The sequence below is a fragment of the Aeromicrobium sp. MLTX1 genome (assembly GCF_046452335.1).
GTDB lineage: Bacteria > Actinomycetota > Actinomycetes > Propionibacteriales > Nocardioidaceae > Aeromicrobium.
On record NZ_JBKFDN010000001.1, the window covers coordinates 1,183,157 to 1,238,061 of the forward strand.

56 protein-coding genes and 2 tRNA genes (2 of these 58 running past the window's edge) are annotated in these 54,905 nt (G+C 71.1%); 39 read left to right on the forward strand and 19 right to left on the reverse strand.

Annotation, left to right across the window (positions count from 1 at the left end; all coding sequences use genetic code 11):
- Positions 1-273: the 3' portion of an alpha/beta hydrolase gene (locus tag ACK99Q_RS05535; RefSeq protein ID WP_410185211.1), read on the forward strand. The gene continues 759 nt to the left of window position 1, outside the view; the window shows 273 of its 1,032 coding nt (coding positions 760-1,032); its start codon lies beyond the left edge, outside the window; the stop codon is at positions 271-273.
- Position 274: 1 nt separating this feature from the next.
- On the opposite strand, the gene mshD is transcribed toward ACK99Q_RS05535, so the two are convergent.
- Together mshD and ACK99Q_RS05545 are read right to left on the reverse strand one after the other, a co-directional pair.
- On the reverse strand, positions 275-1,069 hold the full coding sequence (gene mshD, locus ACK99Q_RS05540) for a mycothiol synthase (RefSeq protein ID WP_410185212.1): 795 nt from the start codon (positions 1,067-1,069) through the stop codon (positions 275-277).
- Positions 1,066-2,493, reverse strand: a complete 1,428-nt coding sequence (locus tag ACK99Q_RS05545; RefSeq protein WP_410185213.1) for a carboxyl transferase domain-containing protein — start codon at positions 2,491-2,493, stop codon at positions 1,066-1,068. The genes mshD and ACK99Q_RS05545 overlap by 4 nt, the downstream gene beginning before the upstream one ends.
- Before the next feature lie 73 nt (positions 2,494-2,566).
- Here ACK99Q_RS05545 and ACK99Q_RS05550 point away from each other — a divergent pair, with 73 nt between their 5' ends.
- The 3 genes from ACK99Q_RS05550 to ACK99Q_RS05560 are packed head-to-tail and all read left to right on the forward strand — an operon-like array spanning position 2,567 to position 4,317.
- Positions 2,567-3,619 (forward strand): mannose-1-phosphate guanylyltransferase, encoded by a 1,053-nt coding sequence (locus ACK99Q_RS05550; protein ID WP_410185214.1) that lies wholly within the window; start codon positions 2,567-2,569, stop codon positions 3,617-3,619.
- Between the two features lie 9 nt (positions 3,620-3,628).
- Complete coding sequence (locus tag ACK99Q_RS05555; protein WP_410185215.1) at positions 3,629-4,000, forward strand: YidH family protein; 372 nt, start codon at positions 3,629-3,631, stop codon at positions 3,998-4,000.
- Positions 3,997-4,317, forward strand: a complete 321-nt coding sequence (locus ACK99Q_RS05560; protein WP_410185216.1) for a DUF202 domain-containing protein — start codon at positions 3,997-3,999, stop codon at positions 4,315-4,317. Before ACK99Q_RS05555 ends, ACK99Q_RS05560 begins: the two co-directional genes overlap by 4 nt.
- Before the next feature lie 74 nt (positions 4,318-4,391).
- Here the strand turns inward: ACK99Q_RS05560 and manA are convergent, their stop codons facing one another.
- Complete coding sequence (manA, locus tag ACK99Q_RS05565; protein WP_410185217.1) at positions 4,392-5,603, reverse strand: mannose-6-phosphate isomerase, class I; 1,212 nt, start codon at positions 5,601-5,603, stop codon at positions 4,392-4,394.
- A gap of 24 nt (positions 5,604-5,627) precedes the next feature.
- On the opposite strand from manA, the gene ACK99Q_RS05570 reads away from it, so the two are divergent.
- Positions 5,628-6,386 carry an HAD-IIB family hydrolase gene (locus ACK99Q_RS05570; RefSeq protein WP_410185218.1) on the forward strand — a complete coding sequence of 253 codons (759 nt, stop codon included), beginning with the start codon at positions 5,628-5,630 and terminating at the stop codon, positions 6,384-6,386.
- Between the two features lie 113 nt (positions 6,387-6,499).
- Here the strand turns inward: ACK99Q_RS05570 and ACK99Q_RS05575 are convergent, their stop codons facing one another.
- On the reverse strand, positions 6,500-7,255 hold the full coding sequence (locus ACK99Q_RS05575; RefSeq protein WP_410185219.1) for a winged-helix domain-containing protein: 756 nt from the start codon (positions 7,253-7,255) through the stop codon (positions 6,500-6,502).
- 174 nt (positions 7,256-7,429) lie between these two features.
- On the opposite strand from ACK99Q_RS05575, the gene ACK99Q_RS05580 reads away from it, so the two are divergent.
- The 10 genes from ACK99Q_RS05580 to ACK99Q_RS05625 all read left to right on the forward strand — a co-directional run bounded on the left by ACK99Q_RS05580 (position 7,430) and on the right by ACK99Q_RS05625 (position 15,503).
- Positions 7,430-7,852, forward strand: a complete 423-nt coding sequence (locus tag ACK99Q_RS05580; protein ID WP_410185220.1) for a thioredoxin family protein — start codon at positions 7,430-7,432, stop codon at positions 7,850-7,852.
- Between the two features lie 207 nt (positions 7,853-8,059).
- On the forward strand, positions 8,060-8,500 hold the full coding sequence (locus tag ACK99Q_RS05585) for a DUF4395 domain-containing protein (RefSeq protein WP_410185221.1): 441 nt from the start codon (positions 8,060-8,062) through the stop codon (positions 8,498-8,500).
- Between the two features lie 52 nt (positions 8,501-8,552).
- Positions 8,553-9,401 (forward strand): sulfurtransferase, encoded by an 849-nt coding sequence (locus ACK99Q_RS05590; protein ID WP_410185222.1) that lies wholly within the window; start codon positions 8,553-8,555, stop codon positions 9,399-9,401.
- Position 9,402: 1 nt separating this feature from the next.
- A complete protein-coding gene (locus ACK99Q_RS05595; protein WP_179427818.1) occupies positions 9,403-9,699 on the forward strand; it encodes a DUF1416 domain-containing protein in 297 nt (98 codons plus the stop codon).
- 229 nt (positions 9,700-9,928) lie between these two features.
- On the forward strand, positions 9,929-10,456 hold the full coding sequence (locus ACK99Q_RS05600; RefSeq protein WP_179427820.1) for a TasA family protein: 528 nt from the start codon (positions 9,929-9,931) through the stop codon (positions 10,454-10,456).
- Between the two features lie 116 nt (positions 10,457-10,572).
- Positions 10,573-11,223, forward strand: coding sequence for a signal peptidase I (locus ACK99Q_RS05605; protein ID WP_410185223.1), 651 nt, complete (start codon positions 10,573-10,575; stop codon positions 11,221-11,223).
- Between the two features lie 88 nt (positions 11,224-11,311).
- The gene (locus ACK99Q_RS05610; protein ID WP_410185224.1) at positions 11,312-13,168 is read left to right on the forward strand and encodes an Ig-like domain-containing protein; all 1,857 of its coding nucleotides are present in this window, start codon (positions 11,312-11,314) and stop codon (positions 13,166-13,168) included.
- A gap of 1 nt (position 13,169) precedes the next feature.
- Positions 13,170-13,562 (forward strand): hypothetical protein, encoded by a 393-nt coding sequence (locus ACK99Q_RS05615; RefSeq protein WP_410185225.1) that lies wholly within the window; start codon positions 13,170-13,172, stop codon positions 13,560-13,562.
- Positions 13,563-13,564: 2 nt separating this feature from the next.
- The gene (locus ACK99Q_RS05620) at positions 13,565-14,272 is read left to right on the forward strand and encodes a response regulator transcription factor (protein WP_410185226.1); all 708 of its coding nucleotides are present in this window, start codon (positions 13,565-13,567) and stop codon (positions 14,270-14,272) included.
- Positions 14,265-15,503: a histidine kinase dimerization/phospho-acceptor domain-containing protein gene (locus tag ACK99Q_RS05625; RefSeq protein ID WP_410185227.1), complete on the forward strand. Its 1,239-nt coding sequence runs from the start codon at positions 14,265-14,267 to the stop codon at positions 15,501-15,503. Before ACK99Q_RS05620 ends, ACK99Q_RS05625 begins: the two co-directional genes overlap by 8 nt.
- 22 nt (positions 15,504-15,525) lie before the next feature.
- Here ACK99Q_RS05625 and ACK99Q_RS05630 read toward each other — a convergent pair whose 3' ends face one another.
- Positions 15,526-15,993 (reverse strand): adenylyltransferase/cytidyltransferase family protein, encoded by a 468-nt coding sequence (locus ACK99Q_RS05630; protein ID WP_179427830.1) that lies wholly within the window; start codon positions 15,991-15,993, stop codon positions 15,526-15,528.
- A 75-nt stretch (positions 15,994-16,068) separates the two neighbouring features.
- On the opposite strand from ACK99Q_RS05630, the gene ACK99Q_RS05635 reads away from it, so the two are divergent.
- Positions 16,069-16,482, forward strand: coding sequence for a CoA-binding protein (locus ACK99Q_RS05635; protein ID WP_410185228.1), 414 nt, complete (start codon positions 16,069-16,071; stop codon positions 16,480-16,482).
- 1 nt (position 16,483) lies between these two features.
- On the opposite strand, the gene ACK99Q_RS05640 is transcribed toward ACK99Q_RS05635, so the two are convergent.
- Positions 16,484-17,590: an LCP family protein gene (locus ACK99Q_RS05640; protein WP_410185229.1), complete on the reverse strand. Its 1,107-nt coding sequence runs from the start codon at positions 17,588-17,590 to the stop codon at positions 16,484-16,486.
- Between the two features lie 61 nt (positions 17,591-17,651).
- Positions 17,652-18,077, reverse strand: coding sequence for a D-aminoacyl-tRNA deacylase (gene dtd, locus ACK99Q_RS05645; RefSeq protein ID WP_410185230.1), 426 nt, complete (start codon positions 18,075-18,077; stop codon positions 17,652-17,654).
- A gap of 48 nt (positions 18,078-18,125) precedes the next feature.
- On the opposite strand from dtd, the gene ACK99Q_RS05650 reads away from it, so the two are divergent.
- From ACK99Q_RS05650 to ACK99Q_RS05660, 3 genes are read left to right on the forward strand one after another with little or no spacing between them, the layout of a single operon-like run.
- Positions 18,126-18,620 carry an FABP family protein gene (locus ACK99Q_RS05650; RefSeq protein ID WP_395486538.1) on the forward strand — a complete coding sequence of 165 codons (495 nt, stop codon included), beginning with the start codon at positions 18,126-18,128 and terminating at the stop codon, positions 18,618-18,620.
- Positions 18,613-19,539, forward strand: a complete 927-nt coding sequence (locus tag ACK99Q_RS05655) for a YgfZ/GcvT domain-containing protein (RefSeq protein WP_410185231.1) — start codon at positions 18,613-18,615, stop codon at positions 19,537-19,539. The genes ACK99Q_RS05650 and ACK99Q_RS05655 overlap by 8 nt, the downstream gene beginning before the upstream one ends.
- On the forward strand, positions 19,539-21,290 hold the full coding sequence (locus ACK99Q_RS05660; protein WP_410185232.1) for a DEAD/DEAH box helicase: 1,752 nt from the start codon (positions 19,539-19,541) through the stop codon (positions 21,288-21,290). The genes ACK99Q_RS05655 and ACK99Q_RS05660 overlap by 1 nt, the downstream gene beginning before the upstream one ends.
- Before the next feature lie 16 nt (positions 21,291-21,306).
- Here ACK99Q_RS05660 and ACK99Q_RS05665 read toward each other — a convergent pair whose 3' ends face one another.
- The 3 genes from ACK99Q_RS05665 to ACK99Q_RS05675 all read right to left on the reverse strand — a co-directional run bounded on the left by ACK99Q_RS05665 (position 21,307) and on the right by ACK99Q_RS05675 (position 25,667).
- Positions 21,307-22,608, reverse strand: coding sequence for an endonuclease/exonuclease/phosphatase family protein (locus tag ACK99Q_RS05665; protein WP_410185233.1), 1,302 nt, complete (start codon positions 22,606-22,608; stop codon positions 21,307-21,309).
- A 68-nt stretch (positions 22,609-22,676) separates the two neighbouring features.
- The gene (locus ACK99Q_RS05670) at positions 22,677-24,185 is read right to left on the reverse strand and encodes an endonuclease/exonuclease/phosphatase family protein (protein WP_410185234.1); all 1,509 of its coding nucleotides are present in this window, start codon (positions 24,183-24,185) and stop codon (positions 22,677-22,679) included.
- A 9-nt stretch (positions 24,186-24,194) separates the two neighbouring features.
- Entirely contained in the window at positions 24,195-25,667 is a 1,473-nt protein-coding gene (locus ACK99Q_RS05675) for a hypothetical protein (RefSeq protein WP_410185235.1), read from the reverse strand.
- Between the two features lie 158 nt (positions 25,668-25,825).
- On the opposite strand from ACK99Q_RS05675, the gene ACK99Q_RS05680 reads away from it, so the two are divergent.
- The 3 genes from ACK99Q_RS05680 to ACK99Q_RS05690 all read left to right on the forward strand — a co-directional run bounded on the left by ACK99Q_RS05680 (position 25,826) and on the right by ACK99Q_RS05690 (position 27,382).
- Complete coding sequence (locus tag ACK99Q_RS05680) at positions 25,826-26,209, forward strand: helix-turn-helix domain-containing protein (protein WP_410185236.1); 384 nt, start codon at positions 25,826-25,828, stop codon at positions 26,207-26,209.
- Complete coding sequence (locus tag ACK99Q_RS05685; RefSeq protein WP_410185237.1) at positions 26,206-27,057, forward strand: hypothetical protein; 852 nt, start codon at positions 26,206-26,208, stop codon at positions 27,055-27,057. The genes ACK99Q_RS05680 and ACK99Q_RS05685 overlap by 4 nt, the downstream gene beginning before the upstream one ends.
- A 67-nt stretch (positions 27,058-27,124) precedes the next feature.
- A complete protein-coding gene (locus ACK99Q_RS05690) occupies positions 27,125-27,382 on the forward strand; it encodes a DUF2516 family protein (protein ID WP_179427855.1) in 258 nt (85 codons plus the stop codon).
- Positions 27,383-27,400: 18 nt separating this feature from the next.
- Here ACK99Q_RS05690 and ACK99Q_RS05695 read toward each other — a convergent pair whose 3' ends face one another.
- From ACK99Q_RS05695 to typA, 3 genes are all read right to left on the reverse strand, one after another.
- Positions 27,401-28,333, reverse strand: a complete 933-nt coding sequence (locus tag ACK99Q_RS05695; RefSeq protein ID WP_410185238.1) for a hypothetical protein — start codon at positions 28,331-28,333, stop codon at positions 27,401-27,403.
- Positions 28,330-28,665 (reverse strand): PadR family transcriptional regulator, encoded by a 336-nt coding sequence (locus ACK99Q_RS05700; protein ID WP_410185239.1) that lies wholly within the window; start codon positions 28,663-28,665, stop codon positions 28,330-28,332. The genes ACK99Q_RS05695 and ACK99Q_RS05700 overlap by 4 nt, the downstream gene beginning before the upstream one ends.
- Positions 28,666-28,789: 124 nt before the next feature.
- Positions 28,790-30,667, reverse strand: coding sequence for a translational GTPase TypA (gene typA, locus ACK99Q_RS05705; RefSeq protein ID WP_410185240.1), 1,878 nt, complete (start codon positions 30,665-30,667; stop codon positions 28,790-28,792).
- Positions 30,668-30,768: 101 nt separating this feature from the next.
- Here typA and ACK99Q_RS05710 point away from each other — a divergent pair, with 101 nt between their 5' ends.
- From ACK99Q_RS05710 to ACK99Q_RS05720, 3 genes are all read left to right on the forward strand, one after another.
- Entirely contained in the window at positions 30,769-31,227 is a 459-nt protein-coding gene (locus ACK99Q_RS05710) for a MarR family winged helix-turn-helix transcriptional regulator (protein WP_269303982.1), read from the forward strand.
- On the forward strand, positions 31,208-32,821 hold the full coding sequence (locus tag ACK99Q_RS05715) for a DHA2 family efflux MFS transporter permease subunit (RefSeq protein WP_410185241.1): 1,614 nt from the start codon (positions 31,208-31,210) through the stop codon (positions 32,819-32,821). The genes ACK99Q_RS05710 and ACK99Q_RS05715 overlap by 20 nt, the downstream gene beginning before the upstream one ends.
- Before the next feature lie 87 nt (positions 32,822-32,908).
- Positions 32,909-33,541 carry a LysE family translocator gene (locus tag ACK99Q_RS05720; RefSeq protein WP_410185242.1) on the forward strand — a complete coding sequence of 211 codons (633 nt, stop codon included), beginning with the start codon at positions 32,909-32,911 and terminating at the stop codon, positions 33,539-33,541.
- Position 33,542: 1 nt separating this feature from the next.
- Here the strand turns inward: ACK99Q_RS05720 and ACK99Q_RS05725 are convergent, their stop codons facing one another.
- The gene (locus tag ACK99Q_RS05725) at positions 33,543-34,847 is read right to left on the reverse strand and encodes a glycoside hydrolase domain-containing protein (protein ID WP_410185243.1); all 1,305 of its coding nucleotides are present in this window, start codon (positions 34,845-34,847) and stop codon (positions 33,543-33,545) included.
- A gap of 88 nt (positions 34,848-34,935) precedes the next feature.
- Positions 34,936-35,012 (reverse strand) — tRNA-Phe (locus tag ACK99Q_RS05730).
- Between the two features lie 158 nt (positions 35,013-35,170).
- On the opposite strand from ACK99Q_RS05730, the gene ACK99Q_RS05735 reads away from it, so the two are divergent.
- Positions 35,171-35,878 carry a hemerythrin domain-containing protein gene (locus tag ACK99Q_RS05735; protein WP_410185244.1) on the forward strand — a complete coding sequence of 236 codons (708 nt, stop codon included), beginning with the start codon at positions 35,171-35,173 and terminating at the stop codon, positions 35,876-35,878.
- A gap of 52 nt (positions 35,879-35,930) precedes the next feature.
- On the opposite strand, the gene ACK99Q_RS05740 is transcribed toward ACK99Q_RS05735, so the two are convergent.
- A tRNA-Asp gene (locus tag ACK99Q_RS05740) sits at positions 35,931-36,007 on the reverse strand.
- A 71-nt stretch (positions 36,008-36,078) separates the two neighbouring features.
- The gene (gene gluQRS, locus ACK99Q_RS05745; RefSeq protein ID WP_410185245.1) at positions 36,079-36,942 is read right to left on the reverse strand and encodes a tRNA glutamyl-Q(34) synthetase GluQRS; all 864 of its coding nucleotides are present in this window, start codon (positions 36,940-36,942) and stop codon (positions 36,079-36,081) included.
- A 58-nt stretch (positions 36,943-37,000) separates the two neighbouring features.
- On the opposite strand from gluQRS, the gene ACK99Q_RS05750 reads away from it, so the two are divergent.
- Entirely contained in the window at positions 37,001-37,690 is a 690-nt protein-coding gene (locus ACK99Q_RS05750) for a TetR/AcrR family transcriptional regulator (RefSeq protein WP_410185246.1), read from the forward strand.
- On the opposite strand, the gene ACK99Q_RS05755 is transcribed toward ACK99Q_RS05750, so the two are convergent.
- Positions 37,677-38,435 carry an SDR family oxidoreductase gene (locus tag ACK99Q_RS05755; RefSeq protein WP_410185247.1) on the reverse strand — a complete coding sequence of 253 codons (759 nt, stop codon included), beginning with the start codon at positions 38,433-38,435 and terminating at the stop codon, positions 37,677-37,679. The two genes, ACK99Q_RS05750 and ACK99Q_RS05755, sit on opposite strands and share 14 nt — an antisense overlap.
- Complete coding sequence (locus ACK99Q_RS05760) at positions 38,432-41,959, reverse strand: indolepyruvate ferredoxin oxidoreductase family protein (protein ID WP_410186065.1); 3,528 nt, start codon at positions 41,957-41,959, stop codon at positions 38,432-38,434. Before ACK99Q_RS05760 ends, ACK99Q_RS05755 begins: the two co-directional genes overlap by 4 nt.
- Positions 41,960-42,051: 92 nt before the next feature.
- Between ACK99Q_RS05760 and ACK99Q_RS05765 the strand changes: the two genes are divergently transcribed.
- From ACK99Q_RS05765 to ACK99Q_RS05820, 12 genes are all read left to right on the forward strand, one after another.
- The gene (locus ACK99Q_RS05765) at positions 42,052-43,173 is read left to right on the forward strand and encodes a PucR family transcriptional regulator (protein ID WP_410185248.1); all 1,122 of its coding nucleotides are present in this window, start codon (positions 42,052-42,054) and stop codon (positions 43,171-43,173) included.
- Between the two features lie 143 nt (positions 43,174-43,316).
- Complete coding sequence (locus ACK99Q_RS05770; protein ID WP_410185249.1) at positions 43,317-44,471, forward strand: NAD(P)/FAD-dependent oxidoreductase; 1,155 nt, start codon at positions 43,317-43,319, stop codon at positions 44,469-44,471.
- Positions 44,472-44,478: 7 nt separating this feature from the next.
- A complete protein-coding gene (locus tag ACK99Q_RS05775; RefSeq protein WP_410185250.1) occupies positions 44,479-45,348 on the forward strand; it encodes a branched-chain amino acid ABC transporter permease in 870 nt (289 codons plus the stop codon).
- Positions 45,348-46,406, forward strand: coding sequence for a branched-chain amino acid ABC transporter permease (locus tag ACK99Q_RS05780; protein WP_410185251.1), 1,059 nt, complete (start codon positions 45,348-45,350; stop codon positions 46,404-46,406). The genes ACK99Q_RS05775 and ACK99Q_RS05780 overlap by 1 nt, the downstream gene beginning before the upstream one ends.
- Positions 46,403-47,173, forward strand: a complete 771-nt coding sequence (locus ACK99Q_RS05785) for an ABC transporter ATP-binding protein (RefSeq protein WP_410185252.1) — start codon at positions 46,403-46,405, stop codon at positions 47,171-47,173. Before ACK99Q_RS05780 ends, ACK99Q_RS05785 begins: the two co-directional genes overlap by 4 nt.
- Complete coding sequence (locus ACK99Q_RS05790) at positions 47,166-47,930, forward strand: ABC transporter ATP-binding protein (RefSeq protein ID WP_410185253.1); 765 nt, start codon at positions 47,166-47,168, stop codon at positions 47,928-47,930. The genes ACK99Q_RS05785 and ACK99Q_RS05790 overlap by 8 nt, the downstream gene beginning before the upstream one ends.
- Before the next feature lie 9 nt (positions 47,931-47,939).
- Positions 47,940-49,112 (forward strand): ABC transporter substrate-binding protein, encoded by a 1,173-nt coding sequence (locus tag ACK99Q_RS05795; RefSeq protein ID WP_410185254.1) that lies wholly within the window; start codon positions 47,940-47,942, stop codon positions 49,110-49,112.
- Between the two features lie 111 nt (positions 49,113-49,223).
- On the forward strand, positions 49,224-50,396 hold the full coding sequence (locus ACK99Q_RS05800) for an ABC transporter substrate-binding protein (RefSeq protein ID WP_410185255.1): 1,173 nt from the start codon (positions 49,224-49,226) through the stop codon (positions 50,394-50,396).
- An 85-nt stretch (positions 50,397-50,481) separates the two neighbouring features.
- Positions 50,482-51,831, forward strand: coding sequence for an MmgE/PrpD family protein (locus tag ACK99Q_RS05805; RefSeq protein WP_410185256.1), 1,350 nt, complete (start codon positions 50,482-50,484; stop codon positions 51,829-51,831).
- Positions 51,828-53,819 (forward strand): FAD-dependent oxidoreductase, encoded by a 1,992-nt coding sequence (locus tag ACK99Q_RS05810; protein WP_410185257.1) that lies wholly within the window; start codon positions 51,828-51,830, stop codon positions 53,817-53,819. Before ACK99Q_RS05805 ends, ACK99Q_RS05810 begins: the two co-directional genes overlap by 4 nt.
- 20 nt (positions 53,820-53,839) lie before the next feature.
- Positions 53,840-54,187, forward strand: a complete 348-nt coding sequence (locus ACK99Q_RS05815; RefSeq protein ID WP_179422424.1) for a RidA family protein — start codon at positions 53,840-53,842, stop codon at positions 54,185-54,187.
- On the forward strand, positions 54,184-54,905 hold the 5' portion of the coding sequence (locus ACK99Q_RS05820) for an SDR family NAD(P)-dependent oxidoreductase (RefSeq protein WP_179422426.1). The gene runs 1 nt beyond the window's last position; only the first 722 of its 723 coding nucleotides appear in the window; it begins with the start codon at positions 54,184-54,186; its stop codon straddles the right edge of the window (only 2 of its three bases are visible, at positions 54,904-54,905). Before ACK99Q_RS05815 ends, ACK99Q_RS05820 begins: the two co-directional genes overlap by 4 nt.

A 54,905-nucleotide genomic window follows, 5' to 3' on the forward strand; every position in this document is an offset into this window, starting at 1 on the left:
GTGCGCGACGAGGACCGCACCGACCCGCGGATCTCGCCGATCCGCGGCGACCTGCACGACCTGCCGCCGGCCCACGTGGTGACCGCGGCGTTCGACCCGCTGCGCGACGAGGGCGAGGCGTACGCCGAGGCGCTCCGCGAGGCCGGGGTCGGCGTCTCGCTCGTGCGCGAGCCGGGACTCATCCACGGCTTCGCCACGATGGTCGGCTTCGGCACGGCCGCGCCCGCGGCGGTGCGCCGCTTCGCGGCCGAGCTGCAGCGCGGCCTGGTCTGAGTCAGGCGCGCGCGGCGTACAGGACGTCTCGCGCCTTCTCGGTGAACCCGAGGCCGCGGTAGACGGCCAGGGCCGGGTCGTTGTCGCCCTCGACGTAGAGGTCGATCGCGGACACGCCCCGGCTCCACAGGTGGCGCAGGCCGATCGCGGTGAGCGCCTTGCCCAGTCCGCCGCCGTGCGCCGCGGGGTCGACGCCCACGACGTAGACCTCGCCCACGCCGTCCTCGACCTTGGTCCAGTGGAAGCCGACGACCTCATGGTCGCGCTCGGCCACGAACAGTCCCGCGGGGTCGAACCACTCCTGCGCGCGGCGGCGGTCGAAGTCGGCGCGATCCATCGCGCCCTGCTCGGGGTGCGAGGCGAACGCGCGCCCGTTGACCGCGACGATCGCGTCGGCGTCCTCCTCGCGGAAGGAGCGCAGCGTGACGCCGGCCGGCGTCACGACCTCGGGCACGACCGCCTCGGCCGTGTTCAGGACGAGCAGCGTGCGCTCGGCGTGCAGGCCCGCGGCGGCGGCGAGCGCCTGCGCGCCGGGCAGGTCGCCGTGCGCCCAGAACCGCGTCTCGCCGCGCTCGACGAGGTCGTCGACGAGGGCTCGCCCGCGGCCCTGGCGCCGGTAGCGCGGGTGCACGACGAACTCGACGGGCGCGTCACCGACCGCGACCGCTCCGACGACCTCGTCGTAGCGCTCCAGCCGCAGCGGGCTGCCGTCGCGCAGCGCGATCGTGGTGGCCTCGTTGAACGGGGCGACGCCGTCGGCCTCGAGGGCGGACTCGGCCAGGTCCAGGAGGGTCATGGCCGTCCTCGCAGCTCTCGCAGGTGGTGGGCGACCTCGGCCGCGAGGGCGCGGGCGAAGGCCTCGGGATCGTCGCCGTCCGGCTCGGGCACCAGGTGGTGCACCGCGCCCGACTCGTACAGGTCGAACGCGCTGATCCGCTGCTCGGTGGCCAGCTGGGCGGCATGGTCGACGTCGCCGAAGACGATCGCGCTGGCGCCCTCGGGCGGCAGCGGCGACAGCCACGAGTTCTCTGCGGCGATCGTGCGCGAGGCGGGCAGCAGCGCGAGCGCCCCGCCGCCGCAGCCCTGGCCCAGCAGCACCGACACCGAGGGCACCCGCATCGTCGACATCGAGCTGATGCAGCGGGCGATCTCGCCCGCGATCGCGCCCTGCTCGGCGTCGGGCGAGAGCTCGGCGCCCGGGGTGTCGATGAACGACACGAGCGGCAGGCCCAGCTCGTTCGCCAGCTTCATGCCGCGGCGCGCCTCGCGCAGGGCCGCGGGGCCCATCGGCTTGATCCGGCTCTGGGTGGTGCGGTCCTGGCCGATCACGATGCACGGCTCGCCGTCGATGCGGGCCAGGGCGACGATCATCGCGGCGTCGCGCTCGCCGCGCTCGGTGCCCTGGAGCCGGATGATCTCGTCGGTGCCCCAGCGCAGCACCTCGCGGACGCCGGGACGGTCGGGCGTGCGGGTCAGCAGCACCGAGTCCCACGCGTCGTGGCGGCGCTCGGTGGCCGCGGGTCGTCGCTCGCGGCTGGACTCGCCGGGCGGGTCGATGAGGATCGACAGCGCCGTGTCGACCATGAACGGCAGCTCCTCGGGCATGACGACGGCGTCGATGATGCCGCGGTTCGCGAGGTTGTCCGAGGTCTGGATGCCGGGCGGGAACGGCGCGCCGGTGAGCAGCTCGTAGACCTTGGGGCCGAGGAAGCCGATGAGGGCGCCCGGCTCGGCGATCGTGATGTGGCCCAGCGAGCCCCACGACGCGAAGACGCCGCCGGTCGTGGGGTGGCGCAGGTAGATCAGGTACGGCAGGCCGGCGGCCTTGTGGTCCATGAGGGCGCGCGAGATGTCGACCATCCGGACGAACGCGGGCGTGCCCTCCTGCATGCGGGTGCCGCCCGACGCGGTGGTGGCCAGCACCGGGATGCCCTCGGCGGTGGCGCGGCGCACGGCGCGCACGATGCGCTCGGCGGCCACCTGCCCGATCGAGCCGGCGAGGAACTTGAACTCGTTGACGAGCACCGCGACGGGCCGGCCGCGCATCAGGGCGCGTCCCGTGATCACCGACTCGTCGGTGCCGGCACGCTCGGCCGCCGCCAGGAGGTCGGTGCGGTACGGCTCGGGGTGCACGGTGTGGTCCACGGGCTCGTCCCACGACTCCCACGAGTCGGGGTCGAGGACGAGGTCGATCAGCTCACGAGCGGTCAGGCGGGACACGGCACCCAGTATGGCCGGGATCGGGAGAGTCGACCGACCGCGAGGGGCGCGGCGGACCACTACAGTGACGGCCGTGTCCACCTTCCACGCCATCATTCCCGCCGGCGGGGCCGGGACGCGACTGTGGCCGCTGTCGCGGAAGGCGCGCCCGAAGTTCCTGCTCGACCTCGAGGGGACCGGGCGCACGCTGATCCAGCAGACGTGGGACCGGATGCTCCCGCTCGCCTCGCCCGAGCACGTGCACGTGGTGTCCGGAGCGGCCCACGCCGGCGCCATCGCGGCCCAGCTGCCCGAGCTGGTGAACCTGCTGCTCGAGCCGTCGCCGCGCGACTCGATGCCCGCCATCGGCCTGGCCGCCGCGATCATCGAGCGCGCCGATCCCGACGCGGTCGTGGGCTCGTTCGCCGCCGACCACCGCATCCCCGACCCCGACCGGTTCGCCGACGCCGTGCGCGAGGCGATCGCGGTGGCCGAGCAGGGCTACGTCGTCACGATCGGGATTGAGCCGACCGAGCCGTCCACGGCCTTCGGCTACATCGCCGCGGGGGCGCCGCTCGACGGGTTCGCGTCGGCGCGCGCCGTGCGCACGTTCGTCGAGAAGCCCGACGAGGAGACCGCGTGCGGCTACCTGGCGTCGGGCGACTTCGTCTGGAACGCGGGGATGTTCGTCGCCCGCGCCTCGGTGCTGCTCGACTCGCTCGCGCGCTTCCAGCCCGACCTCGCGGCGGGCCTGCGCGCCATCGCCGGCGAGTGGGGCAGCCCGGCGTTCGTCGCCGAGCTCGAGCGCACGTGGCCCACGCTGACCCAGATCGCGATCGACCACGCCGTGGCCGAGCCGGTCGCGGCCGAGGGAGGGATGGCCGTCGTGCCGGCCACCTTCGGCTGGGACGACCTCGGCGACTTCGCCTCGATCGCGCCGCTCGGGTCCTCGCCCGACGTGGTGTGGGTGGACGCCGACGGTGTGGCCCGCGGGCAGGAGGGCGTGCAGATCGCGGTGCTCGGCCTGCGGAACGTGGCCGTCGTCCAGACCGACGACGCCGTGCTCGTGCTCGACCTCGCGCAGTCGCAGCGCGTCAAGGAGATCGTCGCGCAGCTGCCCGGACTCGACCGCGACGACCTGCTCTAGGAGGCGACGATGCGACGGTGGCCGGGATCGGTCTACGGGACGGGATCGGACCCCGACCCGCGGTTCACGCTGGCGAACGAGCGCACGTTCCTGGCCTGGATCCGCACGTCGGGCGCCCTGTTCGCGCTCGCGCTGGCGCTCGAGGTGCTCGACCTCTCGCTGACGCCGTGGGTCCGGGACGTGATCGTCGTGCTGCTCGCCGCGGGCGCGCTGTGGGGCGCCGTCGGGTCCTGGGTGAGCTGGGCGCGCACCGAGCGCGCGCTGCGCACCGACACGCCGCTGCCCGGCGGCGGGCCCTACCTCGTGCTCGCGGCGTTCCTCGTGCTCGCGGTCGCGCTGTTCCTGCTCGACGTCGCGGTCATCCGGGGATTCGGGTCGTGACCGAGCACCGCGAGCCCACCGAGCGCACGGTCCTGGCGTGGCAGCGCACGCTGCTGAGCCTCGTGGTGATGCTCGTGGTCACCGCGCGGATCGCGCTCGAGGGCGCCCGCGCCTGGACGTTCGTGCTGGCGTCGGTCGCGGCGGTGCTGATGCTGGTGCTCTTCGTGCCGCTGCACCTGAGGTCGCGCCGGATCGCCTCGGGCCGCCAGCCCGCACCCGCCCTCGTCCTGCGCGACGGCCGGGCGCCCCTGCTGCTCGCCGCCTCGCTCGCGCTGCCGGCCGCCGCCCTGCTGCTGCAGGTGGCCGTCCGCCGCTGACCGAGATGTGCTCCATTTTCGACCTTTGGAACGGCGTGAGAGGTCGAAAATGGAGCACATCTCGGTAGGGGCGGTCAGGGGATGGCGCGCACGGGCCGGTGGCCCACCAGGTCCTTGAGCTCGGAGTCGGGGGTGCCGGGGCCGGGCAGGTAGATCTGCGCGACCTCGCCGGTGCCGACGAGGGTCAGGTCGCCGTCCTCGGCATCGGTGTAGACCGTCTCGCCGCGACTGAGCGCCATCTTCTCGCCCTGCGCGTTGAGCAGCTGCACCGCACCGCCGATGCACATGACGATCGAGTGGCTCGCCGCGATGATCGAGACGCCGTCGGGATCGGCCGGCGACACCTGCGTGACCGCGAGCGCGAACTCCTCCACCTCCGGGTGGTAGACCTCGGTCGAGAACGAGGGGTAGCCCGGCTCGACGCGCGCCACGCGCGCCATGCCCGCCTCGAGACAGCGGATCAGGCCCTCGGGGTCGAGCGCCTTGCGGGTGAGGCCCGCGCGCATGACGTTGTCGGAGTTGGCCATCGCCTCCAAGCAGAGGCCCGACAGGTGGGCGTGGATGACGCCGGTGCCGAGGAACATCGCCTCGCCGGGCTGCAGCGTGAAGCGGTTGAGCAGCAGCGAGACCACGATGCCGACGTCGTCGGGATGGTGGCGGGCGATCATGGCGGCGGTGCTGTAGGCCCGCTTGATGTCGACGCCGTCGTGGACGAGCGCCTTGCACTGGATGACGACCTGGGCGATCTCCGCCGGCGGCGGGGGAGCGATCAGCAGGTTCTCCAGCACGCGCACGATCCCCTTGAAGCCCGTCTTGGCGCGCAGGGTGGCCGAGGCCGCGTTGATCGTGGGGGTGTCCAGCTGGGCGAACACGCGCAGGATCTCGGCGGTGGGCCGGAAGCCGACGAGGGTGTCGAACGTGCTGAGCGCGTAGACCATCTCGGGCTTGTGGTTCGGGTCCTTGAACACGCGTTGGGGCGAGTCGAGCGGGACGCCGTCGGCCTCCTCGCGCGCGAAGCCCTCGCGCGCCTCGGCCTGCCCGGGGTGCACCTGGATCGACAGCGGCTGCTCCGCCGCGAGGATCTTGAGCATGAACGGGACCTCGCCGGCGATGTCGGACAGGGGTCGCAGACCCTCGGCCGTCTCGACCTGCGAGGGGGCCAGCGGATGGGTGCCGAGCCACATCTCGGCGACCGGCTCGCCGGACACCGTCCGCCCCAGGAAACGCGGAATGTCGCTCGTGGAGCCCCAGTCGTACGCCTGGGTCATGTTGTGCAGACGGCGCATGTACTCAACAGTAGACTCCCTCGCGTGTCCGGACCCCGACTCGTCGCGTTCGATCTCGACGACACGCTCGCCCCGTCGAAGTGCGCGATCCCCGAGCCGATCGGCGACCTGCTGATCCGGCTCGCCGAGCGGGTCGAGGTGGCGATCATCTCCGGCGGTCAGCTGGAGCAGTTCCGCAAGCAGGTCGTCGAGCAGCTGCCCCGGGCGCCCGCGGAGGTCCTCGAGCGGATCCACCTGCTGCCCACGTGCGGCACGCAGTACTACCGGCTGCGCGGCGACGACATCGTCACCGTCTACGCCCATCGGCTCACCGAGGACGAGCGCGATCGCGCCCTCGCCGCCGTCGAGCAGGAGGCCAAGCGGCTCGGGCTGTGGGAGTCGCAGACGTGGGGCGACATCCTCGAGGACCGCGGCTCGCAGATCACGTTCTCGGCGCTGGGTCAGAAGGCGCCCATTGACGCGAAGATGGCGTGGGACCCCGACGGCCGGAAGAAGGGCGCGCTGCGCGACGCGGTGGCGGCCGTGCTGCCCGACCTCGAGGTGCGCTCGGGCGGCTCGACCTCGGTGGACATCACCCACCGCGGCATCGACAAGGCCTACGGGATGCGGCAGCTGGCCGACGCCACCGGCATCGGCCTGGACGCCATGCTGTTCGTGGGCGACCGGCTCGATCCCGAGGGCAACGACTACCCGGTGCTCGCGCTCGGCGTCGACTGCCACGCGGTCGAGGGCTGGCAGGACACCGTGGACTACCTCGAGGGCCTCATCCCGACCCTCGGCTGACGCCCGCTCGCGCTCCGCACGAGCCAGATGTGTAGCGGTATCCACCCTTTTTCGGTGGTTGCCGCCGAAAAAGGGTGGACAGCGCTACGAATCTCGCTCGCCGGAGGCGAGGATCAGGCGCGGCCGGCGACCTGGCGGCGGGCCGACTCCTGGCGCTCGGCGGCGCGGTCGGCGGCGGCCTCGCCGGGCTCGCGGCGCGAGACGAAGCGGTAGCCGACGTTGCGGACCGTGCCGATGAGGGTCTCGTTCTCGGGGCCCAGCTTGGCGCGGAGGCGACGCACGTGGACGTCGACCGTGCGGGTGCCGCCGAAGTAGTCGTAGCCCCACACCTCCTGCAGCAGCTGCTGGCGGGTGAACACGCGTCCGGGGTGCTGGGCGAGGAACTTCAGGAGCTCGAACTCCTTGAAGGTGAGGTCGAGGACGCGGCCGTCGAGCTTGGCCGTGTAGGTGACGTCGTCGACCACGAGGCCGCTGGCGCTGATGATGTGGCTGTCGTCCTCGGACTTGTCGCCGTCGGCGGCGACGCGGCCCATGCTCAGGCGCAGGCGGGCCTCGAGCTCGGCAGGGCCGGCGGTGGTGAGGATGACGTCGTCCATGCCCCAGTCGGCGGCGGCCACGGTGAGGCCGCCCTCGGTGAGGATGAGGATGAGGGGGCACTCGATGCCGGTCGTGCGCAGGACGCGGGTGAGGCTGCGGACCTGGGCGAGGTCATGTCGTCCGTCCACCAGGACGGCGTCGCACTGGGGCGCGTCGATGAGCGCGCTGGCCTCGGCAGGGAGGATCTTCACGTGGTGGGGGAGCAGCGCCAGTGACGGCAGCACCTCGACGGACGACTGGGTGCTCTTCGTCAGCAGCAGCAGGTGGGACACGGTGGGATGGCCTCCTCATACACGTCGAGGCCCCGACGAACGAACCGCGTTCATCGAAGCCTCATTGCCCTGTCGACCATACTTCATGTGATGTGCCCGTGACGAGAGGTGCCGCGTGAATGCGAACCACGTCACATCGATGACACATGGCGGACCGATCCAGGAGGAGAGCCGATGACCGGAGTGCAGGTGCTGCTGCTGGCCGTGGTGGTCGCGGGTCTCGGGGCGGCCGTCATGCGCTGGAAGAACGGCCGGTTCACCGCCGCCGCGACGTCGGACGACGCCGACCGGCTCGGCCCGGACGACCTCGGGGCACCGCTCGGCGAGCGCGCCACGCTCGTCCAGTTCTCCAGCGCCTTCTGCGCCCCGTGCCGCGCGACGCGCCAGGTCCTGGGACAGGTCACCGGACTGGTGCCGGGCGTGACCGCCGTGGAGATCGACGCCGAGGCCGAGCTCGACCTCGTCCGCCGGGTCGGCGTGCTGCGCACGCCCACCGTGCTGGTGCTCGACGCGAGCGGCCGGATCGTCGAGCGGGCGTCAGGGGCGCCCACCCGCGACCAGGTTCTGGTCGCGCTCGACCGGGCGATCTCCGCCTGACCGTCTCTCATCGTGGATGCTCGTCTCACATGACGGGATCTGGGCGCGGGCACGAAGGGTCGTGCCCCTACGCTGGAGGCATGTTCACGACACACCTGACCCGACGCCGCGCGGTGGACAACTGCCGCACGCGCTCGGCGCTGTGTCGTCTGCGCTGACTCCCTCACCCGCACTGTCAGCCCTCACTCCTGTTCGGAGCACCCCGTCATGTCCCACGACACCCCCGTCGTCGATCCTCGCGCGCTGCGCTTCACCGCCGCCGTGACCAGCCTGGTCCTGGCGCTGGTGCTCGTGGCGCCCTCGCCCGTGCGCGAGGTGCTGCTCGGCGTCCAGGTGGCGATCTTCGCGCTGGGAGCGTTCGTCTCGCTGTCGGCCTCGCCCTGGGCGTGGCTGTTCCGCACCGTCGTGCGACCCCGCATCGGCGCGCCGCAGCGCACCGAGGACGCGCGCCCGCCGCGCTTCGCCCAGACGGTCGGCCTGGTGTTCACCGCGATCGGCCTGCTGGCCCTCGTGGCCGGACTCACCACGGTCGGCCTCGTCGCCGTCGGCCTGGCCTTCGTCGCCGCCCTGCTCAACGCCACCACGGGCTTCTGCCTGGGCTGCGAGCTCTACCTGACCACCCGACGCCTCACCGGCCAGACGGCCTGAGGCCCCAGACCACCGCACGACTCCACCACTTCGCAGAGGAAAAGGAAGCACCATGAGCCGCGAGACCGCACTCGTCACCGCCGACTGGGTCGAGGACCACCTGAACGACGACAGCATCGTCCTGATCGAGGTCGACGAGGACGTCGAGGCCTACGACAAGGGCCACATCCCCGGCGCGATCAAGCTGGACTGGAAGAAGGACCTGCAGGACGGCGTCCGTCACGACTTCGTCAGCAAGGAGCGCCTGGAGCAGCTGCTGAGCGAGAAGGGCGTGTCCAACGACGACACCGTCGTCTTCTACGGCGGCAACAACAACTGGTTCGCCGCCTACGCCTACTGGTACCTCAAGTACTACGGCCACCAGAACCTGCGCCTGCTCGACGGCGGCCGCAAGAAGTGGGAGCTCGACAGCCGCGAGCTGACCGACGAGACCCCCTCGCGCGCCGCCACCACCTACACGGCGCAGGAGCCGAACGAGGACATCCGCGCCTACCGCGACGAGGTCGTCGAGGCCATCGGCACGAAGAACCTCATCGACGTGCGCAGCCCCGACGAGTTCGCCGGCCGCCTGCTCGCCCCCGCGCACCTGCCGCAGGAGGCCGCGCAGATCGGTGGCCACATCCCCACCGCCGGCAACGTGCCGTGGAGCAAGGCCGCGAACGACGACGGCACCTTCCGCAAGGACGAGGAGCTGCAGTCGCTCTACTCCGACGCCGGCCTCGACCAGGGCAAGGACACCATCGCCTACTGCCGCATCGGCGAGCGCAGCTCGCACACGTGGTTCGTGCTCAGCGAGATCCTGGGCTACCCGAACGTCAAGAACTACGACGGCTCCTGGAGCGAGTACGGCTCGCTGCGTGGCGTGCCGGTCGCCGTCGGCGACGAGCCCGGGGAGGCCTGAGATGTGCGGAGCGATCAAGGGCGGACCCAGCCTCGAGGGCGTCGACGTCGCGAACCAGGCCGTGATCCAGGGTGTCGTGCTGCGGGGCGAGCAGCCCGTGGGCAACGCCTACGTGCGCCTGCTCGACCGCAACGGTGAGTTCACGGCCGAGGTGCCCACCTCGGCCACGGGCCAGTTCCGGTTCTTCGCCGCGCCGGGCAACTGGACGCTGCGCACGCTCGCGCCGCGCGCCGAGGTCGTCGACTCGCAGGTCGTCGCCGCCAAGGGCTCGGTCGCCGAGGTGGCCGTCGCCATCTGAGCCAGACCGCACGAGGGCCCCGGGAGTGATCTCCCGGGGCCCTCGTCGTGCGTCCGGGGGTCGCTGAGCGGGTCCGTTCCGAGCGGTTCCGGCACGGGGAGGAACCGGTGCCGAACCGAGGATCGAGTGGGGATCTCGTGTGGAGATTCCGTGGATCTGGCCTCCGTAGCGTTCTTCTTGTCAACCCAGACGGGCCGCAGAGAGCGGCTCGAACAGCCAGGAGAAGAACATGCGCACCAAGAAGATCCTCGTCCCGCTCGCCACCCTGCTCGCCGCCGGCGCCATCGCCGTGGGCTCGGGCGCCACCTTCAGCTCGACCTCGGGCAACACGATCAGCGCCGCCACCTCGGGCACCCTGACGCAGAGCAACTCCAAGGCCGGCAAGGCCGTCTTCTCGCTGGACAACCTGAAGCCGGGCGACACGCTCAACGGCTCGCTCAAGCTCACGAACACCGGCTCGCTCGCCGCCGCCTTCTCCCTCACCGAGGTCTCCTCGACCAACGGCTTCGACGGCGAGAACCTCAAGCTCGTCATCAAGAACACGACGAAGAACACCACGGTCTACACCGGCACCTTCGGCGGCTTGGCCGACGGCACCAAGAACGCCCTCGGCACGTGGGCCCCGGGCGAGGCGAACGACTACACCTTCACGGTCACGCTCGACCAGGCCGCGCCCAACACGCAGCAGGGCAAGTCCGCGACCGCCACGTACACGTGGGACGCCGTCCAGCTGGACGGGACCACCACCAACCAGTGACGCCCCGCTCCGGGGAACTGGGTTGACGGCAGGGCGCCTCCCGGGCGCCCTGCCACCCCGGCCCGGAGCACGCAGCACCCCCACGATCCCCTCACCGACCGCCCCCAGGAGTTCCGATGAAGCACCTCACCCGCGCCGCCCGGCTGCTCGGGCGTGGAGTCTCCACGCTGGTCCTGGTCGCGGTCACCCTCGCCAGCATCGCGTACATCGCGCCCAGCCTCTTCGGCTTCGAGCGCTACGTGATCACCGGCGGCTCGATGTCCGGCACGTTCGAGAAGGGCTCGATCGCCTTCGAGCGCCCCGTGCCGGTGGCCGACCTCGCCGTCGGCGACGTCATCACCTACCTCCCGCCGGCCGACAGCGGCGTCGGCACCCTCGTGACGCACCGCATCACCGAGATCGAGCCGGCCGAGAACGGCGCCCGCCTCTTCACGACGCAGGGCGACGCCAACCCCGACCCCGACCCGTGGCAGTTCAGCCTGGTCGAGGGCACCCAGCCCGTCGTCGAGCACACCGTGCCGCACGTCGGCTACGTCTTCATGGCCCTGGCCGACCGCGAGACCCGCATGATGGTGATCGGCCTGCCGGCCGCCGTCATCGCGCTCCTCGCCCTGGTCGAGCTGGGCCGCGCCCTGCGTCCGCGCCGCGAGAAGGCCCCCGAGGCCGCGGACGCCCCCTCTGCCGCACCGACCGGGACCCTCCCCACTCCCGTCTCGGTGCTGGCACCGACGCTGCCGGTCGTCCCCGGCCGCCGCGTCGCCGTCTGACCGTCCCGGTCAGGCGCCCCAGAAGTGTGGAGCTTCTGGGGAACTCGTGTGGATCAGCCGTGGAGCGACGCTCCGTAGCGTTGAGGACATGGACCAGAACACCCAGTCAGGAGAGTCGATGCGCACGTCCCCCGCGCGCCGTTCCCTCGGTCTGCTGGCAGTTCTGGCCCTCCTGTCCGTCGCTGCGCTCGTCGCTCCCGGCTTCTCCTCGGCCGCGTTCACCTCCACCACCGACAGCACCGCCACCGTCACGGCCTCGGCCGACTGGACGCCGCCGACGGTCACGGTCACGTCGCCCGGCACCGCGGTGCAGGGCACGGTCACCGTCGCCGCCGAGGCCTCGGACTCCGGTCTGGGCGTCAAGGACGTCACCCTCGAATACAGCGTGGCCGGATCGGGTACGTGGACGGCGATGTGCACCGACACGACGGCCCCGTACTCCTGCGCGTGGAACACCACCGCGCTCGCGGACGGCCGCTACGACCTGCGTGCTCGCGCCACCGACCACGCCGGGTACGAGACCACCTCCGACGCGGTCCGCACGGCCGTGGCGAACAAGCTCCTCGTCGTCATGAACGACCCGGGCGACACGGTGCGCGGCACGGTCCAGCTCTCGGCCGCTGCGTTCAACACCGGCACGCTGAGCCACACCGTCCGCATCCAGTACCGCCTGGCCGGCGCGTCGACGTGGTCCACCGCGTGCTCGAACCTGGTCGCCCCCTACACGTGCTCGTGGAACTCGGCCGCGGTCACGTCGGGCGACTACGAGTTCCGTGCGGTCCTCACCGCCGGCACCACCACCACGACCTCCGAGGTCGTCACGGACGTCACGGTCGACAACGTCGCCCCCACCGTGACGATGACCGACCCCGGCTCCCCGCTCAGCGGCACCCGCACGTTCGCCGCGACGGCCGCCGACGCCCACTCCGGCCTGGCCACCGTGGAGATCCAGTACGCCGCGTCCGGCACGTCCACGTGGAAGTCGCTCTGCACGATCGAGGCCGAGCCGTGGTCCTGCCGCGCCGCCACGAACGACCTCGCGAACGGCACGTACTCCTTCCGCGCGATCGCCACGGACGAGGCCGGCAACGCCACCACGTCCGCCGCCGTCGCGAACCGCGTCGTCGACAACACCGTCTCCTCGGTCTCCCTCAACGACCCGGGCGTCCTGCTGAGCCGCACCGCCACGCTGACGGCGGTCGCCAGCTCCACGGCCGGCGTGACCTCGGTGCGGATCCAGTACGCCCCCACCGGCGGCTCGACCTGGACCGACGTCTGCACCGACACGACCTCGCCCTACTCCTGCACGTGGGACACCACGAAGGTCGCCAGCGCGGTCTACGACCTGCGCGCGGTCCTCCTGGACGGCTCGGGCCGCACCACGGTCTCGGCCCTGGAGACGGTCCCGGTCGACAACAGCCCGCTCGCCGGCGCCGACGTCCAGACCACCAACGGCTCGGGCAGCATCGCGGGCCAGCCGAGCGCCAACGACACCGTCACGTTCACCTACACCGCCCAGGTCAACCCGGCGTCGATCATGGCCGGCTGGAACGGGACGAGCACGAACGTCCAGGTCCGGCTGCGCGACGGCAACGTGCCGGCCCTGCTGCGCGGCAGCAAGGGCGACACGCTCGACGTCATGAACGGCAGCACCGTGCTCGGCCTGGGCTCCGTGAACCTCAAGGGCGACTACGTCCGGCTCCTGCGCACCGTCAGCATCAACGCGACGATGACGGCCGGCACGGTCACCGTGAACGGACTCGAGCGCACGGTCGTCACCCTCAAGCTGGGCACCTTCGCCAGCGGCAAGGCCAGTGACCTCAAGACCAGCAGCACCGCGGCGGCCATGGTCTGGACGCCGAGCAACGCGGCCACCGACCTGTCGGGCAACCGCTGCTCCACCACCAACGTCACCGAGACCGGCACCGCCGACAAGGACTTCTGAGATGCGACGACTCCGCACCACCGCCTCCCGCTGGGCCGCGGCCGCGTGCCTGGCCATCGCGCTGGTCTACCTCGTCCGCGTGATCGACGCGCCCTCGGCGGCCTACCTGCTGGGCGAGATCGTGATGGGCGTCCTGGGCGTCGCGGCGGCCACGAAGATGTGGCTGCACAACTGCTTCGAGTCCCACCTCGCGGCCGGCGCCCTCGTGGCGGCCACGTCCGGCGGCACCCTGCTGGCCATCACGGCGGGGCTGCCGGGAGGCGGGGCATCGGGCCTGACCCCGGCCCGGTTCGCGCTGCTGGCGCTGAGCGCGGCCGTCGTGGTGCTGCTGGTGCAGGACGGTCGGGTGAGACGGGAGCATGCTCGTCGGGCGCGACGGCCGTATGCTCGGTGAGCGTGGCCACCCGTGTGCTGGTCGTCGAGGACGACGACAAGATCGCCCCGCCCCTCGTCCGCACGCTGGAGCGTGAGGGCTACGACGTCGAGCGGGTCGCGGAGGGCCTCGCGGCCGTCGAGCGCATCGCCACCGGCGACGTCGAGCTCGTGCTGCTCGATCTCGGCCTGCCGGACATCGACGGACTCGAGGTCTGCCGTCGCGCCCGCGAGGGCGGGTACCACGGCGGCATCATCATCCTGACCGCCCGCGACGGCGAGCTCGACCGCGTCGTGGGCCTCGACGTCGGCGCCGACGACTACCTCGCGAAGCCGTTCGCGCTGGCCGAGCTGCTCGCCCGCGCGCGGGCGCTGCTGCGCCGCAGCGCCGCTCCGGTCGCGGCCGAGGCCGCGGCGCCCGCCGCGCCGCCTGCCAGCGCGGGACTGCGGGTCGACACCGCCGCGCGACGCACCTGGGTGGACGACACCGAGGTCTCGATGACGTCCAAGGAGTTCGACGTCCTCGTCCTGCTCGACGAGGTGCGCGGCGCGGTCGTCACCCGCGAGCGCCTCACGAACGAGGTGTGGGACGAGAACTGGTTCGGCTCGACGAAGATGGTCGACGCCACCGTCGGCCGCCTGCGGCAGAAGCTCGAGGAGGCCGGCGCGCCGGTCCAGATCGCCAACGTGCGCGGCGTCGGCTTCCGGCTGGAGGACCAGCCCGGTGCGTGAGCGGCTGATCGTGGCCCTGGTGGGCATGACCGCGGCGATGCTCGCGCTCTACGGCATACCGCGCGCCTACATGCTCGCCGACCTCGTGACCACCTACGAGGAGCGCAAGATCGAGCGGGCCGCCGACCAGCTGGCCGTGGTGGTCGACGAGCGCCGCAAGAACGAGTCTCCCGTCGACGAGGCGTTCCTCGGCGGCTTCCTCAGCGAGGCCGAGACGCTGACCTACGAGCCAGACGACGGGCCCACGGTCGTGGCGGGCCCGACCCCCGACCCGGCCGACGACATCGTCGAGGAGCGAGCCCTCGCCGACGGCGGCACCCTGACGCTCTCGCGGTCGCGCGACCTCATCGACCGCCGGATCTCCGAGGCGCTCGTCCCGCTCATCGTCATCGGCCTGAGCCTGACCGTCGTCGCCGCCGGGTTCGGCTACGTGCTGGCGCGCCGGCTCTCACGGCCGTTCGGCGAGCTGGCCGAGGCCGCCGACCGGCTCGGCACCGGGCGCTTCGACGTGGACCCGCCGCACTACTCGATCCCGGAGGCCGAGGCGATCGGCGACGCCCTGCGCAGCAGCTCGGAGCGGCTCGGCGAGCTCGTCCGGCGCGAGCGCGAGTTCGCCGCGAACGCGTCGCACCAGCTGCGCACTCCGATCACGGCGCTGCGCCTGGAGCTCGAGGACCTCGCGCTGTGGCCGCAGACGCCGCCCGAGGTCGCCGACGAGCTGAACCGCTACCTGCCCGAGCTGGACCGCCTCAGCAGCGCGATCGACGAGCTGCTCGGCCTGGCGCGTGGTCACCGTCTCGGCGACGCGGTGGACGTCGACCTGAACGAGCTGGTGGCCGACGTGGTCGAGCGCTGGCAGCCGCAGGTGGAGGCCCTCGGCCACGACGTCAACCACGACGACCGGGGTCCGGTGCCGGCGCGCGTCGTTCCCGGCCCGGTCGTGCAGATTCTCGACGTGCTCATCGAGAACGCCGCGAGCCACGGCGTCGGACCCATCACGGTGTCGGCCCGGGACGCGGGGACGTACGTCGAGATCGTCGTCGGCGACAGCGGTCGCCGCACGTTCGGCAACGAGATCTTCAGCCGCGGGACGAGCCGCAAGGACGGCGACACCGGCGGCCTCGGCCTGACGATCGCGGCCGACCTCGCCACCACGATGGGCGGCTACCTCAAGCTCACCGAGGACGAGCTCACGACGTTCGAGCTCATGCTCCCCGGCCGCGGCGCCTGAGCCTCAGGTCAGGTCACGCCCCTCAGGTCAGGTCGCGGTAGTGGTCGAGCAGGCGGGAGAGGACGCCGAGCGCGTCCTGCATCTCCTCGATGTGCCCGGGGTCGAGCACCCGCAGCATCTCCTTGAGGCCGGTCGTCGAGATGCCCTTGGTGCGGGGCAGGTACTCCACGCGGCACAGGTCGGAGAGGTCGTCGAACTTGCCCGTCCAGTCGTCGCCCATCACGAACAGGTCGACGCCGTGCTCGACGATGTCGCTGCGCTTCTGCTCCCACGACTCCTCGGGCAGGACCTGGTCGACGCCCTTGATCGCGCCGACGATCGCGGCCCGGTCGGCGTAGGGCACCACGGTGCTCTTGCCCTTGCCGGCGTTGAAGTCGTCGGTGGAGACCCCCACGACGAGCCGGTCGCCCATCGAGGAGAGGCGCTCCAGCAGGCGCAGGTGGCCGATGTGGAAGAGGTCGAAGGTTCCGTACGTCAGGACGGTCGTCACGCGATCAGGATACGGACCGAGCACCCGCGCGGTCGCCGACCGGCGGGCGTGGGCGTCGGCGGCTACGGTCGGAGCATGACCTCGTGGCAGGATCCGGACGCCGTCTCGCTCATGCTCGACGACCTCGAGACGTGGGCCGTGGTGGGCTTGTCGAACAACACCTCGCGCACCGCGTACTCGATCGCGCAGCTGCTCCAGCGGCGCGGCAAGCGCATCGTGCCGATCCACCCCGACGCGCCCACGGTGCTGGGGGAGCAGGGCTACGCCACGCTCGCCGACGTGCCGTTCCCGATCGACGTGGTCGACGTGTTCCGCCGGTCCGAGGACGCCGGGCCGTTCGCCGACCAGGCCGTCGAGGTCGGCGCCAAGGCGGTGTGGTTCCAGCTGGGCGTCATCGACGAGGCGGCCTTCGAGCGCACGATCGCGGCCGGCGTGCCGATGGTGATGGACACCTGTCCGGCGATCGAGTGGAACCGCCGGGCCCGCTAGCTCAGCTGACGTCCTCGGGATCAGGCAGGACGTCGTCGGGGTACTTCTCGAGGTACTCGGCCATCCGGTCGCGGCTCAGCGCGGTGAACAGCTCGCTCATCCTGTCCTGCTGCAGCACGACGATGCTGCCGTACGTGGGATCGGTGTCGGTGCCCTGGACCGGAGCCGTCATGAAGGTGACGTCGTCGGTGCGGACGCCGCGCAGCGACACCGCCAGCTTGGCCATCGCGGTGCCCGACCAGCCCTCGTCCACCGTGAGGTTCTCGGTGAGCGCCGTGACCGTGCGGGTGAGCTTGTTCGGGTTGGTGGTGACGCCCGAGCTGAGCATCTTGCCCATGAGCGAGCGCATGAAGTTCTGCTGGCGCTTGATCCGGTCGAAGTCGCCGCCGGCGAGGCCGTAGCGCGTGCGGACGTAGGCGAGGGCCTTCTTGCCCTCGAGCGTCTGGGTGCCGGCCTCCCACTGCACCTTCTGCTTGGGGTCGTAGAAGGCCTGCGGGATCGTGACCTCGACGCCGCCGACCGCGGACGAGAGGTCCTTGAAGCCCTCCCAGTCGATGATCGCCAGGTGGTCCATCTTCAGGCCGGTGAGGTTCTCCACCGTGTTGATCGCCGCGAGCGGGCCGCCGGCGCTGAACGCGGCGTTGATCTTCTCCGAGTGGGTGGTCTTGCCCTTCTCGTCGTAGATCGGCACGAACGAGTCGCGCGGCAGCGAGACGAGGTAGACCTTCTTCCGGTCGGCCGGGATGTGCACGACCATGAGCGTGTCGCTGCGGTACTTGCCGTTGGGCCAGTCGCCCGACGCGGCGTCCTCGGAGATCGTGGTGTTCTTCGACTGCCCCTCCTGCGGCTCGCCCTTGTCCGAGCCGAGCAGCAGGATGTTGAGCGCACGACCCTCGTCGGGGTCGGGCTCGGTCTTGGGGTTGAGCTTCACGGTCTCGACGTCATCGAGCTTGCGCTTGAGGTTGAAGGCATACGCGGCGCCGCCCACGAGCGGCAGCAGCACGATCAGCACGACCGACCAGACGACCATCGGGTGGCGCTGGCGGAAGGAACGACGGTTCGACGCTCGCGATCCGGGTCGCCGGGTCGCACCGGGGGCGTCGGTCACCGCATCCTCCTCGTCGTCGTATCAACCTTCCCAGTATGACGGGGGTTGCTGAGAGCGGCCCTCAGGAATCCAGCACGATCGTCACGGGCCCGTCGTTCACCAGCTCGACGGCCATGTCGGCACCGAAGACCCCGCGCGCCACGGTCACCCCGGCCTGCTCGACCGCGGCGCAGAACGCGTCGTAGAGCGGCTCGGCCACTGGGCCCGGTGCGGCCGCGCCCCACGAGGGGCGCCGGCCCCTGCGGGTGTCGGCGTAGAGCGTGAACTGGCTGATCGCCAGGACCCCGCCGCCGGTCTCGTCGATGGACTGCTCCCTGGCCATGATCCGCAGCCGCACGATCTTCGCCGCCAGGCGCTCGGCGTCGTCGGGCGCGTCGTCGTGCGTGACCCCCAGCAGCACCACGAGCCCCGGACCCTCGAGCTTCCCGACGACTCGCTCGTCGACCCGGACCTCGGCCCGGCTCACCCGCTGCACCACCGCACGCATGGCAGGAGCGTAGCGGCGACTTCTGCGGCGGCCGATAGCATGGAACCCATGGCCTTCGAGATCCCGAGTGACCTGCACCCCGACCTCATGCCGGTCGCGTGGCTGCTGGGGACCTGGCACGGCAACGGCCGCGGCGAGTACCCCACGATCGAGGCGTTCGGCTTCGAGCAGGACGTGGCGTTCGCGCACGACGGACGGCCGTTCCTGCACTACTTCAGCCGCACCTGGATCACCGACGACGCCGGTGAGCGCGTCCGCCCGGGTGCGCTCGAGACCGGCTTCCTGCGCCCGTCCGGCGAGGGCAAGCTCGAGCTCGTCCTCGCGCACCCCACCGGCTACGCCGAGATCTGGTACGGCGAGGTCGAGGGCGCCCGCATCACGCTGGCCACCGACGTCGTGGCCCGCACCGTCACCGCCAAGGAGTACACCGCGGGCCAGCGGATGTACGGACTCGTCGAGGGAGCGCTGATGTACGCGTACGACATGGCCGCCGAGGGGCAGCCGATGCAGTCCCACCTCTGGGGGAAGCTCGAGCGTGTCTAGCCCGCTGCTGGACCGCCCGGGCGCGGTCGAGGCCGAGGGCCTCGACGCGGGCGTCGCCGCGCACTACGGCTCCACCTTCGCCGCCGAGCAGCGCGCGCTGCTGTCGGGCGACGGCTTCGTCGACCTCTCCCACCGCGACGTCCTGCGGATCACCGGCCCCGACCGGCTGACCTGGCTGCACTCGCTCACCACCCAGTTCCTCGAGGGGCTGGAGGCGGGCCGCTGGACCGACGTCCTGCTGCTGTCGCCGCAGGGTCGCATCGAGCACGACTTCACCGGCGTCGACGACGGCGAGACGTTCTGGGCGCACACCGAGCCCGGCGCGGGCGAGGCGCTCGTGCAGTTCCTGGACCGGATGCGCTTCATGTCGCGCGTCGAGGTCGCCGGAGTCGACGACCGCTTCGTGATCGGCCGCTGGGCCGACGGGCTGGTCACCGAGCTCGTCCCCGACCTCGCGGCCGTCCCCGGCACGCCCGTGGGCGTGCTGGCCTGGGAGGCGCTGCGGATCGCGGCCGGGCGCCCCCGGTTCGGGTCGGACACCGACGACCGCACGATCCCCAACGAGGTCGGCCTGCTCGGCTCGGCCGTGCACCTCGACAAGGGCTGCTACCGCGGCCAGGAGACGGTCGCCCGCGTCTACAACCTCGGCCGGCCGCCCCGCCGGCTCACCCTGCTGCACCTCGACGGCTCCGTCGACCACCTCCCGGCGCACGGCACCGACGTCGTCCACGACGGCAAGGTCGTCGGTCAGGTCGGCAGCGCGGCGCGCCACCACGAGCTCGGGCCCATCGCGCTCGCACTGATCAAGCGGAACACCCAGGTCGACGTCACCCTCCTCGCCGACGGCGTCGCCGCCGCGCAGGAGCCCATCGTCGACCCCGACGCAGGCCTGCACGTGCGGGCCGGATTGAACCTGTGATGACTGACGAAGCCTCCTTCGACGACCTCGGCCTCGACGACGCGCTCGTCGCCGTGGTGCGCAGCCTCGGCTACGAGACGCCCAGCCCGATCCAGGCGCAGGCGATCCCCGCGCTGATCAAGGGCGGCGACGTCGTCGGCCTGGCCCAGACGGGCACCGGCAAGACGGCCGCGTTCGCGCTCCCGATGATCCAGCGCCTCGACCCGGGCTCGCCGAAGACCCAGGCCCTCGTGCTCGCGCCCACCCGCGAGCTCGCGCTCCAGGTCAGCGAGGCGATCACCAGCTACTCGCACGGCTCGGACCTGAAGGTCCTGCCGGTCTACGGCGGCCAGAGCTACGGCGCCCAGCTCCAGGGGCTCAAGCGCGGTGCGCAGGTCGTCGTGGGCACGCCCGGTCGCGTCATCGACCACCTCGACCGCGGCTCGCTCGACCTGTCGCACCTCGAGATGCTGGTCCTCGACGAGGCCGACGAGATGCTCAACATGGGCTTCGCCGAGGACGTCGAGCGCATCCTGGCCGACACTCCCGAGTACAAGCAGGTCGCGCTCTTCTCGGCCACCATGCCGCCGGCGATCCGGCGCCTGGCCAAGCGCTACCTGCACGACCCGCAGGACATCTCCACGCCGCAGGCCACGCGCAGCACCACGAACGTGCGCCAGCGCTGGATGCCCGTCGCGCACCACAACAAGCTCGACGCCCTCACGCGCGTGCTCGAGGTCGAGCAGGGCGACGGCATGATCATCTTCGTCCGCACGAAGCAGGCCACCGAGGAGCTCGCCGAGAAGCTGCGCAGCCGCGGCTACACGGCGGCCGCCCTCAACGGCGACCTCGTCCAGGCCCAGCGCGAGCGCACCGTCGGCGCCCTCAAGAGCGGCGCGATCGACATCGTCGTGGCCACCGACGTCGCTGCGCGCGGTCTCGACGTCGAGCGCATCACGCACGTGGTCAACTACGACATCCCGCACGACCCCGAGGCCTACGTGCACCGCATCGGTCGCACGGGCCGCGCCGGCCGCTCGGGCGACGCGATCGTCTTCGTCACGCCGCGCGAGCGCCGCATGCTCGAGTCCCTCGAGCGGGTCTCGGGCCGACCGGTGGAGCAGATGCCGGTGCCGACCCCCGACGAGGTCAACGCCCGCCGCGCCGACCGCTTCGCCGGCTCGATCACCAACGCGATGGGCGACCCCCAGTTCGGCGTCTACCGCGGGCTGGTCGAGCAGTACGCGCAGGAGCACGACGTCGACATGACCGAGATCGCCGCGGCGCTCGCGGTCATGAGCCAGGACGACAAGGAGTTCTTCCTGCGTCCCGATCCGCCGCAGGAGAAGCGGGCCCCGCGCGAGCGTTCCGAGCGCACGCCGCGGCCGAGCTCCGACGGCATGGCGCCCTACCGCATCGCGGTGGGCAAGCGGCACAAGATCCGGCCGTCGATGGTCGTCGGCGCGCTGGCGAACGAGGGCGGCCTCAAGCGCTCGGACTTCGGCAAGATCACGATCGGCATGGAGCACACGATCGTCGAGCTGCCGGCCGACCTGCCCGAGGCGGTCTTCGACGCGCTCTCCGGCACCCGGATCTCCGGTCGCAAGATCGACATCCAGCCCGACACGGGCCGTCCGGGCGGCGAGCGCAAGCGACCGCCGTCGAAGTCGTACGCGAAGGGCTCGGGCAAGTCCTACGACAAGCCCAAGTCCTACGACAAGTCGAAGTCGTCCGACGGCAAGGACCGCAAGCCCCGCCACAAGAAGGGCTGATGCCACGGGGCGCGGGTCAGGAGACCTGCGCGCGCACCATCAGCGGGTGGTGGTCCGAGGGCAGCGGCGCGACGAAGCGACCGCCGGACATCTTGCCCACGTTGGCCCACTGGTGGACGCGCGAGCGGCCCGGACGCACCCAGACCTTGTCCACGTGGTCGCCCCACGTCACACCGACGACGGGCTTCGTGGACCAGCGCGGGTTGGCGGTGTTGAAGTGCTGGCGCGACACCTTGAGCGCCTGCTCGTAGGCGTCGTAGAAGCCGTTGGCCTGCATCACCGTCTCGAGCCGGCTGTTGCCGGCGCGGCTGCGGTTGGTGTTGAAGTCGCCCAGGAGCACGACCGGCAGGTTGTGCAGGCGCTTGCCCCACCACGCCAGCTGGTTGCCGAGGTCGGTGAAGATCTGCGAGGTCTGGCGAGCCCGGACCGTGGCGTTGGAGCCGCCCTCGTCGACCTTGAGGTGGATGCCGACGAACACGACCGCCTGGCCGCTGGCCTTGTGGCGCAGCACCGACCAGGGCGCGTCCTTGCCCTCGGGCTCGGCGACGCCGTCGAGCGGCAGGACGCACGGCTCGACGCGGACCGGATCGCCCTCGTCGTCACGCACGACCTTGCCCGTGCGGGGGTCGACCTCGAGCGGGCACTCCGACGACTGCTGCGTGGCCGAGAGGCGCTGCGTGACCTGCTCGAAGGCGGCCGTGCGGTAGAAGATGCGGTTGTCCTTGCCGCCGAGCGTCTCGGTGTAGCCCGGGATCACGGCGTTCTTCCAGCGGCTGGCCTCCTGGACGGCCAGGACGTCGGGCTTGAGCCGCAGCACCTCGTTCACGACGAGCGGCTGGCGCGTCTCCCATGTGCTGCACGCGTTGGAGCAGACGTTGTAGCTCATGAGGCGGTAGACGGGGTGGCGCTTCGACCACAGCTTCGCGGTGGCGGCGGGGGTGACGCGGGCGATGCGCGCCGAGCGCTTGCCGGCCTTCGAGCCGTTCACGGCGCGGACCTGGATCCAGTACGTGCGGTTGCGCTTGAGCTTCGTGATCGTGGCCTTGCGCGACTTCACCTCGACGCGCGGCCTCTTGGCCTTGGCCACACCGGAGCGGCTGCCGGCGACGAACACCTGGTACTTCTTGGCCCGTGTGGCCTTCGGCCACGAGATGGAGATCTTGGCGTACTTCGTGCCGGACGAGTCGTACGGGGCGGCGCCGGTGACCGACACCAGCCCGACGGCGGCGGGCTTCTTGGAGGCCGCCTCGGCGGGGGTGCCGAGGGCGGCGGCGGTCAGGACGGCGACCACCGCGCAGGCCAGCAGACGAAGACGCATGGGCACGAGGGTAACTCGCGAGAGTCACATCAGTCACATCGTTTTCGCCAGAACGACGGGACGGGACGTCAGTCCACGAGGCTGGGCGAGATGTCCGGGTCGATCTCGGCGGGCACCGTGACGATCGCCGTGGGCTCCTTCACGAGCTCCCCCTCCTCGCGGGGGAGGGCGACCGTGGCGGCGATCATGTTGTGGTCGGAGAGCCACGGTCCGACGTAGGTGGTGCCGTTCAGGTTGGCGAACTGGCGCCAGGACGGAACCTCCCAGTCGTCGGAGACGTAGACGTGGTCGACGTGGTCGGCCGACATGATCGCCTTGTCGCCGCGACGGCTGCCGGTGTTGACCTGGGCGTTCTCGGTCTCCTCGGCGACCTCGACGGAGTCGCGCAGGCCGTTCGCGCGCACGATCGGGCCGACGGTGTCGCCGCGGCGGTGGGTGCCGGAGTTGAAGTCGCCCGCCATCAGCACGGGGTCGTCGTCCGGGTTGACCGAGGCGAGGCTGCCCATGAGCGAGCGCATCTCGTCGGCGCGCTTGCCCGTGTTGTCGTGCCCGCTGAGCAGGTGCACGCTGACGACGACGAAGGGCCGCTCGGTCTCCTTGTCGACGAGGCGGGCCCACGTGGCCCAGCGTCCGTGTCCGATCGACCAGCGGCCGCCGGCGAGCTGCTCGAACTTCTGCGACGAGTAGAGGATGTAGCGCGAGTTGCCACCGCCCTCGGCCGCCACGAGCTCGCTCGGACCGCCGCTGAAGGCGGCGCGGGTGGTGGGGCCGACGCGCTGGCCGCCGGCCTCCTGCAGCGTCATGATGTCGACCTTCGAGGCGTGCACCTGCGCCGCCTGGTCGCCCACGCGGCCGCCGAAGCCCTTGCACGCCTCCGCGCAGATGTTCCACGAGCCGACCGTGAACTGCGACGCCTCGGGCGGCGTGGTGATCTTCGTGGGCGGGCCGAACTCGCTCACGCCGGCGTCGCCGACGGCGCGGACCCGCACGTAGTAGGTCTGCTCGGGCTTGAGCGACGAGGTGGCGAACGCGGTGCCGCCCTTCGCGAGCCGGCGCACCTTGGCGGGGAGCTGGTTGCGCTTCTTGGACACGGCGACGTCGTAGGTGGTGGCGTAGTCGGCCTTGCGCCACTTCACGACGGCGCCGTCGGGCGCCGTGGCCTTGACCTTCGGCTTGCGCGGCACGTCGGGGAGCAGGGTGACGGTGCCCTCGACCGCGAGCTCGGTGGCGCCCTCGTCGACCGCCTCGACGCGGTAGCTCACCCGGCCCTTCGGGTCGGCGGCCTTCGGCGCGGGCAGCACGGCCTGCGGCTCGGTGGTGAGGATCGTGCGGTCGGGCCGGGTGAGGTCGTCACCGAGACTGACGCGGTACTGGGTGCCGTTGCCGGCCCAGACCAGCGAGACGGCGCTCGGGTCGACGTCGACCGACGTGACCTTGAGGTACGGGGTCTCGAGCCCGGCGAGCGCGACCACGGGACCGTTCCCCTCGGGATCGGTGGTGGCGGCCAGGAGTCCGGCGGCGGCGGTCAGCACCAAGCCCGCGCCGACAAGGCACGAGGTTCGGAAAAGACCGGGCACGAGGGCATCTTACGGGGTTCCGACGAGCAGCCTCGCGACGACGGGATTGTGGTCGGACGGGAACGGCATCGCGTACTCGCGACCGTTGGCGGTCTCGATGAAGTTCGCGGGCATCGACCACGCCTCGACGGTGATCCCGGCGACCGGGACGAAGATCGCGTCGACGTGGTGACCGTTCGACTTGGGCACCGGGACGCCGCCGTTGGCGCTGTTCAGCTCGGCGTTCGAGATCTGCGCCGCGCGGTCGAGCGAGTTGACGATCCCGTGCCGGGCGAAGCGCTGCTGGGGCGCGTCGAAGCCGCCCGGGTAGTTGCTCTGGTTGGCGTTCGACTCGTTGGAGTTGAAGTCGCCGCCCCAGACCACGGGCAGCCGGTGGGGGTTGATCGCGTTGACCTTCGAGATCAGCCGCGCGGTCTGCTGGAGGCGCAGCTGGTCGCGGGCGGCGCCCTTGTGCGGCTCGAGGTGCGAGTTGGTGACGATGAACGCGGTGCCGGTGCGGCGGTCGCGCAGCAGGTTCCAGGTGGCGTAGCGCCCCGTCCTGGAGTCCAGCGTCAGGCCGCCGCCGTCGAGCGAGGTGAACCGCGAGGACTTGAAGTAGATCGTCTTGGCGCTCTTGTAGGCGCCCTTGCGGAAGCCGGGCAGCTGCGTGTGGAAGGCGGTCTTGGTGGCCGACTCCTGTGTGAGGACGATGTCGGGCGAGGCCGAGCGGACCACGGCGCCGGCGAGCGGCTTGCGCACCGACCACTTCGGCACGTTCCGCAGGAACCAGGCGCCGCTGTCGGACGTGCGGCACTTGTCCTCGCCGCACAGGTTGTACGTGGCGACGGTGGCGCGGGTCGCGACGGGAGCCAGCTTGGTGCGCGTCGCGGGGCCCCATGGGCCCTTGACCGCGCCGTTGACGCCCCGGACGCGGGCGAAGTACGTCATGCCGCCGTTGAGTCCGGTGACCTTGGCGCCGAAGCCACGACGGCTGGCGGTGATGACCTTGCCGCGGAACGAGCGGTTGGTGGACAGCTGGACCTGGTAGCTGGAGGCGCTCGTGGCACGGTTCCAGCGGAAGGTCAGGTAGTGGCCCTGGCCGCCCGTGACGCGGTGCGTCGGGCCCTTGCCGACCTTGAGGTTGGCCTTCTTCCAGCGGGTGGACGGGCCCTGGCGCTTCCCGCGGTACGACGTGAGGCGGTAGTAGAAGTCGGTGCCGGAGTTCGGGCGCAGCTTGTGGAAGGTGACCCCGGTCTTGCGGGTCGTGACCTTGCGGATGCACGACTTGGCGCGCGGGGACGTCTTCACGCAGATCGCGACCTTCGTCGCCCGGGCGGGACGCTTCCACCGGATCGTCAGGGTCGAGGTGTACGTCTTGGCGCGCAACACCGTGACCTTGGCGGGCTTCTTCGGGGCGGCCTCGGCGGCGGTGGAGGGGGCCAGCAGCAGGGTGCCGGTGACGGCGAGGGCGAGCAGGGCGCGCCGGAGCAGCGTGAAGTTCATGGAGATCTGACGGGTGTGAGAGAGGGAGGTGCGCCACCCGAGGGCACATCGGCCACCACAGGCTAACCCGAGTCACTCCCGTTTCTCGTATCGCGCCGTTCGTGTCCGGTGCATCACACTTGCTTGCATTCGCTAACTATTGCAAGCACGCTGGAGACATGGGGAAGCTGAACATGCCAGATGCCGTCGGCTCGGCCGTCGGGTCGCTCGGCGAGTACTTGCGTGACCAGCGGACCCAGGCGCAGATGTCATTGCGACAGCTGGCCGAGCTCGCGGACGTCTCGAATCCGTACCTCAGCCAGATCGAGCGTGGACTGCGCAAACCGTCCGCCGAGGTGCTGCAGCAGATCGCGAAGGCACTGAGGATCTCGGCCGAGTCGCTCTACGTCCGTGCCGGCATCCTCGATGCCGAGCGCGCCGGGGAGACCTCGGTCGAGGACGCCATCGACCGCGACCCGCGGTTGACCGCGCGCCAGAAGTCGGCGTTGCGGGACATCTACCGTTCGTTCGTCGGAACCGCAGACCTCGAGGAGAACTCATGAGCATCACCGACACCATCAACGCCCAGATCAAGTCCATCCTGGACGACATCGCCGCCCTGCCGTCCACCGTCAAGGGCTTCGACGTCGCCACCCTGCAGAAGAAGGCCGAGACCCTCGCGCAGACCGCGCTCGGCTCCGCCACCGCCGCCTACTCCGACCTCGTGAAGAAGAGCGACGACCTGCGCACCCTGGCCAAGGGCCTGACCATCGACGACGTGAAGACGGCCGCCGACGACCTCGCCGCGCGCGCCGAGGTGTTCGTGTCCGAGCTCCGCGGCAAGGTCGAGGACGTCAAGGTCGACGACCTCAAGACCGCCGTCGACGACTTCCGCGAGAAGGCCGACGACCTGGTCGACGACCTCAAGGGCAAGGCCGAGGAGATCATCGACGAGCTCACCGCCAAGGCCGAGGACCTCACCGGCAAGGCCGCCGAGGCCGTCGAGGACGCCACGGAGTCCGCCGGCGCCGCTGCCGCCTCGTTCGCCAGCTCGGCCCGCATCCGCAAGGCCACCGCTCCCGCGTCGTCCGCCAAGCCGGCTGCCGCCAAGAAGAGCCCGGCGAAGTCCGCCGCGACCAAGAAGTCGTCGTCGGCCGCCAAGACGGCCGCGAAGAAGGAGACGGCCTCGTCCAAGTCGACCACCGCCAAGAAGGCCCCGGCCAAGAAGGCGACCGGCTCGGGCACCGCCGCGAAGAAGACGACCGCCACGAAGACGGCCGCGAAGAAGACCGCTGCGAAGAAGTCGGCCCCGGCCACGAAGACGGCCGCGAAGAAGACGACCGCCGCCAAGAAGGCGCCGGCGAAGAAGTCGTCGACCGCGTCGAACGGCTCCGGGACCACCGCGTCCTGACGCCTGCATCCCACGGAAACAGCGGTGGGCACCACCTCAGGGTGGTGCCCACCGTAGTCTTCCCCCCATGGAGTTGGCTCTCGTGACCCCGGCGATCTGGTGGCTGCTGCTGTGCACGAAGGTCTTCGCCCTGGTCGACTGCGTCCGGCGCAAGCCCTATGACTTCGAGATGGCCGGCACGCTGCCGAAGAACGTCTGGCTGATCATCCTGCCGCTGGCGATCTTCGTCGACATCATCTGGCGCAACCCCATCGGCATCCTGCCGCTGGCCGGCACGGTGGCCGCGCTCGTGTACCTCGCGCAGACGCGGGGCTCGGGCTACTGACCCTCGCCCCGCGCGCGCTCAGCGCCGGCCGGCGTGCAGCCGGGCCTTGCGGAACCCGTCGAACGCCTCCCAGACGGTGACCAGTCCCACGATCACCGCGGTGCCGGTGAGCACCTTCTCCACGATCTCGGGGTCCCAGTCGAGGTGCGCGACGAGCTCGGGGTTGACGATCGACCCGTCCAGCAGCAGGACGATGGTCGGGATCCCGAACAGCAGCGCGAGGCCGAGGTTCGCCCACGCCGCCGCCCACGTGTAGCCGGTGCGGTGGATCCAGAGCAGGTGCCCGAGCTCCAGCGTGAGCGTCACGAGGACGAGCGGCAGGTACCAGCTCCACAGCTCGGGGTCCGCCATCGGGATCCGCTCGCCGTCGTCGAAGAACGGCGAGCCGACGTGCTGCCAGATGAGCATCGCGGCGAACGCCGGCAGGAAGATCAGCCCGGCCACGAGGTCGGCGGTGTTCGTGCCGGTGTCCGGGTCGGGCAGCTGGTCGACCGACCAGGTCTCGACGCCGTCGACCGAGGTGCCCAGCCAGTCCAAGACCGCGAACACGAGCGTGGTCCAGAAGACCAGGTGCACGACCATCTCGAGGAGCGTCCAGATGCCGCCGCCGATGATCGACCCGATCGAGTCGCCCTCGAAGGCGCCGACGATCACGGTGACGGCCGTGACGAGCGGCGCGACGATGGCGACGAGGATCGTCGTCAGGCGCAGCCACGGGAAGAACAGGCGCGGCCCGATGAGCGCGGGCTCGCGGCCCGTGTAGTCGACGGCGACGCGCAGCGGGTCACCGAGCTCCTCGAGCGTCTCGCGCTCGGCGTCCGGGTGTCCTCCGCGGGCGGCGACGGTGTCGCCGATGCGCTCGCGCAGCTCGGCGGCGACCTCGTCCTTCGTGCGTCCGGGCAGCCAGCGCGTGGCGGCGTGGACGTAGCGGTCGGTGAGCGTGGTGGTCATGCGGTTCCTCCGGTGGTGAGCCGCCCCAGGGCGGTGTCGATCTCGTGCCAGTCGGCGAGCAGGGCGGCGGCGAGCCGCTCGCCCTCGGCGCTCGTGCGGTAGAACTTCCGCGGCCGCGCCACCTCGGTGTTCCACTCGCTGGTGAGCAGGCCCTGCTTCTCGAGGCGACGCAGCAGCGGGTAGAGGGTGTTGCCGTCCACGGCGATGCCGGCGGCGCCCAGCGACTCGAGGAGGCCGTAGCCGTACCCGGGCTCGCGCAGGCTCAGCAGCGAGGCCAGCACCACGGTTCCGCGGCGCAGCTCCTGCAGGTGTTGCTGGGTCAACTCGTCCATGCGTCACACCATAGTGTGCGACGCACACTATGCGCAAGACGCACAGGTTGGACCTCGAGTGACGGAAACCGACGAACCCCTCCCCGGCGAGGCCGGAGAGGGGTTCGGAGAAGGCGCGGAGCGCTTACTTGCGCTTGCGGGCGGTGCGGGCGCGCTCGCCCGCGTCGAGGATCACCTTGCGGATGCGCACGTTGCTCGGCGTGACCTCGACGCACTCGTCCTCGCGGCAGAACTCCAGGCACTGCTCGAGCGAGAGCTTCTTCGGCGGGATGACCTTCTCGAAGTTGTCCGAGGTGGCCGAGCGGATGTTGGTCTGCTTCTTCTCCTTGGTGATGTTGACGTCCATGTCGTCGTCACGGGAGTTCTCGCCGACGATCATGCCCTCGTAGACCTCGGTGGAGGGCTCGACGAACAGCGTGCCGCGCTCCTGCAGGTTGGTCATCGCGAAGGAGGTGACGGCGCCGGCGCGGTCGGCCACGAGCGAGCCCGAGGGGCGCGTCGAGATCTCGCCGAACCAGGGCTCGTAGCCCTCGGAGATGTGGTGGGCGATGCCGGTGCCGCGGGTGTCGGTGAGGAACTCGGTGCGGAAGCCGATCAGGCCACGCGCCGGGACCAGGAACTCCATGCGGACCCAGCCGGTGCCGTGGTTGACCATCTGCTCCATGCGGCCCTTACGGACGGCCAGCAGCTGGGTGATCGTGCCGAGGTACTCCTCGGGGGCGTCGATCGTCAGGCGCTCGACGGGCTCGTGCAGCTTGCCGTCGATCTCGCGGGTGACGACCTGCGGCTTGCCGACGGTGAGCTCGTAGCCCTCGCGGCGCATCTGCTCGACGAGGATCGCCAGCGCGAGCTCGCCGCGGCCCTGGACCTCCCAGGCGTCGGGGCGGTCGGTGGGCAGCACGCGGATCGACACGTTGCCGATCAGCTCGGCGTCGAGGCGGTCCTTGACGAGGCGGGCGGTGACCTTGGTGCCCTTCTCGCGGCCGGCGAGCGGCGACGTGTTGGTGCCGATGGTCATCGAGATCGCGGGCTCGTCGACGTGGATGAGCGGCAGCGCGATCGGGTTCTCCGGGTCGGCGAGCGTCTCACCGATGTTGATCTCGCTGATGCCGGCGATGGCGACGATGTCGCCGGGGCCGGCGGACTCGCCCGGCTTGCGGTCGAGCGCCTCGGTGACGAGCAGCTCGGTGATCTTGACCCGCTCGACCGAGCCGTCGCGCTTCATCCACGCGACCTGCTGGCCCTTCTTGAGCTCGCCCTCCTCGACGCGCACGAGCGCGAGACGACCGAGGAAGGGGGAGGAGTCGAGGTTGGTGACGTGGGCCTGGAGCGGCGCGCCCTCGGTGAACTCGGGGGCGGGGACGTGCTCCATGATCGTCTGGAACAGCGGGATCAGGTTGTCGCCATCGGGCAGCGTGCCGTCCTCGGGCTTCTCCAGCGAGGCGACGCCCGCCTTGCCGGAGGCGTAGACGACGGGGAAGTCCAGCGCGTCGTCCGCCGCGTCCTCGGGCAGCAGGTCCATGAAGAGGTCGTAGGTCTCGTCGACGACCTCGGCGATGCGGGCGTCGGGGCGGTCGACCTTGTTGACCACGAGGATGACCGGCATCTTCGCCAGCAGCGCCTTGCGCAGCACGAAGCGGGTCTGGGGGAGCGGGCCCTCGGAGGCGTCGACCAGCAGCACGACCGCGTCGACCATCGACAGGCCGCGCTCGACCTCGCCGCCGAAGTCGGCGTGGCCGGGCGTGTCGATGATGTTGATGGTGACGGTCTTGCCGGGGATGTCCTCGGTGCCGGGTCCGGAGTACTTCACGGCGGTGTTCTTCGCGAGGATCGTGATGCCCTTCTCGCGCTCGAGATCACCGGAGTCCATGACCCGTTCGGTCACTTCCTGGTGCTCGGCGTAGGCGCCCTGCTGCTGGAGCATCGCGTCGACGAGAGTGGTCTTGCCGTGGTCGACGTGGGCGACGATGGCGACATTGCGCAGATCAGAGCGTGTAGGCACTCGCCCAATCCTACGGCAGTGCGGGAAACTCCTTGTCCACGCGGGGCGTAACGAAGGTCACGGTTCCGCAATAGTTGCATGTGCGTTAGTATTTCCCGGTCATGACCCAGTCACCCCATGCCTGCGCGTTCGAAGCCGTCCGAGGATTCCTCGGGCGGGTGTTCACGACGGCCGAGGGCGAGTCGCTGGAGTCCGTGGCGGGACTCGACCTGTCGTTCACGCAGGCGCGGCTCTCGTTCGTGCTCGCCCACTACGAGCACCCCGTCGCCATCGGCGACCTGGCCGAGTCGGTCGGGCTCTCGCCGGCGGCCGCGGGGCGGAACATCCAGCAGCTGGTGCGCAAGAAGCTCGTCGTGCGCACCGAGAACCCCGAGGACCGGCGGGTCAAGCTCGTCACCCTCACCGACCGTGGACGCAGCCTGGCGCAGAGCCACCTGAAGTCCAAGGAGGACGCCGTGCGCACGCTGCTCGGCACCCTCGACACCGATCAGTGCCTCGCGCTCGTCGAGGCCCTCAAGCCCCTTGCGAAAGAAGAATCAGATGTCAGCCAGTCCTCCTGAAGGAGTCGCCGCCGACGACGACAAGATCACTCCGGAGATCCTCAAGGTCGCCGGCGTGGTCGTGCTCGGCGCGATCATGTCGATCCTCGACGTCACCGTCGTCAACGTAGCCCTGCCCACGTTCCAGACCGAGCTGTCCACCGACGGCGAGCCGCTCAAGTATGCGACCGTCGCCTGGACCGCCACCGCCTACATGCTGGCCCTCGCGGCCGTCATCCCGCTGACGGGCTGGGCGGCCGACCGCTTCGGCACCAAGCGCCTCTACATGACCGCGATCGCGCTGTTCACCCTCGGCTCGGTGCTGTGCGCCGCGGCCTGGAACATCGAGTCGCTCATCGCCTTCCGCGTCCTGCAGGGCCTCGGCGGCGGCATGCTCATGCCCCTCGGCATGACGATCATGACCCGGGCGGCCGGCCCGCACCGCATGGGTCGCCTCATGGCGATCCTGGGCATCCCGATGCTGCTGGGCCCGATCCTCGGCCCCATCATCGGCGGCATCCTCATCGACGCCGCGTCGTGGCACTGGGTGTTCCTCATCAACCTGCCCATCGGCCTCATCGGCCTGGTCTACGCCGCGCGCGTGCTGCCCAAGGACGCCCCCGAGCCCAGCGAGTCGCTCGACGTGATCGGCATGCTGCTCATGTCGCCGGGCCTGGCCCTGCTGCTCTACGGCATCTCGTCCATCCCGGGCGAGGGCACCGCCATGGCCACCAAGGTCATCGTCCCCACGGTCATCGGCGTGCTGCTCATCGGCGCGTTCGTCGTGTGGTCGTTCCGTCCGAAGCACCCGTTGCTGGACCTGCGCCTGCTCGGGAACCGCAACCTGCGGGTCTCGCTCATCGTGATGTTCCTGTTCGCCGGCGCCTTCTTCGGCGCGCTGCTGCTGGTGCCCACGTACTTCCAGCAGGTCCACGGCGAGTCGGTCATGATGGCCGGCATCCTGGTGGCCCCGCAGGGCATCGGCGCGATGCTGACGATGCCGATCGCCGGCTCGCTCGTCGACCGGGTCCCGGTCGGCCGGATCGTCCCGTTCGGCTTCGCCGGCATCCTGGTCGGCATGTTCGGCGTCGCCCAGAGCACCGAGCCCAGCACGCCGTACTGGCAGATCATCGGCTGGCTGTTCGTCATGGGCCTGGGCATGGGTGCCACGATGATGCCGATCTTCACGTCGGCGCTCAAGACGCTCACCTCGCACGAGGTCGCCCGCGGCTCGACGCTGCTCAACGTCGTGCAGCAGGTCGCCAGCGCCTCCGGTATCGCGGTCATCTCGGTGGTCCTGACCAACGGCATGCAGAAGGGCTCGATCATCCCGGGCTCGGAGGCACTGCCCGGCGTCGACGAGGGCCTCACGCCCGCGCAGCTGGCGGCCGCGTCGCACACCGACCAGGGCTCGCAGCTGGTCTCGATGCTCGGCGTCTCGCCCGAGCAGCTGCAGGCAGGCTTCAACGACCTGGCCCACGCGTTCGAGCAGTCCTACTGGGTCGCCTTCGCGGTGCTCCTGGTGACGCTGATCCCGGTCGCGTTCCTGCCCCGCAAGAGCGAGCCCGTGAAGCTGCTCGACGACCAGGGTCACCCCCCGGTCGTCATGCACTGACGGTCACTCCCGCCACGACGGCCCACCCGGCTCCCGGGTGGGCCGTCGTCGTTCCCCGCAGGCCCCGCGGAGGACTACGCTGCAGCCGTGCCCGCCCTCGACCAGCTGCTCGCCTTCGCGCTCGCCTCGCTCGTGCTGATCCTCATCCCCGGCCCGAGCGTCCTGTTCGTGATCGGCCGATCGCTGGCGCACGGGCGCCGTGCCGGCATCCTCAGCGTGCTGGGCAACGGGCTCGGTGGACTGCCGGTGGTCCTGGCGGTCTCGCTGGGCCTGGGCGCGATCGTGGCCGGCTCGGCGGTCCTGTTCACGATCGTGAAGGTGCTGGGCGCCGGCTATCTCGTGTACCTGGGCGTGCAGGCGATGCGACACGCGTCGCTCTCGGTCAGCGCCGAGGTCGAGGGCCCCGAGGAGTCGCCCTGGCGGGCGCTGGGGGAGGGGTTCGTGGTCGGTGCGACCAACCCCAAGACCATCGTCTTCTTCGTCGCCGTGCTGCCGCAGTTCGTGAGCTTCGAGTCCGGCGCCATCGGCCTGCAGATGGCCGTGCTCGGCGTGCTCTTCCTGCTCATCGCGATCGTGTGCGACTCGGGCTGGGCGCTGCTGGCCGGCACCGCCCGCCAGTGGTTCACGGGCTCGCCGCGCCGGCTGGCGGCCGTGCGGCGCTCCGGCGGCGCGATGCTGGTGGGCCTCGGCGGCATCCTGCTGACCACCAGCCGCACCTGAGTCAGCGGCGACCGCGCTGGAGCGCGTCCCAGACCGCCTGGTCGGCGGTCTGGTAGGTCGGCAGCCCGACCGTCTTGCGGTAGGTCCGCACGGCCGTGGTGGTGCGGGCGTCGTAGATGCCCGTCACGTCCACCTTCTGGCCCGCCGCTCGCAGCGAGCGCTGCAGGCGGTGCACCGGCTCGCCGACCTTCCCGCGCTTGAGGGCGATCGGCGTCTTGCCGCGCGACAGCAGCGCCGTCCACACTGAGCGCGAGGCGGTGGAGGTCTGCGACCAGCCGAGCGAGGCGCGGTAGGAGTTCACCGCCTTCGTCGTGCGGGCGTTCCAGCGACCGGTGACGGTGGCGCCGTGACCGGCGCGCTTGAGCAGGCACTGGAGCAGCTTCACGTCGCCGCCGCGCGAGCCCGCCTTGAGGGTGCGGTAGCGGTTGAGCGTGGGCTTGATGCCGCAGACCTTCTGCTCCTTCTTGGCCTTGGAGCCGCCGCCGACGGTGAGGACGTTCTTGTCGATCAGCACCTTGCGTCCGCGGTAGGAGACCTCGACGTTGTTGTGGTACTGGTGCAGACGGTCGCGCTTCCAGAACGTGTTCTGCAGGTAGGGACGCCCGTTCGTGTTCGCCTTCTTGTTCGTCCAGGCGAACCACATCTGGTCGGGGTAGTCGAAGTTCTTGGAGCCGGCGTGACGCACCTCGTCGACCGCCTGGATCGCGGCGGAGGCGCTCGAGTAGAGACCGACCTTGTAGCCGCGCTGGTGCACGCGCTGGACGAACGCGTCGATGAAGCTCAGCACCGCGGCGTTGCAGCGACGGTTCGCGCGGTCGTACCACTCGATGTCGAGGTAGACCGCGTTCTTCTTGGCGAAGCCGTAGCGGGCGGCGGCGCGCACGGCCTCGTCCGCGTCGGCGCGCGCCTGGGCACGGGCCTTCCCGCGGTCGTACGCCATGCGCTTCTTCGCGGACTTCGAGTCGAAGCAGGGCGCCTGGTAGCCGACGTGGATCGGCAGGAAGAGCCAGCCGCGCGACGCCTGCCGCTGGACCCACGCGGGGCTGAGGTACGGCTGCTTCGACTCGTCGCAGTAGCGCGAGTTGCCCGAGGTGTAGATGCCGACCACGGTGTACGGCGAGGCGACGTTCCACGCGTCCATGACGTCGTTCGAGGGAGCCACGCACGTGTCGAAGGCGTAGCCGCCGAAGCGCTTCGGCGAGCTCGGCTTCGCGGCGTGGGCGGGCGCCGCGAGCAGCGAGGCGGTGAGCAGCAGGCCGAGCACGACGACGAGTCGGCGGGCGACCTGGAGGACGGTGGAGCGCATCGTTCCAGCGTAGGTCGATGCGTCGCGGGCGTCGACACGCTTGCCCCAGAAAGCAAGAATCCCCGGTCGGGGACCGGGGATCTCGAGGTGGTGGCCAGGGCCGGGGTCGAACCGGCGACCTTCCGCTTTTCAGGCGGACGCTCGTACCAACTGAGCTACCTGGCCGTGCTCCGTGGAGCGACGTTCACCCTACCGCACGGCCACCGCGCCACCGAAATCGCCTCGGTCGCGTATCAGCGGCGGCGCAGGGTGCTCTCCGGTCGTGGGTGGCCGCGCCCGCGCGTCCCACCCCCGTTGCACCGCAGTCCCGAGAGAGAAGGCAGATGTCCCCCACCCCCTTGCTGCTGCCGGGTCAGGCCGCCGCGCCCGAAGGCCCCGCCGACATGACGATGATGTACGTCCTGCACCACGCGTTCCGGCGCGACCTGCGGGACTTCACCCGCGCCTCCGCGCACGCCGCCACCGACGACACCCCGCGCTGGATCCTGCTGGCCGAGCGCTGGTCGCTGTTCACGCACGAGCTGCACCAGCACCACACGAAGGAGGACGAGATCCTCTGGCCGCTGCTGCTCGAGCGGGTGCGCGCCGCGTCCGACGCGGAGTCCGAGCGCGTCCTGCACGAGATGGAGGCCGAGCACGCGGTCCTCGACCCGCTGCTGACGGCGGCATCCGCCGCCCTCCAGCGGCTCTCGGCCGGCGGCGACGTGCGCGCGCACGACCTGCTGTCGGACTCGCTCGAGGAGCTCGGCGAGGCACTGGACCAGCACCTGGGGCACGAGGAGAGCGCGGCCATCCCGATCCTGCACCGCTACGTGGGCGGCAGCGAGTGGGAGGAGCTCGAGCGCACCCGGTTCCGTCCGAAGCAGTCGCTCGCGCAGGCCCGGCTGTTCGTGCCGTGGGCGCTCAAGGGCCTCCCGGCCGACGCGGAGCACCGGGTGCTGAACCTCGGCGGCCCCGCGCTGCGCATCATCAACGCCCTCGGGCGCCGCAGGTTCCAGGCGCAGGAGACGGCGGCGTTCGGCGCGGCCTGAGCGCTCACGGAAACGAGAGGAGCCCCGCCCATACGGGCGGGGCTCTCAGCACTGGCGACCCCGACGGGACTCGAACCCGCGACCTCCGCCGTGACAGGGCGGCGCGCTAACCAACTGCGCCACGGGGCCTTGTGCGTTGCGGTTTCAACCGCGACCGCAAGACTACCCGACGGTTCTGCGACTCTCCAAAACGGGGGTGGTCAGAACGCGACGATCCAGGGCTCGCGGCTGATCTCCCGGGGGTCCAGCTCGGTGAGCAGGGCCTCGGGGGAGCGCGCGGCGACGCCCAGGGACGTGCCGATCAGCTCCCACGCCTGCTCGGGGGAGAGGTCGCGCAGGGTCACGTCGCCGTCGCGCTTGGCCAGACGCCGGCCCTCGGCGTTGAGGGCCAGCGGGACGTGCGCGTAGACCGGCGCGGGGGCACCCAGGACGTGCGTCAGATAGGCCTGCGCGGGGGCCGCGTCGAGGAGGTCGTCGCCCCGGACGACCTGGTCGACGCCCTGGTCGGCGTCGTCGACCACGACCGCGAGGTTGTAGGCGTGGGCGCCGTCGCCGCGTCGCAGGACGAGGTCGTCGACGTGGCCCTCGACCTCGCCGTGCAGCTCGTCGCGGATCGTCCACGAGCGCTCGCGGGCGCGCAGCCGGATCGCGGGGGAGCGCTCGGCCCGGCGCGCCTCACGCTCGCTCTCGGTGAGGTCGCGGCACGTGCCGGGGTACGAGCCGGGCGGGCCGTGCGGCGCGCTGACCGCCTCGGCGATCTCGCGGCGCGTGCAGAAGCACTCGAAGGTCAGGCCCGCCGCGGTGAGGCGCTCGAGCGCGGCGGCGTAGAGAGGGTCGCGCTCGGACTGGCGGACGACCGGGCCGTCCCAGGTCAGCCCGAGGGAGGCGAGGTCGGCGAGCTGGCTGGCCTCGAACTCGGGCCGCGAGCGCTGGCGGTCGAGGTCCTCGACCCGCATCAGGAAGGGGCGTCCGTCGGCGCGGGCGAACAGCCACGCGAGGACCGCGGTGCGCAGGTTCCCCAGGTGCAGGTCGCCCGACGGCGACGGAGCGAAGCGTCCGGCCACCCTCCCGACCCTAGTGACCGTTCGGTAGCCCGGCGCACCAACCACTAGAGTCGCTGCCGTGACATCCCACGGCGCCGAGCCCGAAGACTTCGTGGAGCTGGCCGCCCGCCGACGCATGTCGTTCCAGCGCAGTCCGGCCGCGATCAGCCCGCGCGGTCTCTTCGACGGCGTCGAGCCGGCCGGTCGCTTCCGCTTCCTCGTGGCCGCCGTCGTGGCGTTCTCAGGCCGCGGCTTCCACGCCACGACGACCCGCGACATCGCGACCGTGGCCGAGGCCAGCCCGGCGAGTCTCTACACCTACTACGACACCAAGTCCGAGCTGCTGCACGAGATGTCGGCGATCACCTTCCGCTACGTGATCGACATGCTGCGCGAGATCGTCGACCGCGGCGCCCCGCCCGTGGAGACGATCTCGGTGATCGTCCGCGAGTACCTGCGGTTCCACGCCGAGGAGAAGATCGTCGTCCTCGTGGTCAACCGCGACTACCGCGCGCTCGGCCTGAGCCAGCTCGCCGAGGTGCTCGGGATGGCCGACGAGATCCACCAGATCGTCGAGACGGTGGTCCGGGCCGGCATCGAGCAGGGCGACTTCAGCGTGCCGGACGTGCACACCGCGACGCGGGCGGTGCTGCGGCTCGCGGATGTCTCCCCGTGGTTCAACGAGCGCTCGTCACGCACGATCGACGAGCTGGCCGACCACCACGTCGGGCTGATCCTGCAGATGCTGGGGCACGTCAGCGCGGACTGACGATGCTGAGGCCGCCGTCGAGCGGGATCACGGTGCCCGTGAGGAAGGAGCCTCCCGGGGCCGCCAGCAGGATGGCCAGCGCCGCGGCGTCGTCGGGGCGCCCGATGCGGCCCAGGGGAGCGGCCCCCTCGAACTCGTCGCGGGACTCGGCCAGCACCGCCGCCATCATCTTGGACTCGAACGGTCCGGGGGCGATCGCGTTGACCGTGATGCTCCGCGGACCGAGCTCGACGGCCAGCACGCGCGTGAGGTGATGGAGCGCCGCCTTCGACGCCGTATAGGAATAGGTGGAGAGCGTCGGGACGCGCAGGCCGTCGATCGACCCGATGTTGACGATCCGCGAGGGCGCGTCCGGTGTGGCCGACGCCTCGAGGAGCGTCGCGAGCTCGCGGACGAGGAAGAACGGCGACTTGAGGTTGAGGTCGACCACCTTGTCCCACGCCGCGGAGTCGAACTCCTCCAGCGGAGCGCCCCACGTGGCGCCGGCGTTGTTCACCAGCACGTCCAACCGCCCGGTGGCGTCGGCGAACTCCGACGCGAACGCGGCGCAGCCGGCCTCGCTCGAGAGGTCGGCGACCCAGGGTCGCAGACCCGCCGCGCGCAGCTCCTCGACGTCGAGGCGCCGGGAGACCACGTGCACCTCGGCGCCCGCGGCCACGAACCCGTCGGCGATCATCCGGCCGATCCCGCGCCCGCCGCCCGTCACCAGCACGGTGCGGCCGGCGACGTCGAACAGTCCGCTCACGCGGTCACCTCCGTGAGGGCCGGGCCGGCGGGCGCGAGGGCCTCGGCGAGACGCTCGCGGTAGAGCTCGATGTTGCGCAGCTTGATGTCCTCGTAGCCCCGGACGAGGTCGGGCAGCGCCGCGATGGCGGCCGCGCGCTCGACGCCCAGCTCGGGCAGGTCGCGCGAGATCCGCCCGACGAGCTCGACGTACTCCTCGCGCAGCTGCCGCTCGGCCCGGCGCACCTTCGCCATGCCGAACGGGTCGAGGGCGGTGCCCCGCAGGCGGCGCATCGCGTAGAGCGCGCGGAACGCCGGCTTGAACCAGGCGCCCAGCGCGATCTTGCGCTTCATGCCCAGCGCCCGCAGCATCGGCGGGTGCAGGCGGTACTGCGCCTTCGCGCCGGGACCGAACTCGGCCTCGAGGGCCGCGTCGAGCGACGGGTCGATCGACAGGCGGGCGACCTCGTACTCGTCCTTGTACGCCATCACCTTGTGCAGGTGCTGCGCCACGGCGAGCGTCAGCTCGCTCGAGCCGGGAGCCGTCGAGGCCTCCCGCTCGCGCACCTGTCCGACGACCTCGAGGTAGCGGCGGGCGTAGGCGAGGCTCTGGTACGACTCGAGGTCGGCCGCGCGCGACGTGACCAGCTCGGTGTCGGCGGCGCCCTCGGCGAAGCCCGCCTGCGCGACGAGCGAGCGCACCCGGTCGGAGACCGGAGCCAGCGCCGCCGTCTCGGGGGCCTCGGCGGTGAGGTCCGTCAGCAGCGCCGCGCGGTCGGCGACGAACTGGCGTCCGCGGCGGAAGGCCTGCACGTTGCGCTCCACGGCCACGCCGTTGAGCTCGAGCGCGGTCTCGATGCTGGTCGCCCGGACCGGCAGCGCGCCGGCCTGGTGGGCGACGCCCAGCAGGAAGATGTTCGCGAACTGGTCGTCGTCGAACAGGTCGAGCGTCATCGCCCGGGCGTCGACGAAGCGGCTCTCCTGCTCGCGGGTGACCTGCTGGATGCGGCCGACCGTGCTCTCGGCCTCGGGGAACGAGACCGTCGTGTCGGTGACCATGGCGCCCGTCGGGACCTCGGCCGTCGAGACGATAGCGACGGTGCGCTCCTCGTGGGCGACGCCGAGGTAGGAGTCCTGCGCGGCGACGAGGACGTCACAGCCGAGGTAGAGGTCGGCCTGGCCGGAGGCGATCTTGTTGGCGCGGTCCACCGGGGCGGTGCTGAGCTTGACGTCCGAGACGACGGCGCCGCCCTTCTGGGCCAGGCCCGTCTGGTCGAGACCGCGCACGAAGCGCCCGTCGATCTGGGCCGCGGTCGCGACGATCTGGGAGACGGTGACGACGCCCGTGCCGCCGATGCCCGTGATGCGCATCTCGAAGGAGTCCGCCGAGACGACCGGCTCGGGCTCGGGGAGCACGTCCGCGGAGAGCGCGGGGACGACGCGCTTGGCCTTCGCGCCGCCCGGGGTGACGGTGAGGAAGGAGGGGCAGTCGCCGTCGAGGCACGACAGGTCGATGTTGCAGGAGGCCTGGTGGATCTTGGTCTTGCGCCCCAGCTCCGTGCTCACCGGATGCACCGAGAGGCAGTTGGACTTGTCGCCGCAGTCGCCGCAGCCCTCGCAGACGCGCTGGTTGATGAAGGCGCGCGTCGGGGGCGCCTCGACGATCTTGCGCTTGCGCTTGCGGCGCAGCTCGGTGGCGCACTCCTGGTCGTTGACGAGGACGGTGACGCCGGGGGTGCGGCTGAGCTCCTCCTGCGTGCGCATGAGCTCGTCGCGGTGGCGGACGTCGACGCCCTTCGGCAGCCGGCGGCGCCGGTAGCGGCGGGGCTCCTCGGTGGTGATGACGACCTTGGCCACGCCCTCGGCGAGCAGCTCCTCGACGATCTCGTCGACCGTCATGAGGCCGACGGCCTCCTGGCCGCCGGTCATCGCCACGGCGGAGTTGTACAGGAGCTTGTAGGTGATGTTCGCGCCCGAGGCGACGGCCGCGCGGATCGCGAGCGAGCCGGAGTGGTGGAACGTGCCGTCGCCCATGTTCTGGAAGAGGTGGCCGCTCTCGACGAACGGCGACATGCCGATCCACGTGGCGCCCTCGCCGCCCATCTGCGTCATGCCGATGACGTCGCCGACGCGCTCCTCGGGCATCAGCGAGACCATGCCCGAGCAGCCGATGCCGGCGCCGACCAGCGAGCCCTCGGGCACCTTGGTCGACCGGTTGTGGGGGCAGCCCGAGCAGAAGTAGGGCGTGCGGTTCGCCGTCAGCAGCGGCAGCTGGATGCGGGCCCTGCGGCGGGGACGGGTCGTGAGCTCGACCTCGACCTCGGGCAGCGAGACGTGCTCGGCCAGCCGTGACCGCAGGACGTCGGCGATGATCTCGGGGGTCAGGTCGGCGTCCGCCCGGAACAGCGGTAGGCCGGTCAGCGTGCGCTTGCCGCTGACGGACGGCGCCTCGAGGTGGCCGTAGAGGATCTCCTTGAGGGCCGACTCGACGAACGAGCGCTTCTCCTCGACGACGATGACCTCGCACAGGCCGATCGCGAAGTCCTTGATCTGCTCGGGGTCGAGCGGGTGCACGGCACCGAGCTTGAGCAGCCGGATGCCGCTCGCCTCGAGGTCCTCGTCGTCGAGGCCGAGTCCCGCGAGCGCCTGGCGGACGTCGTAGTAGGTGCCGCCGGCGGCGACGATGCCGACGACGGCCCCGTCCCCGGCGCCCTCGACGCGGTTGATGTCGTTGGCCACGATGTAGCGCCGGGCCAGCTCGATGCGCTCGGTGAAGAGGCTGCGCTCGAGCTCGGCCAGGGTCGGCTGGAGGAAGCGCGCGCTGACGGTGTGGGTGAAGTCCCGGCCCGCGATGCGACGCGAGGGGATGACGGGGGCGAAGTCGGACGACACGGTGGTGCTGGCGGTGCCGTCGGCGACGTTCGTCGCGATCTTGAGGCCCGTCCACAGGCCGCTGAAGCGCGACATCACCACGGCGTGCAGGCCCAGTCGGAGGCACTCGGCCGGGTCGGCGGGCACGAGCACGGGCATGCCCAGCTCGGCGATCGCGATCTCGCTCGAGCTGGGGACGGTCGAGGACTTCGCGATCGAGTCGTCGCCGACGATGGCGACGGCGCCGCCCTCGTGGTGGGCGCCGCCGAGGTTCGCGTGGCGGAGCGCGTCGGAGGCCCGGTCGAGACCGGGCGCCTTGCCGTACCAGTAGCCGACGATCCCGTCGTTGATCCGGTCGGTGGCGTTGCCGGCGAGCTGGCTGCCCTGGACGATGTTCGCCGCGAGCTCCTCGTTGAGCCCGGGCTTGAACTGGACGTCGGCCGCGTCGAGCAGCTGCTGCTGGCGCGAGAGCTCGAGGTCGTAGCCGGCGAGGGGCGATCCCTCGTAGCCGGACACGAGACCGGCTGTCGCACGGCCCTCGCGACGGTCGAAGCGCGCGACGTCCAGCGGGAGGCGCACGAGCGCCTGCAGACCGGACATGAAGACGGTTCCGTCCTCGACCGTGTAGCGATCCGAGAGCTTCATCGACGACCTCCTGTGACGTGGATCTCTGATTCAATCGGACCTGACTCGTGATATCACCGGTCAGAAGCACCAAATCCGGGCCAGAACCGACTGGCCTTTGGTGGATTCCACAAAGGAGGGTCATGGACGACCACGAGAAGCGCCTCGCGACGGCCCTGTGCGCCCGGGTCGCGGCCGATCTGGACGAGCTCGGACCTCGGATCACGCGCAGCATCCGGCTCGCCCAGCCCGAGTACTCGCTCGTGCCGCTGGACGACCACGTCGAGCACGTCACCGAGCAGCAGCGGCTGCTGCTGATCGCCCTCGGCCGGAACGAGGTCGTGAGCGGCAGCCAGCGGGCGCGCGCGGCCGACCTCGGCCGGCTGCGGGCCACCCAGGGCGTGAGCGTCGCGACCGTCATCGGGGCGTACCACGTGGGCAACCGCGAGCTGTGGCAGAACCTCGTCGCCTACGCCGACGAGGAGACCTCCTGCCTCCCGGGACTGGCGACGCTGCTGTGGCGGTCGATCGAGGTCATGACGTCGGAGATCGTCGCGGCCTACGAGACCACGGCCCGGGCGCGGCAGACCCACGCGCTGTCGCTGCGCCAGCGGCTGGTCGAGCTGCTGCAGCGCGACGAGCTGGCGGCCGAGGCGCACGACGTGGCCGTCACGCTCGGGCTCGACCCCTCCGGAGCCTTCGTCGCCGCGTGGGTGGGTCTCGAGGACGACCCGCTGGCGCAGGCGGCGGGCCTGACCAGCGGGCTTCGACGGGGCACCGCCTTCGCGGTCGGTCACCCCGCGGGCGTCCAGGTCCTGGCCCAGGGCTGCAGCGCCGACGAGCTCGAGCTCACGATCCGCGCGGCGGAGCCCGACGTGCGGCTCGGGGTGGGCCTCGAGCGCGCCGGGCTCGAGGGCGCCCGCGACTCGCTGCTCGACGCGCGGCTGTGCCTCGAGATCGCGACCGACGCCCAGCCCACGCGCCGGTTCGACGAGGACTGGCTGCGGGCGACGATCCGCTCGCAGGCGGACCGTCTGGAGCCGATCGTGCGGGGGCTCCGCGAGGTCGTCGAGGCCAATCCGCACCTCGTCGAGACGCTGGATGTGTACGTTGACACCGGCTTCTCGATCGCCGACACGGCGCGGGTCCTGCACCTGCACCCGAACAGCGTGGCGTACCGCCTGGACCGGTGGAATCGTCTCACTGGATGGGACGCAAAGACCTTCCGAGGGCTCTCTCAGTCACTGCTCGCTGCAGTGCTGTAACTAGTTTTCCCTGCAATCTCAGTTTTTTACATTGCGGAAACGCAATGTTGACTAAGCGCTCGCTTGTGCCCCGCTATCTTCGGGTGTCATAGTGCTGATCCTGTGACGGATGTCACGTGGATCCGAGGTAGGGAGTCGAGCGCATGACCCAGTCCGAATTCGATGTGATCGTCGTCGGCGGCGGAATCGCCGGTGTGTCGATCGCCAGCGAGCTGTCGAGCGACCGGTCGGTCTGCCTCGTCGAGATGGAGTCCTCGCTGGCGTTCCACACGACCGGCCGATCGGCCGCGACGTTCCTGGAGACCTACGGCGGACCGAACATCCGCGCCCTCACCACGGGCAGCCGCGAGTTCCTCACGAAGCCCCCCGCGGAGTTCGAGCAGATCCTCATGACGCCCCGGCCGCTGCTGCAGTTCGCGAAGCAGGGTCGCGAGAGCGTGATCGAGGAGCTGCACGCCGACGTGCTGCCCCTCGTCCCCGACGCCGAGCTGGTCGACGAGGCCCGGATGATGGAGCTCTTCCCGCTGCTGCGGCCCGGCTTCTCGAACGTCGGCATGTACGAGCCCGGCGCGATGGAGCTCGACGTCCTGGCGATCCACGGCGGCTACGTCCGGACGGCCCGCCAGAACGGCGCCGAGATCCACAAGGGCGCCAAGGTCGAGCGCGTCGAGCGCGAGGACGACGGCCGCTGGGCGGTCACCACCAGCGACGGCGAGACCCGCCGAGCGCCGCTGGTGGTCAACGCGGCCGGAGCCTGGGCCGACGTCGTGGCCGAGGCGGCCGGCGTGCGCCAGGTCGGCCTGCGGCCGCTGCTGCGGACGATCTTCATGGTCTCCTCGCCCGGCGGCGCCGGCACGAAGGACCTGCCGATCCTGGGCGACATCGACCAGGCCTTCTACGTCAAGCCGGAGGGGGAGCAGTTCCTGTGCTCGCCGGCGGACGAGACGCCGAGCGAGCCCAAGGACGCCAAGCCGGACTCCCTCGAGATCTCGCGGGCGATCGACGAGGTCAACGACGCGACGACGATCGGCGTGAAGGGCGTCTCGACCTCGTGGGGCGGCCTGCGCAGCTTCGTCCCCGACCGCAACTTCGTGGTCGGCGAGGACCCCGAGGCGCCCGGCTTCTTCTGGTTCGCCGGCCAGGGCGGCTACGGCATCCAGACCGCGCCCGCGACGGCCCGCCTCGGTGCGGCGCTGGCCCGCGGGGAGCAGGCTCCCCAGGACCTGCTCGACCGCGGCCTCGACCCGGCGGCGCTCGTCCCGCACCGTCCCGGCATGCTCGTCGACGCGGGGCACTGAGGCCGCCATGGAGCTCCTGCAGCAGATCATCAACGGTCTGACCATCGGCAGCACGTACGCCCTCGTGGCGATCGGCTTCTCGGTCGTCTACGGCGCGCTCGGGCTGGTCAACTTCGCCCACGGCGACATCCTCATGGCCGGCGCGTTCTCGACCTACGGGCTCTACACGCTCGGCGTCCCGCTGCCCCTGGCGTGCCTCGGCGGCATCGTCGTCGGCAGCCTGCTCGCGGTCGCGGTCGAGGAGGTCGCGGTACGGCCGGTGCTGACCCAGCACCTGCTCATCCCGATGATGACCACGCTCGGCGCCGGACTCATCATCCGGAACATCGTCGAGCGCATCTGGGGCAACGGCACGCTGCCGTTCCCGTCGTTCACCGGCGGCGGCTACGTCCACATCGGCGACCTCCAGATCTCGAAGTCCGCGCTGGTCACGCTGGTCGTGGCGTTCGTCGCGATGTTCGCCTTCCTGGCCTTCCTGAAGTTCACCAAGGCGGGCTTCGCGATCCGCGCGGTCGCGCAGGACATGACCGCGGCCCGCCTCATGGGCGTGCCGGTCAACCGCACGATCGCCGTCGTCTACCTGACCGGTGGCGCGATGGGCGTCGTCGGCGGCCTGCTCTACGCGAACACGCTCGAGGTCGTCTACCTCGGCATGGGCTTCGCGGTCCTGCTGAAGGGATTCGCGGCCGCGATCGTCGGCGGCATCGGCAACCTGCAGGGCGCCATGATCGGCGGCCTGGTCATCGGCGTGCTCGAGTCCACCGTCGGCCCCGCGACCGGCTCCTACCGCGACGCGGTGGCGTTCGTCCTGCTGATCGCGATCCTCCTCGTCCGTCCCACCGGCCTGCTCGGTTCCCGCATCCAGGAGCGTGTCTGATGCTGCAGGTACTCCCCAAGAAGGTCCTCTGGGCCATCGGCGCGATCGCGCTGGTCGCCGCGGTCCTGCTGCCGAACCTCGTCGAGCCGTACACGGTGCGCGTCGCCGCGCTGATCCTCGTGTTCACGGTGTTCGCCACGGGCCTCAACATCATCCTCGGGTTCACCGGGCTGCTGAGCTTCGGCCACGCCGCCGTCTTCGGCGTCGGCGCCTACGTCTCGGCGCGGCTGCTGCTCGACACCGGGATGCCGCTGCTGCTCGTCATGGTCGCCGCCACGGTCGGCGCGGGCGTGGTGGGACTCCTGGTCGGACTGACCTCGTGGCGCGCGGGCGGCGACTACCTCGCCCTCGTGACGCTCGGCGTCGGCCAGATCTTCTACCTGTTCCTCATCAACGAGAAGGACCTGACGGGCGGTGCGACCGGCCTGCCGGGCATCCCCGCGGGCAACTTCTTCGGCTGGGACCTGGCGCCGCTGGAGAACACGTACCTGTTCATCCTCGGGGTCACCGTCGTCGTGATGGGCTTCGCCTGGGTGCTGGGACGGTCGTACTTCGGCCGGGCCATGCTCGCGGTGCGCGAGGACGAGATCATCGCCCGCGCCCACGGCATCAACGTGCCGCTGACGAAGGTCCTCTCCTTCGGCATCGGCAGCGCGATCGCCGGTCTCGCCGGCGTGCTGCAGGTGCTGCTGCTGGGCTTCGTCGGACCCGCGACGTTCAAGGTCGACCAGTCGATCCTCGTGGTCGAGATCGTCCTGATCGGCGGCATGGCCACGACGATCGGCCCGCTGCTCGGCTCGATCCTCGTCATCGGCTCGACCGAGTACCTGCGGGCCCTGGCCGACTACCGCTCGGCCGTGTTCGGCGTGCTGATGCTCGTGATCCTGCTGTGGCGTCCGGGCGGTCTCGCCCAGATCTTCGGCCTGAGCTCGCGGACGCCCAACGCGGTCCGGCTCCCGTTCATCGGGAAGATCGGCCGCCGCAAGGGCGCGGCTGCCGCAGCGCCTCCCGCCGCCGAGGTCGAGGACGAGCACGAGAAGGAAGAGGTGTCGCGATGAGCACGACCCTGCTGAAGGCGACCGACGTCGGCTGCCGGTTCGGAGGCGTCATCGCCCTCGACCGTGTCGACTTCGAGGTCGCCGAGAACGAGATCGTCGGCCTGATCGGGCCGAACGGCTCGGGCAAGACGACCCTGCTCAACGTGCTCTCGGGCATCTACAGGCCGACGTCGGGCTCGCTCACGATCGGCGGCAGCGACGTCCGCTGGCCGTCCTCGCGGATCCTGAGCAAGCGGTACAAGCTGGCGCGGACGTTCCAGAACATCCGCCTCGCGCCCGGGCTCACCGTGCGGGACAACGTCCTCATCGGGATGCACTCGACGTTCCACTGGTACGACGCGCTGCGCCGCGGCAAGTCGTCCCGCGAGGCGTCGGCCCGTCTGGCCGCCGACGAGATCCTCGAGTTCGTCGGGATCGCGGACAAGGCCGACCACATCGCCACGGACCTCAGCTACGGCGACCAGCGCCGGGTGGAGATCTCGCGGGCGCTGGCGACGTCGCCGAAGCTGCTCCTGCTCGACGAGCCGGCCGCGGGCATGAACCCGCGCGAGGCCGCCTCGCTCGTGACGCTGATCCGCCAGATCCACGCCCAGCGCGACCTGTCGATCGTGGTCATCGAGCACAACATGAACGTCGTCATGAACACGGCCTCGCGGGTCATGGTGCTCGACGCCGGACTCTGCATCGCCCACGGCGACCCGAAGACCGTGAGCTCGGACGAGCAGGTGCTCGAGGCCTACCTGGGAAAGAGGTTCCGCGATGCCTGACCTGTTGCTGAAGGCCCAGGACCTGTGCGTCCAGTACGGCCCCGTCACCGCCCTCGACGGCGTCTCGATCGAGGTCAACCGCGGCGAGATCGTCGCGCTGGTCGGTGCGAACGGTGCCGGCAAGTCCACGCTGCTCAAGACGCTGTCGGGCCTGCTGCGCCCCGTGGGCGGGGAGGCCTCGTTCGACGGGACCGACCTCGCGCGGACCCCGGCGCACCGGATCGTCTCGGCCGGACTCGTGCACGTCCCGGAGGGCCGCCACGTGTTCCCCCGGTTCACGCTGCGCGAGAACCTCATGGCGGGCGCCTACACCGGCGACTTCCGCGCCGCGGCGAAGCGGGCCGACGAGATCATCGCGTCGACGCCGATCCTGGCCCGCCGCGCCGGCAGCACGGCCGGGCAGCTCTCCGGCGGCGAGCAGCAGTGGCTCGTCGTGGAGCGCGCGCTCATGGCGAACCCGACGATGATCATGCTCGACGAGCCGTCGATGGGCCTGTCGCCCGTGCTCGCCGACCAGATCCTCGAGCTCGTGAGCCAGCTGCGCGACCGCGGCGTCACGGTGCTCCTCGTCGAGCAGAACGCGCTCGGTGCGATGGAGATCGCCGACCGCGTCTACGCGCTCGGCTCGGGCTCGATCCTCTACTCCGGCACCTCGGAGGAGCTGCGTCACAACGAGCACTTCGCCGACCAGTTCCTCGGCGTCGTCTCGGCCGATGCCGAGGCGGCTGCCGCCACCCACCCCCCGCAAGAGAAGTAGGAGCAACACATGTTCAGCAAGCGCGTGGCCCTGGCCGCCGCCCTCAGCACGGCCCTCCTGGCCAGTGCCTGTGGCGGAGGCTCCGGCAGCAGTGACTCCGACACCGTCGTCCTGGCGGTCGCCGGGCCCATGACCGGCGACAGTGCCGAGTACGGCCAGCAGCAGCTGGCGGGCATCCAGCTCGCCGTCGACCAGTACACCGAGGGCGGCGGCATCCCCGAGGGTCCGCTGAAGGGCAAGAAGATCAAGGTCGTCAAGTACGACGACGCGGGCGACCCGAACCAGGCCGCGTCGGTCGCGCAGAAGATCTGCGACGACACCGAGGTCATCGGCGTCTTCGGCCACGTCAACTCCTCCGCGACCTTGGCCGCCGAGCCGATCTACGAGCGCTGCGGCGTCCCGCTGATCGTCAGCTACTCCTCGAACCCCGAGATCACGGCCGAGCTGCACGAGAACCTGTTCCGCACGCTCGTCGACGACGCCAAGCTGGGCGCCGAGATGGCGAGCTTCGCCGCAGGCGAGCTCAAGGGCAAGAACGTCGGCGTCATCTCGTCGGACGACGACTACGGCGTGGGCCTGAAGGAGAACTTCGAGCCCGCCGCCGAGGAGCTGGGCCTCACGGTCGCCAAGAGCCTGGTCACCACGACGGGCCAGAAGGACTTCAGCCCGCAGCTGACCGAGCTGAAGAACGCCGGCATCGACAGCCTCGTCCTGCTGAACCTCTACACGGACGCCGCGCTGCAGATCAAGCAGGCGAAGGCCCTCGGTCTGGACGTGCCGATCCTGGTCACGGCCAGCGCCAACAACCCCGAGCTGGTCAACATCGCCGGTGCCGAGGCCGCCGAGGGCACGTACGTCTCGGCGATCTTCGACCCGGGCAGCAGCAGCGAGGGCACGCAGGCGTTCGTCAAGGCCTTCAGCGACGCGAACGGCCGTGAGCCCAGCGAGGGCGCGGCCGTGGCCTACGACTCCGCGTGGGTCGTCTTCCGGGCCTTCGACGAGGGTGCCGAGGACCGCGAGTCGCTGATCAGCACGATCGACGGCATCGAGTCCTTCGACCTGCCGATCGTCGGCGAGTTCGTCTTCAACGACAAGCACGAGCCCACCGTCACCCCCGGCAAGCCCTCGCAGTCGCTGCTGCAGGTGCAGGGCGGCGAGATCAAGACGCGCCCCGGCGCGTGAGTCCAGGTCCGGCGGGTGCGGGCTCCGCACCCGCCGGGCACCACTTCCCCACCATCGCGGCGGCCTCCCGGCCGTGGCAGCAACTCCCAACCAACGAAAACCAGGAGTGACATGTCGAGGAAACAGCTGATGCTGGCCGCGCTGGCCGGTGGAGCGCTCATGCTGAGCGCGTGTGGGGGCGGTGACGAGGCCGGTGACAAGGACACGATCGTCGTGGCCGTCGCGGGTCCGATGACCGGAGAGAACGCGATCTACGGCAAGAACCAGCTCGCGGGCGTCCAGTTCGCGGCGAAGCAGATCAACGATGCCGGCGGCGTCGAGTCCGGCCCGCTCAAGGGCGCGAAGATCGAGGTCAAGTCGTTCGACGACGTGGCCGACCCCAACCAGGGCGCCTCGGTGGCCCAGAAGATCTGCGACGACGACGACATCATGGCCGTCTTCGGTCACAGCAACTCCTCGGTGACCCTCGCGGCGATGCCGATCTACGAGCGCTGCGGCATCCCGCTGTTCGTCAGCTACTCGTCGAACCCGGAGATCACGGCCGAGCTGCACGAGAACCTCTTCCGCACGCTCATCGACGACGCCTCCATGGGCGCCGAGATGGCGTACCAGGCGGGTCGGGAGATCGGCGCCAAGAAGGTCGGCCTGATCGCCTCGGACGACGACTACGGCACCGGACTCGTGGAGTCCTTCGAGGCGACGGCGTCCGACGCGGGCCTCGAGGTGGTCGACTCGATCGCCACGACCACGGGTCAGAAGGACTTCACGCCCCAGCTGACCACGCTGCGCAACCAGGGCGTCGACACGATCGTCCTGCTGAACACGTACACGGACGCCGCCCTGCAGATCAAGCAGGCCGACGCCCTGGGCTGGGACGACGTGAAGATCCTCGTCACGGCCGGCTCCAACACCCCCGAGCTGGTCAAGATCGCCGGCAAGGACGCCGTCGAGGGCGTGCTCGTGAACGCGGTCTTCGACCCGAACTCCTCGTCGGAGGGCGTGAAGTCCTTCGTGGACGCGTACAGCGCGGACAACGGCGAGGCTCCGGGTGAGGCCAACGCGGTCGCCTACGACTCGTTCTTCGTCTTCCTCGACGGGCTCGAGAACGGCGGCGAGGATCGCGAGTCGCTGATCTCGCAGGTGGCCGACACCGAGTCGTTCGAGCTGCCGATCCGCGGCACGTTCCGCTTCGACGAGAACCAGGGCGCGGCGGTCGACCCGGACTCCCCGGCGACGGCGCTGCTGGAGATCCAGGACGGCACCTTCGCCTCGTTCACCCCGTGACCGGTCGGGGCGCCCCACCCCCTTCACGGGGCGCCCCGACCCTTCCGCCCACCCACCCCACGCCTCGTCCTGCCAGGAGCTCCTCATGACCGATCCCCTCAAGAAGATGTCCGCCTGGGCCGCCGGCCTGCGCTGGGAGGACGTCCCGACCTCCGTCCGCGAGCGGGCCGCCGACGCGCTGAGCGACACCGTCTCGACGATGGTCGGGGGAGCCGTGACCGGCTCGGCCGGCATCGCCGCGAAGGTCACCGGCCGCACCGCGGGCCCGTCCCCGGTCGTCGGCCGCGGCCAGGGCTCGTCGCCCACCATGGCCGCCTTCGCCAACGGCGTGGCGGCCAGTGCGCTGGACTTCGACGACGGCCACTACCTGGCCGGCGCGATCCACCCCGGATCGGTCATCGTGCCGGCCGTGCTCGCCGCGGCGACGAGCGGCACCACCGTCGCGGAGGCGCTCACGGCGCAGGTCGTCGGCTACGAGATCGGCCTGCGGGCGGCGCACCTGCTGTGGCCGAAGCACGACGGCGACCACTACCACTGCACGGGCTGCGCCGGCGCGATCGGCGCCGCCGCCGCGGCCGCCAAGGTCTCCGGCGCCGACGCCGACGAGATCGAGCGCGCCGTGAAGATCGGCTGGCTGCACGCCCCGATGGCCACGTTCGGCTCGCCGATGGTGAAGGAGTCGATCGGCTGGGGCGCCGCCACCGGCGTCATGGCCGCCGAGCTCGCCGCGGCCGGCTTCATGAGCCTGCCGGAGGGCTACGCGCTCGCCGACAACGACGTGCTCCCGGCGACCCCGTTCCACCAGCCGGGCGCGGCCGAGGACCCGTTCGTCACGAGCATCGGCGAGGTCTACGAGACGGCCAACACCTACTTCAAGTCGTTCGCGGCCTGCCGCTACACGCACGCCGCCGCGGCGGGCTTCCGCGGCCTGCTCGCCGAGCACGCGATCACGCCCGAGCGCATCGCCCGGGTGCGGGTCGGGACCCACCAGGCCGCCACGTTCCTCGACGAGCTCCGTCCCGGGACGATCGACTCCGCGCAGTACAGCTTCCCGTTCGTGCTCGCCTCGATCGCGCTGCACGGCGCCGCCGGCGCGGCCGAGATGGACGAGTCCGTCCTCGCCGAGCCCGAGCGGCTCGACCTCGCCTCGCGCGTCGTCCTCGAGCACGACGCGGACCTCGACCAGCACTACCCGGCGCGCTACCCGAGCCGCGTCACGATCGAGACCACCGACGGCGCCAGCGTCGACGGCGTCTTCCTGGACGCCCCGGGCGACCCCGGCACCGACTTCGGCCGCGCCGAGCTCCAGGAGAAGTGGCGCCTGCTGCTGACCCCGGCCCTGGGGGAGCAGTCCGACCGGGTCCTGGCCGGACTGCGGGACGACGACGCGCTCGTCCTCGACGCCTCGGCGCCCGCCTGGGAGGCGTGGGCATGACGTCCGCCCACCTGCGCTCCCTCGTCGAGCCACTGCGGCTCGGGCCCGTCACGCTGCGGAACCGGATCGTCGTCACGGCCCACGCGACGCACAACATCGACACAGAGCACCTGCCCAACGACGACGACGTCGCGTACTTCGCCGAGCGCGCGAAGGGCGGCGCGGCGATGGTCTCGATGGGCACGACCGCCGTGCACCCGAGCTCGCCGACGCCCTACGGGATCTACCACAACTTCGACGACCGGATCATCGAGCGCTACGAGCGCCTCTCGGAGGCCGTGCACGCCCATGGCGCCGTGATCGTGCCCCAGCTGGGGCACATGGGCGGGCGCACCGACGGCGGCGACGGGGGCGTCTGGGCGCCCTCGGGCTTCTCGCACCACCTCTACGGCTCGGTCCCGCGCGAGATGACGCGGCGCCAGGTCGACGAGATCGTCGAGGCCTTCGCGAGCGCGGCCGAGCGGGCCGTGCGCGGCGGCATGGACGGCGTCGAGATCGCGGTGGGCCACGGCCAGCTGGTCAACCTGTTCCTCTCGCCGCTGACGAACCGCCGCACCGACGAGTACGGCGGCAGCGACGAGGCACGCTTCCTCTTCTGCCGGCGCGTGCTCGAGGCGGTGCGCGAGCGGATCGGCGGCGCCCTGCTGATGGTGCGCGTCAACGGCTCGGACGAGACCGAGGGCTCGCTGGACACCGGCGCCTGGCTCGACATCGACCAGCGGATCGACGAGCTCGGCATCGTCGACGGGATGAACGTCTCGGCGAACTTCAACGGCTCGGTCATCCCGACCATGGCGGTGCGCCGCGGCTGCTACCTGCACTACGCCCGTGCCGTGCGCGAGCGTGTGGGCCTGCCCGTCGGGGCGGTCGGTCGGATCACCGACCCCGCGATGGCCGCGGCCGCCATCGAGGCCGGCGACGCCGACTTCGTGGGCATGACGCGCGCCCACATCGCGGACCCCCACCTCGTCACGAAGATGCTCGAGGGGCGCGAGGACGAGATCCGGCCCTGCATCGGCTGCATCCAGATGTGCCAGGGCGAGCTGGGCCGTCACCGCAACGTGAAGTGCGTCTACAACCCCGTCACGGGACGCGAGCGCTTCCTCGGCGACATCGAGACCACGACCGCGCCCACCTCGCGCCGCGTCGTGGTGGTCGGCGGCGGGCCCGCCGGACTCGAGACCGCGCGGGTCAGCGCCCTGCGCGGGCACGACGTCACGCTGTTCGACGAGCGACCCGACACCGGCGGCACCGTGCGGATCGCCGCGCGCACCGAGGGTCGCGACGGGCTGGTCGACGCCGTCGACTGGCTGGGCAACGAGGTCCGCCGCCTCGGCGTGGACCTGCGCCTGCGCCGGACCGCCGAGGGTCGCGACATCGCGGCGCTCGACCCCGACATCGTGGTCCTGGCCACCGGCGCTGCCGAGACCCTGCCGCAGTGGGCGGCGCGCGACCACCGGCGCCTCGTCGCCGCGGCCGACGTCGTCTCGGGGCACCCGGTCCTCTCGGGCCGAGTCGTCGTGGTGGACGAGCACCACCGCACCAACGCGATGTCGGCGGCCCTCGTCGCCGCGCGCGCCGGCTGCGAGGTGACCTTCGTGACTGCCACGCCGGGGCCCGCCGAGCTCGTGGAGCCCGAGGTCCGCGACGACTTCCTGACGCTCATGCACGAGGCCCGCATCGCGATCCGCTGCTCCACCAAGGTCACGGAGTTCGACCCCGCCGGGCCGCGGCTGCTGTGCCACCACGGCGGCGTCGAGGCGCTGACCTACCGCCACACCGACGACCACGGACGGCCGGTCGTCCGCCCCTCCGAGGTCGTCGAGCTCGAGGCCGACTGGGTCGTCCACACCTGGACCGAGCCGCGCTCCGAGCTGTTCGACGAGCTGCCCGACGACGTCCCCGTGCACGCGGTCGGCGACGTCATGAACCCCCACCGCATCGAAGGTGCGGTCCACGCGGCCTTCCGACTCGCCGCGACCTTCTGACCTACCGAAAGGAACCACCCATGGCCACCTACCCCCTCCGCGCGAGCGTCAAGGCAGGCTCGCTGCTCTTCGTGTCCGGCCAGCTCGGCATCGTCGACGGCGCGCTCGTCGACGGCGCCAGCGACCAGACCGACCGCGCGCTGGCCAACTTCGAGGCCGTCGTGCGCGAGCACGGCGCCACGCTGGCCGACGTCGTGAAGACCACCGTCTTCATGTCGTCGATGGAGCACTACGCCGACATGAACGAGGTGTACGCGCGCTGGTTCCCGACCGACCCGCCGGCCCGCTCGGCCTTCGCGGTCCAGGAGCTGCCCCTCGGCGGTCTCGTCGAGATCGAGGGTGTCGTCCAGCTGCCGGAGGACCGATGACGACTCCCGTCGCCGTCGTCACCGGGGGCTCCCGCGGCATCGGTCGCGCGTTCGTGCTGGAGTGCGCGCGCCGCGACTACGCGGTCGTGCTCACCCACCGCGGGCGTGGCACCGACGCCGAGGAGACCGTGCGCGCGGTGGAGGAGATCGGCGGTCGTGCGGTCGCCGTCGTCGCCGACGTCACGACGGACGAGGGCGTCGCTGCCGTGCAGTCGGCCGCCGGCGACCTCGGTGCCGTGTCGCTGCTGGTGAACAACGCCGGCATCCTCGCGCACGGCGAGCTCGGCGAGACCACCGACGAGCTGTGGGACGACGCGTTCGCGATCCACGTGAAGGCGCCCATGAAGCTGACCCGGGCGCTGCGCGACGACCTCGCGGCGACCGGGGGAGCCGTGCTCAACCTGTCCTCGACCGGTGGTGTCGTGGGCTCGGTCCACGGCGTCTCCTACGGAGCGTCGAAGGCGGCGGTCATCGGACTGACGAAGACCCTCGCCCGCGAGCTCGCCCCGCACGTGCGGGTCAACGCCGTGGCGCCCGGCCCGGTCGCCACCGACATGTACGCCTCGATCCCGGCCGACGAGCAGACCGCGGTGGAGGACGAGACCCCGCTCAAGCGGATCGCCGACCCCGCGGAGATCGCCCGCACCGGCCTCGACGTGAGCTCCTGGCCGAACGTCACGGGGCAGGTCATCGTCTCCGACGGTGGACGCGTCATGTG

What these genes read in the sequence shown, in the direction of transcription:
- ACK99Q_RS05680 (WP_410185236.1), top strand. Translation starts at nt 25,826, where the DNA reads ATGGGGAAGCTGAACATGCCAGATGCCGTCGGCTCGGCCGTCGGGTCG.
- ACK99Q_RS05580 (WP_410185220.1), top strand. Translation starts at nt 7,430, where the DNA reads ATGACCGGAGTGCAGGTGCTGCTGCTGGCCGTGGTGGTCGCGGGTCTC.
- ACK99Q_RS05765 (WP_410185248.1), top strand. Translation starts at nt 42,052, where the DNA reads ATGGACGACCACGAGAAGCGCCTCGCGACGGCCCTGTGCGCCCGGGTC.
- ACK99Q_RS05715 (WP_410185241.1), top strand. Translation starts at nt 31,208, where the DNA reads ATGTCAGCCAGTCCTCCTGAAGGAGTCGCCGCCGACGACGACAAGATC.
- ACK99Q_RS05685 (WP_410185237.1), top strand. Translation starts at nt 26,206, where the DNA reads ATGAGCATCACCGACACCATCAACGCCCAGATCAAGTCCATCCTGGAC.
- ACK99Q_RS05785 (WP_410185252.1), top strand. Translation starts at nt 46,403, where the DNA reads ATGAGCACGACCCTGCTGAAGGCGACCGACGTCGGCTGCCGGTTCGGA.
- ACK99Q_RS05695 (WP_410185238.1), bottom strand. Translation starts at nt 28,333, where the DNA reads ATGACCACCACGCTCACCGACCGCTACGTCCACGCCGCCACGCGCTGG.
- ACK99Q_RS05700 (WP_410185239.1), bottom strand. Translation starts at nt 28,665, where the DNA reads ATGGACGAGTTGACCCAGCAACACCTGCAGGAGCTGCGCCGCGGAACC.
- ACK99Q_RS05665 (WP_410185233.1), bottom strand. Translation starts at nt 22,608, where the DNA reads ATGCGTCTTCGTCTGCTGGCCTGCGCGGTGGTCGCCGTCCTGACCGCC.
- ACK99Q_RS05660 (WP_410185232.1), top strand. Translation starts at nt 19,539, where the DNA reads ATGACTGACGAAGCCTCCTTCGACGACCTCGGCCTCGACGACGCGCTC.
- ACK99Q_RS05555 (WP_410185215.1), top strand. Translation starts at nt 3,629, where the DNA reads ATGCGACGGTGGCCGGGATCGGTCTACGGGACGGGATCGGACCCCGAC.
- ACK99Q_RS05790 (WP_410185253.1), top strand. Translation starts at nt 47,166, where the DNA reads ATGCCTGACCTGTTGCTGAAGGCCCAGGACCTGTGCGTCCAGTACGGC.
- ACK99Q_RS05725 (WP_410185243.1), bottom strand. Translation starts at nt 34,847, where the DNA reads ATGCGCTCCACCGTCCTCCAGGTCGCCCGCCGACTCGTCGTCGTGCTC.
- ACK99Q_RS05710 (WP_269303982.1), top strand. Translation starts at nt 30,769, where the DNA reads ATGACCCAGTCACCCCATGCCTGCGCGTTCGAAGCCGTCCGAGGATTC.
- ACK99Q_RS05815 (WP_179422424.1), top strand. Translation starts at nt 53,840, where the DNA reads ATGGCCACCTACCCCCTCCGCGCGAGCGTCAAGGCAGGCTCGCTGCTC.
- dtd (WP_410185230.1), bottom strand. Translation starts at nt 18,077, where the DNA reads ATGCGTGCGGTGGTGCAGCGGGTGAGCCGGGCCGAGGTCCGGGTCGAC.
- ACK99Q_RS05600 (WP_179427820.1), top strand. Translation starts at nt 9,929, where the DNA reads ATGCGCACCAAGAAGATCCTCGTCCCGCTCGCCACCCTGCTCGCCGCC.
- ACK99Q_RS05780 (WP_410185251.1), top strand. Translation starts at nt 45,348, where the DNA reads ATGCTGCAGGTACTCCCCAAGAAGGTCCTCTGGGCCATCGGCGCGATC.
- ACK99Q_RS05810 (WP_410185257.1), top strand. Translation starts at nt 51,828, where the DNA reads ATGACGTCCGCCCACCTGCGCTCCCTCGTCGAGCCACTGCGGCTCGGG.
- ACK99Q_RS05615 (WP_410185225.1), top strand. Translation starts at nt 13,170, where the DNA reads ATGCGACGACTCCGCACCACCGCCTCCCGCTGGGCCGCGGCCGCGTGC.
- manA (WP_410185217.1), bottom strand. Translation starts at nt 5,603, where the DNA reads ATGCGCCGTCTGCACAACATGACCCAGGCGTACGACTGGGGCTCCACG.
- mshD (WP_410185212.1), bottom strand. Translation starts at nt 1,069, where the DNA reads ATGACCCTCCTGGACCTGGCCGAGTCCGCCCTCGAGGCCGACGGCGTC.
- ACK99Q_RS05585 (WP_410185221.1), top strand. Translation starts at nt 8,060, where the DNA reads ATGTCCCACGACACCCCCGTCGTCGATCCTCGCGCGCTGCGCTTCACC.
- ACK99Q_RS05690 (WP_179427855.1), top strand. Translation starts at nt 27,125, where the DNA reads ATGGAGTTGGCTCTCGTGACCCCGGCGATCTGGTGGCTGCTGCTGTGC.
- ACK99Q_RS05650 (WP_395486538.1), top strand. Translation starts at nt 18,126, where the DNA reads ATGGCCTTCGAGATCCCGAGTGACCTGCACCCCGACCTCATGCCGGTC.
- ACK99Q_RS05590 (WP_410185222.1), top strand. Translation starts at nt 8,553, where the DNA reads ATGAGCCGCGAGACCGCACTCGTCACCGCCGACTGGGTCGAGGACCAC.
- ACK99Q_RS05805 (WP_410185256.1), top strand. Translation starts at nt 50,482, where the DNA reads ATGACCGATCCCCTCAAGAAGATGTCCGCCTGGGCCGCCGGCCTGCGC.
- ACK99Q_RS05800 (WP_410185255.1), top strand. Translation starts at nt 49,224, where the DNA reads ATGTCGAGGAAACAGCTGATGCTGGCCGCGCTGGCCGGTGGAGCGCTC.
- ACK99Q_RS05795 (WP_410185254.1), top strand. Translation starts at nt 47,940, where the DNA reads ATGTTCAGCAAGCGCGTGGCCCTGGCCGCCGCCCTCAGCACGGCCCTC.
- ACK99Q_RS05605 (WP_410185223.1), top strand. Translation starts at nt 10,573, where the DNA reads ATGAAGCACCTCACCCGCGCCGCCCGGCTGCTCGGGCGTGGAGTCTCC.
- ACK99Q_RS05610 (WP_410185224.1), top strand. Translation starts at nt 11,312, where the DNA reads ATGGACCAGAACACCCAGTCAGGAGAGTCGATGCGCACGTCCCCCGCG.
- ACK99Q_RS05635 (WP_410185228.1), top strand. Translation starts at nt 16,069, where the DNA reads ATGACCTCGTGGCAGGATCCGGACGCCGTCTCGCTCATGCTCGACGAC.
- ACK99Q_RS05770 (WP_410185249.1), top strand. Translation starts at nt 43,317, where the DNA reads ATGACCCAGTCCGAATTCGATGTGATCGTCGTCGGCGGCGGAATCGCC.
- ACK99Q_RS05595 (WP_179427818.1), top strand. Translation starts at nt 9,403, where the DNA reads ATGTGCGGAGCGATCAAGGGCGGACCCAGCCTCGAGGGCGTCGACGTC.
- ACK99Q_RS05675 (WP_410185235.1), bottom strand. Translation starts at nt 25,667, where the DNA reads ATGAACTTCACGCTGCTCCGGCGCGCCCTGCTCGCCCTCGCCGTCACC.
- ACK99Q_RS05775 (WP_410185250.1), top strand. Translation starts at nt 44,479, where the DNA reads ATGGAGCTCCTGCAGCAGATCATCAACGGTCTGACCATCGGCAGCACG.
- ACK99Q_RS05735 (WP_410185244.1), top strand. Translation starts at nt 35,171, where the DNA reads ATGTCCCCCACCCCCTTGCTGCTGCCGGGTCAGGCCGCCGCGCCCGAA.